The organism is Stenotrophomonas sp. SMYL86 (assembly GCF_036320025.1).
GTDB classification, from domain to species: Bacteria; Pseudomonadota; Gammaproteobacteria; order Xanthomonadales; family Xanthomonadaceae; genus Stenotrophomonas; species Stenotrophomonas maltophilia_A.
The window spans coordinates 119,989-175,011 of record NZ_JAWIRU010000005.1 but is presented as its reverse complement, the minus strand read 5'-3'; the positions used below and the strand labels follow the sequence as shown (position 1 = coordinate 175,011).

Annotated in this window: 55 protein-coding genes (1 of these 55 only partly in view); 31 read left to right on the top strand and 24 right to left on the bottom strand. The window is 67.9% G+C overall.

Translation table 11 applies throughout. The features are described 5' to 3' along the window. The 3 genes from V3B64_RS08280 to V3B64_RS08270 all read left to right on the top strand — a co-directional run. Nucleotides 1-177, top strand: the final stretch of a protein-coding gene (locus tag V3B64_RS08280; RefSeq protein ID WP_329913932.1) for a FecR domain-containing protein. It extends 1,524 nt beyond the left edge of the window; only the last 177 of its 1,701 coding nucleotides appear in the window; its start codon lies beyond the left edge, outside the window; its stop codon occupies nt 175-177. Next, nucleotides 174-1,799, top strand: a complete 1,626-nt coding sequence (locus V3B64_RS08275) for a CHASE2 domain-containing protein (protein ID WP_032128979.1) — start codon at nt 174-176, stop codon at nt 1,797-1,799. The genes V3B64_RS08280 and V3B64_RS08275 overlap by 4 nt, the downstream gene beginning before the upstream one ends. A gap of 75 nt (nt 1,800-1,874) precedes the next feature. After that, nucleotides 1,875-2,327, top strand: a complete 453-nt coding sequence (locus V3B64_RS08270; protein ID WP_032128978.1) for a DUF4442 domain-containing protein — start codon at nt 1,875-1,877, stop codon at nt 2,325-2,327. A 7-nt stretch (nt 2,328-2,334) separates the two neighbouring features. Here the strand turns inward: V3B64_RS08270 and V3B64_RS08265 are convergent, their stop codons facing one another. Next, nucleotides 2,335-3,651, bottom strand: coding sequence for a hypothetical protein (locus V3B64_RS08265; protein WP_329913931.1), 1,317 nt, complete (start codon nt 3,649-3,651; stop codon nt 2,335-2,337). Between the two features lie 76 nt (nt 3,652-3,727). On the opposite strand from V3B64_RS08265, the gene V3B64_RS08260 reads away from it, so the two are divergent. The 9 genes from V3B64_RS08260 to rnfB all read left to right on the top strand — a co-directional run bounded on the left by V3B64_RS08260 (nt 3,728) and on the right by rnfB (nt 12,836). Beyond that, nucleotides 3,728-4,411, top strand: a complete 684-nt coding sequence (locus V3B64_RS08260; protein WP_054172268.1) for a DUF502 domain-containing protein — start codon at nt 3,728-3,730, stop codon at nt 4,409-4,411. Continuing rightward, a complete protein-coding gene (locus V3B64_RS08255) occupies nt 4,408-5,193 on the top strand; it encodes a queuosine precursor transporter (RefSeq protein WP_329913930.1) in 786 nt (261 codons plus the stop codon). Before V3B64_RS08260 ends, V3B64_RS08255 begins: the two co-directional genes overlap by 4 nt. Nucleotides 5,194-5,287: 94 nt before the next feature. Further along, nucleotides 5,288-7,228 carry a DUF885 family protein gene (locus V3B64_RS08250; protein ID WP_071228705.1) on the top strand — a complete coding sequence of 647 codons (1,941 nt, stop codon included), beginning with the start codon at nt 5,288-5,290 and terminating at the stop codon, nt 7,226-7,228. A gap of 16 nt (nt 7,229-7,244) precedes the next feature. Continuing rightward, nucleotides 7,245-8,315, top strand: coding sequence for a serine hydrolase domain-containing protein (locus tag V3B64_RS08245; protein WP_329913929.1), 1,071 nt, complete (start codon nt 7,245-7,247; stop codon nt 8,313-8,315). After that, nucleotides 8,312-8,716, top strand: coding sequence for a VOC family protein (locus tag V3B64_RS08240; protein WP_329913928.1), 405 nt, complete (start codon nt 8,312-8,314; stop codon nt 8,714-8,716). The genes V3B64_RS08245 and V3B64_RS08240 overlap by 4 nt, the downstream gene beginning before the upstream one ends. Nucleotides 8,717-9,097: 381 nt before the next feature. Further along, nucleotides 9,098-9,541, top strand: coding sequence for a DUF2147 domain-containing protein (locus tag V3B64_RS08235; protein ID WP_032130402.1), 444 nt, complete (start codon nt 9,098-9,100; stop codon nt 9,539-9,541). A 101-nt stretch (nt 9,542-9,642) separates the two neighbouring features. Then, a complete protein-coding gene (gene metG, locus V3B64_RS08230) occupies nt 9,643-11,730 on the top strand; it encodes a methionine--tRNA ligase (RefSeq protein WP_329913927.1) in 2,088 nt (695 codons plus the stop codon). 76 nt (nt 11,731-11,806) lie between these two features. Next, nucleotides 11,807-12,397, top strand: a complete 591-nt coding sequence (locus V3B64_RS08225) for an HAD family hydrolase (protein ID WP_049463206.1) — start codon at nt 11,807-11,809, stop codon at nt 12,395-12,397. 25 nt (nt 12,398-12,422) lie between these two features. After that, nucleotides 12,423-12,836 (top strand): Rnf electron transport complex subunit RnfB, encoded by a 414-nt coding sequence (gene rnfB / locus V3B64_RS08220; protein ID WP_080291848.1) that lies wholly within the window; start codon nt 12,423-12,425, stop codon nt 12,834-12,836. A 151-nt stretch (nt 12,837-12,987) separates the two neighbouring features. Here the strand turns inward: rnfB and V3B64_RS08215 are convergent, their stop codons facing one another. Continuing rightward, nucleotides 12,988-13,335 carry a RidA family protein gene (locus V3B64_RS08215; protein WP_005410556.1) on the bottom strand — a complete coding sequence of 116 codons (348 nt, stop codon included), beginning with the start codon at nt 13,333-13,335 and terminating at the stop codon, nt 12,988-12,990. A gap of 192 nt (nt 13,336-13,527) precedes the next feature. On the opposite strand from V3B64_RS08215, the gene mprF reads away from it, so the two are divergent. Next, nucleotides 13,528-16,092, top strand: a complete 2,565-nt coding sequence (gene mprF / locus V3B64_RS08210; protein ID WP_329913926.1) for a bifunctional lysylphosphatidylglycerol flippase/synthetase MprF — start codon at nt 13,528-13,530, stop codon at nt 16,090-16,092. A 352-nt stretch (nt 16,093-16,444) separates the two neighbouring features. Here the strand turns inward: mprF and V3B64_RS08205 are convergent, their stop codons facing one another. From V3B64_RS08205 to V3B64_RS08190, 4 genes are all read right to left on the bottom strand, one after another. Beyond that, nucleotides 16,445-17,791 (bottom strand): AcvB/VirJ family lysyl-phosphatidylglycerol hydrolase, encoded by a 1,347-nt coding sequence (locus V3B64_RS08205; protein ID WP_275943022.1) that lies wholly within the window; start codon nt 17,789-17,791, stop codon nt 16,445-16,447. Between the two features lie 78 nt (nt 17,792-17,869). Further along, nucleotides 17,870-18,487 (bottom strand): DUF998 domain-containing protein, encoded by a 618-nt coding sequence (locus V3B64_RS08200; protein ID WP_032130397.1) that lies wholly within the window; start codon nt 18,485-18,487, stop codon nt 17,870-17,872. Next, nucleotides 18,484-18,657, bottom strand: coding sequence for an oxidoreductase-like domain-containing protein (locus V3B64_RS08195; protein ID WP_049398321.1), 174 nt, complete (start codon nt 18,655-18,657; stop codon nt 18,484-18,486). The genes V3B64_RS08200 and V3B64_RS08195 overlap by 4 nt, the downstream gene beginning before the upstream one ends. Before the next feature lie 50 nt (nt 18,658-18,707). Next, nucleotides 18,708-19,310, bottom strand: coding sequence for a hypothetical protein (locus V3B64_RS08190; protein WP_164081437.1), 603 nt, complete (start codon nt 19,308-19,310; stop codon nt 18,708-18,710). Between the two features lie 228 nt (nt 19,311-19,538). Between V3B64_RS08190 and V3B64_RS08185 the strand changes: the two genes are divergently transcribed. Then, complete coding sequence (locus V3B64_RS08185) at nt 19,539-20,693, top strand: tetratricopeptide repeat protein (RefSeq protein WP_329913925.1); 1,155 nt, start codon at nt 19,539-19,541, stop codon at nt 20,691-20,693. Nucleotides 20,694-20,699: 6 nt separating this feature from the next. Here V3B64_RS08185 and V3B64_RS08180 read toward each other — a convergent pair whose 3' ends face one another. After that, a complete protein-coding gene (locus V3B64_RS08180) occupies nt 20,700-21,035 on the bottom strand; it encodes a zinc ribbon domain-containing protein YjdM (protein ID WP_010482882.1) in 336 nt (111 codons plus the stop codon). 191 nt (nt 21,036-21,226) lie between these two features. On the opposite strand from V3B64_RS08180, the gene V3B64_RS08175 reads away from it, so the two are divergent. The 3 genes from V3B64_RS08175 (at nt 21,227) to V3B64_RS08165 (ending at nt 23,305) form a co-directional block, all read left to right on the top strand. Then, nucleotides 21,227-22,588, top strand: a complete 1,362-nt coding sequence (locus V3B64_RS08175) for an Hsp70 family protein (protein ID WP_032129362.1) — start codon at nt 21,227-21,229, stop codon at nt 22,586-22,588. A 229-nt stretch (nt 22,589-22,817) separates the two neighbouring features. Beyond that, on the top strand, nt 22,818-23,111 hold the full coding sequence (locus V3B64_RS08170; protein WP_053462562.1) for a YkgJ family cysteine cluster protein: 294 nt from the start codon (nt 22,818-22,820) through the stop codon (nt 23,109-23,111). Nucleotides 23,112-23,122: 11 nt separating this feature from the next. After that, entirely contained in the window at nt 23,123-23,305 is a 183-nt protein-coding gene (locus V3B64_RS08165; protein WP_005410566.1) for a hypothetical protein, read from the top strand. 49 nt (nt 23,306-23,354) lie between these two features. On the opposite strand, the gene V3B64_RS08160 is transcribed toward V3B64_RS08165, so the two are convergent. From V3B64_RS08160 to V3B64_RS08150, 3 genes are read right to left on the bottom strand one after another with little or no spacing between them, the layout of a single operon-like run. Continuing rightward, nucleotides 23,355-24,236: a DUF4097 family beta strand repeat-containing protein gene (locus tag V3B64_RS08160; protein ID WP_032129361.1), complete on the bottom strand. Its 882-nt coding sequence runs from the start codon at nt 24,234-24,236 to the stop codon at nt 23,355-23,357. 10 nt (nt 24,237-24,246) lie between these two features. Further along, nucleotides 24,247-24,780 carry a hypothetical protein gene (locus V3B64_RS08155; protein WP_329913924.1) on the bottom strand — a complete coding sequence of 178 codons (534 nt, stop codon included), beginning with the start codon at nt 24,778-24,780 and terminating at the stop codon, nt 24,247-24,249. After that, nucleotides 24,777-25,355 (bottom strand): RNA polymerase sigma factor, encoded by a 579-nt coding sequence (locus V3B64_RS08150; RefSeq protein WP_032129359.1) that lies wholly within the window; start codon nt 25,353-25,355, stop codon nt 24,777-24,779. Before V3B64_RS08150 ends, V3B64_RS08155 begins: the two co-directional genes overlap by 4 nt. Before the next feature lie 126 nt (nt 25,356-25,481). Here V3B64_RS08150 and V3B64_RS08145 point away from each other — a divergent pair, with 126 nt between their 5' ends. Together V3B64_RS08145 and V3B64_RS08140 are read left to right on the top strand one after the other, a co-directional pair. After that, nucleotides 25,482-25,661, top strand: coding sequence for a hypothetical protein (locus tag V3B64_RS08145; RefSeq protein ID WP_049398314.1), 180 nt, complete (start codon nt 25,482-25,484; stop codon nt 25,659-25,661). A gap of 35 nt (nt 25,662-25,696) precedes the next feature. After that, on the top strand, nt 25,697-26,290 hold the full coding sequence (locus V3B64_RS08140) for a mechanosensitive ion channel family protein (protein WP_080291803.1): 594 nt from the start codon (nt 25,697-25,699) through the stop codon (nt 26,288-26,290). A 637-nt stretch (nt 26,291-26,927) separates the two neighbouring features. Here the strand turns inward: V3B64_RS08140 and V3B64_RS08135 are convergent. Both V3B64_RS08135 and V3B64_RS08130 read right to left on the bottom strand, forming a co-directional pair. Beyond that, nucleotides 26,928-27,194: a DksA/TraR family C4-type zinc finger protein gene (locus V3B64_RS08135; protein WP_032129365.1), complete on the bottom strand. Its 267-nt coding sequence runs from the start codon at nt 27,192-27,194 to the stop codon at nt 26,928-26,930. Between the two features lie 160 nt (nt 27,195-27,354). After that, nucleotides 27,355-27,912 (bottom strand): DUF2058 domain-containing protein, encoded by a 558-nt coding sequence (locus V3B64_RS08130; protein WP_182266502.1) that lies wholly within the window; start codon nt 27,910-27,912, stop codon nt 27,355-27,357. Nucleotides 27,913-27,974: 62 nt separating this feature from the next. On the opposite strand from V3B64_RS08130, the gene V3B64_RS08125 reads away from it, so the two are divergent. From V3B64_RS08125 to V3B64_RS08115, 3 genes are all read left to right on the top strand, one after another. Then, the gene (locus V3B64_RS08125) at nt 27,975-28,475 is read left to right on the top strand and encodes a M48 family metallopeptidase (protein ID WP_005414217.1); all 501 of its coding nucleotides are present in this window, start codon (nt 27,975-27,977) and stop codon (nt 28,473-28,475) included. Nucleotides 28,476-28,522: 47 nt separating this feature from the next. Further along, the gene (locus V3B64_RS08120) at nt 28,523-29,221 is read left to right on the top strand and encodes an RNA pseudouridine synthase (protein WP_154353117.1); all 699 of its coding nucleotides are present in this window, start codon (nt 28,523-28,525) and stop codon (nt 29,219-29,221) included. 93 nt (nt 29,222-29,314) lie between these two features. Beyond that, nucleotides 29,315-30,880: a phospholipase D family protein gene (locus V3B64_RS08115; protein WP_329913923.1), complete on the top strand. Its 1,566-nt coding sequence runs from the start codon at nt 29,315-29,317 to the stop codon at nt 30,878-30,880. 3 nt (nt 30,881-30,883) lie between these two features. Here V3B64_RS08115 and V3B64_RS08110 read toward each other — a convergent pair whose 3' ends face one another. Next, nucleotides 30,884-31,960, bottom strand: coding sequence for an HDOD domain-containing protein (locus V3B64_RS08110; RefSeq protein WP_032129353.1), 1,077 nt, complete (start codon nt 31,958-31,960; stop codon nt 30,884-30,886). Nucleotides 31,961-32,238: 278 nt separating this feature from the next. Between V3B64_RS08110 and V3B64_RS08105 the strand changes: the two genes are divergently transcribed. Further along, complete coding sequence (locus tag V3B64_RS08105; RefSeq protein ID WP_010482852.1) at nt 32,239-33,336, top strand: Glu/Leu/Phe/Val dehydrogenase dimerization domain-containing protein; 1,098 nt, start codon at nt 32,239-32,241, stop codon at nt 33,334-33,336. Nucleotides 33,337-33,380: 44 nt separating this feature from the next. Here the strand turns inward: V3B64_RS08105 and V3B64_RS08100 are convergent, their stop codons facing one another. Then, nucleotides 33,381-36,221 carry an autotransporter serine protease gene (locus V3B64_RS08100; RefSeq protein ID WP_329913922.1) on the bottom strand — a complete coding sequence of 947 codons (2,841 nt, stop codon included), beginning with the start codon at nt 36,219-36,221 and terminating at the stop codon, nt 33,381-33,383. Between the two features lie 183 nt (nt 36,222-36,404). Here V3B64_RS08100 and V3B64_RS08095 point away from each other — a divergent pair, with 183 nt between their 5' ends. From V3B64_RS08095 to V3B64_RS08085, 3 genes are all read left to right on the top strand, one after another. After that, complete coding sequence (locus V3B64_RS08095) at nt 36,405-37,580, top strand: thiolase family protein (protein WP_010482849.1); 1,176 nt, start codon at nt 36,405-36,407, stop codon at nt 37,578-37,580. A 124-nt stretch (nt 37,581-37,704) separates the two neighbouring features. Further along, nucleotides 37,705-38,046, top strand: a complete 342-nt coding sequence (locus V3B64_RS08090) for a hypothetical protein (protein ID WP_004153024.1) — start codon at nt 37,705-37,707, stop codon at nt 38,044-38,046. A 157-nt stretch (nt 38,047-38,203) separates the two neighbouring features. Next, nucleotides 38,204-38,614, top strand: coding sequence for a hypothetical protein (locus V3B64_RS08085; protein WP_014647982.1), 411 nt, complete (start codon nt 38,204-38,206; stop codon nt 38,612-38,614). A 308-nt stretch (nt 38,615-38,922) separates the two neighbouring features. Here V3B64_RS08085 and V3B64_RS08080 read toward each other — a convergent pair whose 3' ends face one another. After that, the gene (locus tag V3B64_RS08080) at nt 38,923-40,560 is read right to left on the bottom strand and encodes an acyl-CoA dehydrogenase family protein (protein WP_121504605.1); all 1,638 of its coding nucleotides are present in this window, start codon (nt 40,558-40,560) and stop codon (nt 38,923-38,925) included. 113 nt (nt 40,561-40,673) lie between these two features. Here V3B64_RS08080 and V3B64_RS08075 point away from each other — a divergent pair, with 113 nt between their 5' ends. Genes V3B64_RS08075 through pdeM form a run of 4 tightly spaced genes read left to right on the top strand, consistent with a single transcriptional unit; the run spans nt 40,674 to nt 46,363 of the window. Then, on the top strand, nt 40,674-41,672 hold the full coding sequence (locus tag V3B64_RS08075; protein ID WP_121504606.1) for a ligase-associated DNA damage response exonuclease: 999 nt from the start codon (nt 40,674-40,676) through the stop codon (nt 41,670-41,672). Next, nucleotides 41,669-43,276 carry an ATP-dependent DNA ligase gene (locus V3B64_RS08070; protein ID WP_032129348.1) on the top strand — a complete coding sequence of 536 codons (1,608 nt, stop codon included), beginning with the start codon at nt 41,669-41,671 and terminating at the stop codon, nt 43,274-43,276. Before V3B64_RS08075 ends, V3B64_RS08070 begins: the two co-directional genes overlap by 4 nt. Continuing rightward, on the top strand, nt 43,273-45,732 hold the full coding sequence (locus tag V3B64_RS08065; RefSeq protein ID WP_329913921.1) for a ligase-associated DNA damage response DEXH box helicase: 2,460 nt from the start codon (nt 43,273-43,275) through the stop codon (nt 45,730-45,732). Before V3B64_RS08070 ends, V3B64_RS08065 begins: the two co-directional genes overlap by 4 nt. Next, on the top strand, nt 45,722-46,363 hold the full coding sequence (gene pdeM, locus V3B64_RS08060; protein ID WP_329913920.1) for a ligase-associated DNA damage response endonuclease PdeM: 642 nt from the start codon (nt 45,722-45,724) through the stop codon (nt 46,361-46,363). Before V3B64_RS08065 ends, pdeM begins: the two co-directional genes overlap by 11 nt. Before the next feature lies 1 nt (nt 46,364). Here pdeM and V3B64_RS08055 read toward each other — a convergent pair whose 3' ends face one another. The 9 genes from V3B64_RS08055 to rlmD all read right to left on the bottom strand — a co-directional run bounded on the left by V3B64_RS08055 (nt 46,365) and on the right by rlmD (nt 53,697). Next, nucleotides 46,365-46,634 (bottom strand): hypothetical protein, encoded by a 270-nt coding sequence (locus tag V3B64_RS08055; RefSeq protein ID WP_032129345.1) that lies wholly within the window; start codon nt 46,632-46,634, stop codon nt 46,365-46,367. A 179-nt stretch (nt 46,635-46,813) separates the two neighbouring features. Further along, nucleotides 46,814-48,082, bottom strand: coding sequence for an NAD(P)/FAD-dependent oxidoreductase (locus V3B64_RS08050; protein WP_329913919.1), 1,269 nt, complete (start codon nt 48,080-48,082; stop codon nt 46,814-46,816). A gap of 102 nt (nt 48,083-48,184) precedes the next feature. Continuing rightward, nucleotides 48,185-48,391, bottom strand: coding sequence for a cold-shock protein (locus tag V3B64_RS08045; RefSeq protein WP_005410590.1), 207 nt, complete (start codon nt 48,389-48,391; stop codon nt 48,185-48,187). Between the two features lie 88 nt (nt 48,392-48,479). After that, a complete protein-coding gene (locus V3B64_RS08040) occupies nt 48,480-49,226 on the bottom strand; it encodes an S-methyl-5'-thioinosine phosphorylase (RefSeq protein WP_010482830.1) in 747 nt (248 codons plus the stop codon). An 82-nt stretch (nt 49,227-49,308) separates the two neighbouring features. Next, a complete protein-coding gene (locus V3B64_RS08035) occupies nt 49,309-49,863 on the bottom strand; it encodes a hypoxanthine-guanine phosphoribosyltransferase (protein ID WP_005410592.1) in 555 nt (184 codons plus the stop codon). Continuing rightward, nucleotides 49,863-50,870: a beta-N-acetylhexosaminidase gene (gene nagZ / locus V3B64_RS08030; RefSeq protein WP_329913918.1), complete on the bottom strand. Its 1,008-nt coding sequence runs from the start codon at nt 50,868-50,870 to the stop codon at nt 49,863-49,865. The genes V3B64_RS08035 and nagZ overlap by 1 nt, the downstream gene beginning before the upstream one ends. Nucleotides 50,871-51,033: 163 nt before the next feature. Beyond that, nucleotides 51,034-51,729 carry a DsbA family oxidoreductase gene (locus tag V3B64_RS08025; protein WP_329913917.1) on the bottom strand — a complete coding sequence of 232 codons (696 nt, stop codon included), beginning with the start codon at nt 51,727-51,729 and terminating at the stop codon, nt 51,034-51,036. A 114-nt stretch (nt 51,730-51,843) separates the two neighbouring features. Continuing rightward, entirely contained in the window at nt 51,844-52,329 is a 486-nt protein-coding gene (locus V3B64_RS08020) for a CYTH domain-containing protein (protein ID WP_049421258.1), read from the bottom strand. A gap of 33 nt (nt 52,330-52,362) precedes the next feature. After that, nucleotides 52,363-53,697 (bottom strand): 23S rRNA (uracil(1939)-C(5))-methyltransferase RlmD, encoded by a 1,335-nt coding sequence (gene rlmD / locus V3B64_RS08015; RefSeq protein WP_049421257.1) that lies wholly within the window; start codon nt 53,695-53,697, stop codon nt 52,363-52,365. Between the two features lie 127 nt (nt 53,698-53,824). Here rlmD and V3B64_RS08010 point away from each other — a divergent pair, with 127 nt between their 5' ends. Then, the gene (locus V3B64_RS08010) at nt 53,825-54,553 is read left to right on the top strand and encodes a response regulator (RefSeq protein ID WP_032129364.1); all 729 of its coding nucleotides are present in this window, start codon (nt 53,825-53,827) and stop codon (nt 54,551-54,553) included. The last annotated feature ends 470 nt before the right edge of the window (nt 54,554-55,023 follow it).

The following is a 55,023-nucleotide window of genomic DNA, read 5'->3' as shown; positions in this document are numbered from 1 at the left end:
AGCGAGCCGCAGGTCAGCTTCAAGCGGCCGTGGAGCGGCACCCTGCATGTGCGTGTGCAGTACATCGACGACGATGGTCATGCGGGTGAGTACTCACCGGCCCAGCAGATCAAGCTGCCCTGCCGCCTGTGCTACGGCGCCGGTGGTGGCGCCCTGCTGCTGTTGCTGTTGTTATGAGGCGCTCGCCGCTGCCGTGGCCGAAGCGGATCCTGCTGGCACTGCTGGCCGGGGTGCTGACGGTGATCGCCAGCCAGGGCCAGTGGCTGTGGCGACAGGACGAAGCGGCCTACGACGCCATGGTCGGCAACTGGGACTACCGCCCCGACCCCAGCGTGCTGATCGTGGCCATCGACGAGGGCAGCCTGCAGCGCATCGGCCAATGGCCCTGGCCCCGCTCGATCCATGCCCGCCTGCTCGACCGGCTGACCGATGCCGGTGCCGAGCGCGTCGCACTGGACCTGATGCTGTCCGAACCTGATCGTCGCGACAGCCGCCAGGACGATGAACTGGCCGCCGCGATACGCCGCAACGGCCGGGTGGTGCTGCCGGTACTCGCGGCACCGGCCGCCGGCGACCGCATGGCCGAGGAAATGCTGCCGATTCCGCAGATCGCGGCCAGTGCCGCAGCGATCGGCCACACCGATGTGGAAGTGGATGGCGATGGTGTCGCGCGCGGCGTGTACCTGCGTGCCGGCATCGGCCAGGCCCACTGGCCAGCACTGGGCCTGGCGCTGGCCGACCTGCCGGCGGGCGCGGTGCACGGCCTGCCCGACCCCGACCCGGAGATCGGTTCGCCCTATCAATGGCGGCGCAACGACTACGTGCGGGTGCGTTATGCCGGACCGCCCGAACGCCTGCCGCAGGTGTCCTATGCCGATGTGCTGGATGGTCACGTGGACATGGCGATGCTGCACGGCCGCCGCATCGTGGTGGGCATGACCGCCAGCGGCATCGCACCGCGGCTGCTGACCCCGACCACCCGCGAGTTCTGGATGAGCGGCAGCGAGTACCAGGCCAACATCGCTTCGATGCTGCTGCAGCACAAGCAGATCGACCTGCTGCCCCGCCTCGGGCAGCACGCCATCAGTGGCGTCCTGGTGGCACTGTGCGTGATCCTGCTCGGCCTGCGCCTGCCATGGCTCGCGGCGCTGTGCTCGCTGCCGCTTCCACCGCTGCTGAGCTGGCTGCTGTTGCGCGCCGGTGACCTGTGGTGGGCACCGGCCAGCGCCATGCTGGGCATCCTGCTGGTGCTGCTGGCCTGGGCGACCTGGCGCGTCTCGGCCTGGCACCGCCTGGCCAACCGCGATGCGCTGACCGGTCTCGGCAATCGCCTGCGTTTCGAGCAGTCGCTGCAACAGGAATGCGATGCCGCGCGACGCAGTGGCAAGTCCTTGAGCCTCGCACTGATCGACGTTGACCATTTCAAGCGCCACAACGACCGCCACGGCCATCAGGTCGGCGACCGCGTGCTGCGCGATGTTGCACGCCTGATCGGTGCGCATGCGCGACGCCCTCGCGACATGGCCGCGCGCTACGGTGGCGACGAGTTCGCACTGGTGCTGCCCGATACCCCGGCCGAGGGCGCGCGCCAGGTCATCGAGGACCTGATCGCCTGCGTGCGCGCACTGCCGGCGCCCGGTGACGGCAGCGAAGCAGGCGTCACCCTCACCATCGGCGTGTTCACCCGCGTACCCGACGGCACGCTGCAACCACACCATTTCGTCGAAGGCGCCGACACCGCGTTGTACCAGGCCAAGGCCAACGGCCGCGACGGGTATGTCATCGACGGCGAGGCGTGACCCTCGCCGCCCGGGGTGCAACATACGCATGCGAATGGTTAGACTGGGCGCCTCGCCCTGCGCCCCCGGACCCGCATGAACGCCCGCCTGTTCCGCTTCGGTATCAATCTCTGGCCGCCGTTCCTGTTCACCGGCATCCACGTCACCCGGGTCTCGCCGGACTACCGGCAGATCGACGTCGAACTGCGCATGCGGCCCTGGAACCGCAACTACGTCGGCACGCATTTCGGCGGCAGCCTGTTCGCGATGACCGATCCGTTCTGGATGCTCGGCCTGCTGCATATCCTTGGCCGCGACTACTACGTGTGGGACCGTGCCGGCGCCATCGATTTCCTCAAGCCCGGCAGAGGCACCGTACGTACGTCGTTCCGCATCGATGACGCACTGCTGGACGAACTGCGCGCCGAAGCCGCCGCTGGTGACAAAGTGCTGAGATGGTTCAGCAATGATGTCGTCGATGAAAGCGGTGAGGTGGTCGCCCAGGTGCGCAAGCAGGTCTACCTGCGGTTGAAGCCACACGCACGCTGAGCGCGCATCAGTCGCGTCCCGCAGCAGTCGAAGCCGATTCCTTCTGCAACGGCACCGACAGCCACGGGTTCTCTTCAGCGCTGCGCGCTGGAGAGCGACGCGGCACCTGCAGGTGGCGGCCGTCGGCCGACAGCTGCGGCGCCCGCACCGGCGAGCGGAACTGCACCGGCAGCCGCTGCAGTGCGTCCACCGGATCATCCGTCTGCTGCCGCAGCCAACGCTGCGCCCCCAGCAGCCGCACCATCGCCGCGGCATCCTGTGGCCGTGACGAATAGGCAGGATAGATCGGCGCGGCGATATCGGTCAGCACGCAGCCCATGACGTTCGACAGGCAGCCGAAGTCATGCTGCGGTGGCGCCGGCACTGGCAACGGGCGATCCGCTTCCAGCGCCGATGTGGCTGCCGCGCCACAGGCCCAGCCAAGATTGCCGGCCGCGCGGGCCAGGGTGCTGCTGCGATCCAGCACCAGCACGCCGCCGAACTCCCGCGCCGATGTCTCGATCGCCGCCCGGCTCATCGCGTACTCACCCTGCATGGCACGGCACAGGCTCTGTTCCTCGGCCCGCAGCGGCTGCATGGCCTGTTCGCACTCCGCCGGCAAGGGGTGGTCGGCCGGCAGTTCGACCAGCATGTCGGCCAGCAGCTGGGCATTGGCCTGCACCAGGCTGGCACCGATGATGCTCTCGACCAGATAGCTGCTGCCGGGCAACAGCCGCCGGCCCAGTTGCAAGCCACGGCAGGCACCTCGCAGGGCACCGTCGATATCGCCCTGCACGTACGCCAGCGCGCGTGCACTGGTGGCGTCCATCACCACGCCATAGGTCGGCAACGGAACCAGAACGCCCTCGCCCTTCGGCGGGAACGGCGACATGAAGTAGTCCGCTTCGGCCAGCTGATCCAGCCGCGCATGCAACTGCTGGTGGCCGGCGTGGGCCTCCACGAAGCGTTGCGGGTCCGCGCGGACCTGGGCGAGGCAGCCGCTGGCGGCCGGCCCGCAACTGGCACCGGGCCGCGAGCGCAGCTCGGCATGGTTGGCCACCAGGTGTGTCTGGGCGCCGCTGCTGCCCCGCAGGTCGGCCTCCCAACGGCGCACGTCCTCGGCCAACGCCTGCTCGCGCTGGCCGGCATCCAGATCGTCGAACGGCAGCGTCCACAACAGGGCATAACCGTTGCGCCCGCTCGCCGGCAGCCGCGCTTCCAGCCGTTGCTGCGCCTGCAACCGCGATTCCGGCACCGGCCACATGCGTGAGGCGCACCACACCACGATGGTCAACAGCAGCAGGCCCGCCAGGGTCCAGCCCAGTCCGCGCAGAATCTTCAACACAGCTTCCCTTCCATGGCTCGTTGCCGCAGTCGATCCACCAGCGTAATCGACCGACAGTGACCGCTACAATGCGCACATGTCGCTCGAAGCCCCCGCCCTGGTCCCCCGCCCCTCCCTGCAGCGCCTGTTCCTGACCGGCCTGCTCACCCTGCTGCCGATCTGGCTGACCTGGGTCGTGGTCAAGTTCGTGTTCGTGCTGCTGTCGGGCATTTCCAGCCCCTTGGTGGTACCGCTGTCCGAGCAGATCGCGACAAGCTTCCCGCACTACCTCGGCTGGGTCCGCGCCGAATGGATCCAGGACACCATCGCCCTGCTGGCCACCCTGCTGGTGATCCTGGCGGTGGGCGTGGCCAGCCGCCGCGTGCTCGGTCAGCGCCTGCTGCGCTGGGTGGGCGCGGTCATCAAGCGCATTCCGCTGGCCAGCATCATCTACGACAGCGCCAAGAAGCTGCTGGACATGCTGCAGACCGAGCCGGGCAGCACCCAGCGCGTGGTGCTGATCGACTTCCCGCACCGCGACATGAAATCGGTCGGCCTGGTCACCCGCGTGATCAAGGAACACGGCACCGACCGTGAGCTGGCCGCGGTGTATGTGCCAACCACGCCGAACCCGACCTCGGGCTACCTGGAAATCGTGCCGGTGGAACTGCTGACGCCGACCGACTGGACCGTCGACCAGGCCATGAGCTTCATCATTTCCGGCGGTGCCGTGGCGCCGTCCAGCGTGCCGTTCACCCGTGCCGGCGAACGCACCGAATGACCCCGGCGCCGATCGAGCGCCCGCTGCAGGACCGCGCGGTCCTGCTGTTCATCGTGCTGGCCGCGTTCTTCTGCGGCAATGCGGTGCTGGCCGAGCTGATCGGGGTGAAGATCTTCGCGCTGGAAGACACCCTGGGCATCGCTCCGCTGAACTGGAACCTGTTCGGCCAGACCGGCTCGCTCAGCTTCACCGCCGGCACCCTGTTGTGGCCGGTCGTGTTCATCATGACCGACACCATCAACGAGTTCTTCGGCAAGCGCGGCGTGCGCTTCATCTCGTGGCTGGCGGTGGTGCTGATCGGCTACGGCTTCCTGTTCGCCTTCGCGGCCATTTCGCTGGCGCCGGCCAGCTGGTGGGTCACGTCGATGGATGGCCACGGCGTGCCCGACTACCAGGCGGCATTCGCAGCGGTGTTCGGCCAGGGCATGTGGACCATCGCCGGCTCGCTGGTGGCCTTCCTGCTCGGCCAGCTGATCGACGTGGCGGTGTTCCATCGCATCCGCCAGGCCACCGGAGAACGCCACGTGTGGCTGCGTGCGACCGGGTCCACCGCGATCTCGCAGGTGGTGGACAGCTTCGTGGTGATCTGGATCGCCTTCGTGCTCGGACCGCAGCACTGGCCGACCTCGCTGTTCCTGGCCGTCAGCAGCGTCAACTACATCTACAAGATGGGCTTTGCGATCGCCCTGATTCCGATGCTGTACCTGATGCGGCGTGCCATCACCCGCTATCTGGGTGCCGAGCGAGCCGCATCGTTGCGCGCCGCCGCTGCGGCTGACTGAAGCCCCAGCAGCAAAAAGCTGACTGCGCCTTCACGCTGGCCGTACGCGGCCGGATCGTGCAAGCTCCACGGTCTGTGTTCCACGGAAGCTCCTGATGCCGCATCCCACCCGCGCCCTGGCCGCCGCCATCGCCGCGTTGTTCCTGTTCAGCGCCGTGCCGTCGGCCGAAGCAGCGAAAAAGAAGGCCAGCCGCCCTGCCGCCGCGCAGACCCGCCAGGCCGCCAAGCCCAAGGCCCGGCCTGCCCGCGCTACCGCGCCGGCCCGTGGCAGTTCGGCGCGCCGCGCCACGCCGCGTCCGGTCGCACCGGCCCGCGCCGTACCCAAGCAGGTGCAGCTGGAGCGCCTGTATGACGAATACTGGGATGCCTCGATGCGGTTGAATCCGCTGCAGGCAACCTTCCAGGGCGAGGCCCGCTACAACGACCAGCTGCCCAACATCCTGTCCGCCGCGTGGCGCCAGCAATCGCACGACTTCACCACCGAGTGGCTGGGCAAGGTCGAGAAACTCGGCAGCGACGGCCTGCAGGGCCAGGACCTGCTCAGCTACGAGATCTTCGTGCGCGACGCGCGCGCTTCGCTGGCCGCCGAGCGCTACCCGAGCTGGATGATGCCGATCAGCCAGTACTACAACGTCGGCAGCATCATGGCGATCCTCGGTGCAGGTGCCGGCGCGCAGCCGTTCAACACCGTACAGGACTACGACACCTGGTCGCGCCGTTCGCTCGGCATTCCCGAGCTGTTCGACCAGGCCATCGACAACATGCGCCAGGGCATGAAGGCCGGCGTGGTGCAGCCACGCGACCTGATGGAAAAAGTGCTGCCGCAGCTGGATGCAGTGATCAAGCCGACCGCCGAAGAGAGCATCTTCTGGTCGCCGATCCGCACCATGCCGAACACCATCGCGGCCGAGGACAAGGCCCGCATCAGCGCCGAATACAAGCGCATGATCGAACTGCGCATCATGCCGGCCTATCGTGCCCTGCGCGGTTTCATCGCCACCGAATACCTGCCCGCCTCGCGCACCAGCAGCGGCCTGGGCGCACTGCCCGATGGCCAGGCCTGGTACGCCAACCTGATCGTGCAGACCACGGCCAGCGACCAGACCGCCGCGCAGCTGCACGCGCTGGGCGAACAGCGCGTGCAGGAACTGCAGGCGCAGATCGCCACGGTGATGAAGGACGCCAAGCTGCGCGGCACGCCGGCCAAGCTGCTGCGCAGCATGCGTAACGACCGCCAGTTCCAGTACGGCGACGCCAATGCGTTGATCAACCGCTATCGCCAGGTGCAGCAGCAGGTCAACGCACGCCTGCCGCAGGTGCTCGATACCCTGCCCAAGTCCACGCTGGACGTGCGCGCGGTGGAACCGGAGCGTGCACTGACCGCCGCAGCAGCGGCCTACCAGCCGTCTGCGGCCGGGCAACCGGGCGTGCTGTACGTGAACACCCGCGACCTGCCCAGCCGCAAGCGCTGGAACGTGCCGGTGCAGTACCTGCATGAAGCGATCCCCGGCCACCACGTGCAACTGGGCCTGCAGCAGGAGCTGGCCAAGCTGCCGCGCTTCCGCCGCCTGGGTGGCGATCTCGCCTTCGTCGAAGGCTGGGGCCTGTATGCCGAAACACTGGGTGAGAACCTGGGCATCTACACCGATCCCTACGACCGCATCGGCTACCTGTATTCGCGCCTGCTGCGCGCTGCCCGCGTGGTGGCCGACACCGGCGTGAACGCCCAGGGCTGGAGCAAGCAGCAGGCCGTGGCCTACCTGCAGAAGACCGTGGACATGAGCAGCGATGACGCCAACGCCGAAGTCGAGCGGATCATGGCCCAGCCCGGCCAGGCGCTGTCCAACGTGGCCGGCCTGACCACCATTGTCGCCCTGCGCGACAAGGCCAAGGCACGCCAGGGTGCCGCCTTCGACCTGCGCCGCTTCCACGCCGAACTGCTGAAGGATGGCTCGATGCCGCTGGACGTGCTGGACCGCAAGATGGAGCGCTGGATGGCGCAGCCGGCCAGCGCCACACCCGCGCCTTCACCCTGACCCCTCCGGAGCCGCCATGCGCCCTGCCGTCGTCCTGTTCGCCGCCGTGCTGGGCCTGCTGCCGCTGGCCACCTCCGCCGCACCGGTGCTGACCCCACCGGATGCGGGCATCGACGGCCTGATGCAGGCCTACGACGGCCAGGTGCCCGGCGCCGCTGTGCTGGTGCTGCATGACGGGCAACCGGTGTTCCGCCGCGGCTACGGCCTGGCGGTGCTGGAGGACGGCACCACGGTCACCGCGGCCAGCAACTTCCGGCTGGCCTCGGTCAGCAAGCAGTTCACCGCTGCGGCGGTGCTGCTGCTGGTGGAGGATGGCCGGCTTGGGCTCGACCAGCCGGCCCGGCAGTGGCTGCCCGAGTTGCCGCCGGCTGCAGCGGCCATCACGATCCGCCAGCTGCTCTCGCACACCAGCGGCCTGCTCGACTACGAAGACCTGATGGACCCGGCTGACACACGGCAGGTACACGATGCCGATGTGCTGGCCCTGCTGTCGCGCCAGGACCGGCTGAACTTCGCACCGGGCACGCAGTACCGCTACAGCAACAGCGGCTATGCACTGCTGGCAATGATCGTCGGCCGCGCCTCCGGCCAGGATTTCGCGAGCTTTCTGCAGCAGCGCATCTTCCGCCCGCTGGGCATGGCGCATACCGTGGCCCACCAGGACGGCGAGGACACGGTCGCTGCACGCGCCTATGGCTACAGCTGGATCGATGGCCGTTGGCAACGCACCGACCAGAGCACCACCAGCGCCGTGCTCGGCGATGGCGGCATCTATTCCTCGCTGGACGACCTGGCCCGCTGGGATGCGGCGCTGTATGACGACCACCTGCTGTCGAAAGCCTCGCGCCGCGCGATGTTCAGCCCGGCCACCGCAACACCCGAACCGGACGTGCCGCACTACGGCTTCGGCTGGCGCCTGAATGGCCCGGTGCAATGGCACAGCGGCGAGAGCATCGGCTTCCGCAACGTAATCGTGCGCCACCCGGAGAAGCACCTGACCGTGATCGTGCTGACCAACCGCAACGACCCCGAACCCTATCCGCTGGCGCTGAAGATCGCCCAGCGCTGGCTGGACACCCTGCAATGAGCCGCGATGCCGACGCCCTGCTGGGCATCCACCACGCCGCACTGATCTGCAGCGACTACGCACGCTCGAAGGACTTCTACGTGCGCATCCTCGGCCTGCGCGTGCTGGCCGAGAACCACCGTGCCGCGCGCGATTCCTGGAAGCTGGACCTGGCCCTGCCCGACGGTGGCCAGCTGGAACTGTTCTCCTTCCCCTCGCCGCCGCCCCGTCCCAGCCGCCCGGAAGCCCAGGGCCTGCGCCACCTCGCGTTCCGCGTCGTCCGGCTGGAACCCTTCATCCAGCGCCTGGCCGCGCATGGCGTGGTGTGCGAACCGATCCGCGTGGACGAATACACCGGCCGCCGCTTCACCTTCTTCGCCGACCCCGACGACCTGCCGCTGGAGCTGTACGAGATCGCGTGAGCGATTTTCAATCGCGGAGGCCCATCCACGCATGGCGTGGATCTACGTGTCGACCAAGGTCGACACCCACCAAGAGCAGGCCGTGGCATTCCAACAGATCGCGGAGACCTGTCGAAGGGGGGGGGGGGGGGGGGGGGGGGGGGGGGGGCGGCCCCCGCCCCCCCCCCCCCCCCCCCCGCCGCCCGCCCCCCCCCCCCCCCCCCCCCCCCCCCCCCCCACCCCGCCATCCCACGGATAGCCCGCTGTTGCTGTTGCAGTTGCTGTTGCCCCCGCAGGTGCAGGGCGCAGCCCTGCAAAGCCCCCCCTTCCCCATACCCCGCCGAATGGGTATACAGTCGACCCATACCGGCAGCGTGCCGGAATGAACCCTGGGAGGGGACCATGCGCAACACCTTCAAGACCCTGCTGCTGGCACTGCCGCTGTGCCTGGCCGCCCTGTCGGCACAGGCCGCCGACGGCGCCGCCGGCCGCTGGAAGACCATCGACGACAAAACCGGCAAGGTGAAGTCGATCGTCGAGATCAGCCAGGCCGCCAACGGCACGCTGACCGGCAAGGTGGTCGACATCCTGCACTCGGACAAGGGCCCGAACCCGGTCTGCGACGGCTGTGAAGGCGCCAACAAGAACAAGCCGGTGAAGGGCATGACCATTCTCTGGAACCTGAAGGCCGACGGCGCCAACAAGTGGTCCGGCGGCACCATCCTCGACCCGGCCAACGGCAAGACCTACAAGTCGAAGATGGAACTGCAGCCCGGCGGCACCAAGCTGGACGTGTCCGGCTGCATTGCCTTCATCTGCCGCGCGCAGACCTGGCAGCGCGAGTAAGCCCCCAGGCCCCGCTTCATCCCCGTGACCCGGCTTCGGCCGGGTCACGTCGTTGCGGGCATGCGATACTCTGCGGTTCCCCTCGGCTTCACCCCGCGACCATGACCCGTACCGCGCTCGTCACCACCGCCCTGCCCTACGCCAACGGCCCGCTGCATCTGGGCCACCTGGTCGGCTACATCCAGGCCGACATCTGGGTGCGTGCGCGGCGAATGAGTGGCGGCAAGGCCTGGTTCGTCTGCGCCGACGACACCCACGGCACGCCGATCATGCTGGCCGCGGAAAAGGCCGGGGTCACCCCGGAAACCTTCATCGCCAACATCCAGGCCAGTCACGAACGTGACTTCGCCGCCTTCGGCGTGGCCTTCGATCACTACGACTCGACCAATTCGGCGGCCAACAAGGCGCTGACCGAGCAGTTCTACCTGAAGCTGGAAGCGGCCGGCCACATCAGCCGCCGCTCGGTGGCGCAGTTCTACGACCCGGCCAAGGGCATGTTCCTGCCCGACCGCTACGTCAAGGGCATCTGCCCGAACTGCGGCAGCCCCGACCAGTACGGCGACAACTGCGAAGTCTGCGGCGCCACCTATGCGCCGACCGACCTGAAGGAGCCGCGTTCGGTCATCTCCGGTGCCACGCCGGAAATGCGCGATTCGGAGCACTTCTTCTTCGAGGTGGGCCACTTCGATGCATTCCTGCGCGAATGGCTGGCCGGCGATGTCGCCCTGCCGGGCGTGAAGGCCAAGCTGGGTGAGTGGCTCAATGCCGAAGGTGGCCTGCGCGCGTGGGACATCTCGCGCGACGCACCGTACTTCGGTTTCCAGATTCCCGGCCAGCCGGGCAAGTACTTCTACGTCTGGCTGGATGCTCCGATCGGCTACCTGTCCAGCTTCCAGACCCTGTGCGGCAGGATCGGCGAGGACTTCGAAGCGCACCTGCGCGCCGGTACCAGCACCGAGCTGCACCACTTCATCGGCAAGGACATCGTCAACTTCCACGGCCTGTTCTGGCCGGCGGTGCTGCATGGCACCGGCCACCGCGCGCCAACCCGCCTGCACGTCAACGGCTACCTGACCGTAGACGGCGCCAAGATGAGCAAATCGCGCGGCACCTTCGTGATGGCGCGTACCTTCCTCGACGCCGGCCTGGAGCCGGAAGCGCTGCGCTACTACTACGCCGCCAAGTCCGGCGGTGGCGTCGACGATCTCGACCTGAACCTGGGTGACTTCATCGCCCGCGTCAACGCCGACCTGGTCGGCAAGTTCGTCAACCTGGCCAGCCGCTGCGCCGGCTTCATCAGCAAGCGTTTCGACGGCCAGCTGGCCGCACAGCTGCCCGATGCGGCGCAGTACCAGCGCTTCGTCGACGGCCTGGCGCCGATCCGTGAAGCCTACGAGCGCAACGATCCGGCCGCGGCGATCCGCCTGACCATGACCCTGGCCGACGAAGCCAACCGCTACATCGACGACGTCAAACCGTGGGTGATCGCCAAGCAGGATGGCGCCGACGCGCAGCTGCAGGCCGTGTGCAGCCAGGGCCTGAACCTGTTCCGCGTGCTGGTCACCGCCTTGAAGCCGGTGCTGCCGGCCACCGCTGCGCAGGCCGAGGCCTTCCTGGCCGCGCCGGTGACCGACTGGACCGAACTGGCGCAGCCGCTGCTGGGCCATCGCATCACCGAGTACACCCCGCTGTTCACCCGTATCGACCCGAAGAAGATTGACGCCATGATCGACGCCTCCAAGGACACCCTGCAGCCGGCCGCCGCTGCCGCCCCCGCCGCCAGGACCGACGCCGCCAAGCCGGCCGCACCGGCACCGGCACCGGCCAAGGACGAAGCCAAGGGTGCCGATGCTCCGGCCTACATCGGCATCGACGATTTCGCCAAGCTCGACCTGCGCATCGGCAAGGTGCTGGTCTGCGAGTTCGTGGAAGGCTCGGACAAGCTGCTGCGCTTCGAACTGGATGCCGGCGAGCTGGGCAAGCGCCAGATCTTCTCCGGCATCCGCGCCAGCTACGGCGAGCCGGAGAAGCTGGTCGGCCGCAGTGTGGTGTTCATCGCCAACCTGGCCCCGCGCAAGATGCGCTTCGGCCTGAGCGAAGGCATGATCCTGTCGGCCGGTTTCGACGGCGGCGCGCTGGCGCTGCTGGACGCCGACAGCGGCGCGCAGCCGGGCATGCCGGTCCGCTGATGCCCGCAGCGGGCGTGGTTGCGGCCACGCCCGCCGGCAGCACCGGCCTCGGGGCAACGCGATGGGAGGCAACGGAATGGAACTGGCGCTGTTCGACTTCGACCACACCGTGACCACCTGCGATACCTATGGCCGTTTCCTGCGCCGCGTGGCCACCGCCGAACAGCTGGCGCAGGCGTGGTGGAAGGTCGGCCCGTGGCTGGCCGCATACAAGCTGAAACTGATCTCGGCCGAGCGCATCCGCGCGCGCGTCACCCGTTTGACCTTCAGCGACCGCCACAGCGATGACATCGCCACGCTGGCAGCCGGCTTCTCGCGTGAGTTCCTGCCCGACGTGGTGCGCCCGGAAATGCTGGAGCAGATCCGCTGGCACAAGGAACAGCAGCACACCGTGGTGATCGTGTCCGGCTCGCTGGACCTGTATCTTCGGCCGTGGTGCGAACAGCTGGGCCTGCAGTTGATCTGCAACCGGCTGGAGAGCCAGGACGGCCGTCTCACAGGTCGCTATGCCGGTGGCGACTGCGGCCCACGCAAGGTCGAGCACATCCGCCGCCAGTTCGATCTGTCACGCTACGTGCGCATCCATGCCTACGGTGACAGTTCCGAGGACAAGCCGATGCTGGCGCTGGCCCACGAGCGCTGGTTCCGTGGCAAACCCTTGAAGTAACCCCAACGCGCAGCCTTCGCCACGCATGAGCCTGATTCCTCCCCTGACCGAACGCCTCGACCGCCTGCTGCCGCAGACCCAATGCGGGCAATGCGGCTACGACGGCTGCCGCCCGTACGCGCAGGCCATGGCGCGCGGCGAGGCAGGCGTGGACCGCTGCCCGCCGGGCGGCGACGCTGGCGCGCGCGCACTGGCGCAGGTACTGGACGTACCCGCCATTCCGTTTGATCGTTCGCGCGGCGAGCACAAGGCGCCGCAGGTGGCATTGATCGTGGAAGCCGACTGCATCGGCTGCACCAAGTGCATCCAGGCCTGCCCGGTGGATGCCATCGTCGGTGGCGCCAAGTACATGCACACGGTCATTGCCGATCTGTGCACCGGTTGCGAGCTGTGCATTCCACCGTGCCCGGTGGACTGCATCGAGCTGGTGCCAACGTAGCCACCAGACCAACCGGCAGTGGAGCGGCGGGGTAGAGTCGACTGTTTGTCGACTGCTCTTCGTTCCGACGGCGCAAAACCCCGCGCTGCGCGCGATAGTCGACTAACCGTCGACTCTACCCTCCGCTGGTGGGACCTGACCTTGCCTGCCGTTACGGTACCGCCGCCGTCACTACGATCTCGACCTTCCAGTCAGCGTGGGCCAGCTTGGCCTCGACCGTGGCACGCGCCGGGGTCGCACCCTCGACCACCCACTCATCCCACGCCTTGTTCATGCCGTCGAAGTCAGCCATGTCGGCCAGGAACACCTCGGCGCGCAGCACGTGCTGGCGGTCACTGGCGACCAACGCCAGCAGCTTGTCGATTTCTGCCAGCACCTGCCGGGTCTGGCCGGTGATGTCCTGGCTGGTGTCTTCCGGAATCTGGCCGGAGAGATAGGCGACCTTGTTGTATACGGTCATTTCGGACATGCGCGGTCCGACGTCGTAACGCTCCATCATGGGCGTGGCTCCTGCGGTTGATCAGGCCTGCATTGTCCTCCAAACCGGTCGACGGTGGGTGCACGGGCATCCTCCGCGACACGTCACTACCGGACTCCGACGGTCCCACTGGTCAAATGACGATGACAGGCGCACGATGCGCCACGCCCGCGTTGACACCGCCCTCGCCCCTCCTGCCGCACCCTTGCGCCGATGACCGCCCCCGTCGATTCCACCACTGCCTCTTCCACGCCAACCTGGAAGCGGGTTGCCACCATCGTCATCCCCCTGCTGATCCTCGCCCTGGCCCTGCACGGCCTGGCCAACGAGTTCGACGAGCACGGCTATCGCGCCATCCGCCAGGCGTTCCGGCAGCTCAGCGGCACGCAGATCGCGCTCACCGTGGTACTCGGCCTGGCCAGTTACGCCTGCCTGATCGGTTTCGATGCCATCGGCCTGCGTCGCAGCGGCATCCGCGTGCACCCCGCGCGCATCGGCATCACCGCCTTCCTTGCGCACACGCTGGGCCAGACCGTGGGTTTTGCCGCGTTGACCGGCGGCGCGGTGCGCCTGCGTGGCTACCGCAGCGCCGGCCTGGACCTGGCGCAGATCGGCCAGGTGGTGCTGATGAGCACGCTCGGCTTCGTGTTCGGTGCATGGCTGCTGATCAGTGTGGCGCTGTGCATGGAACCGGCTGCCGCAGCCTTGGCACTGCCGCTGGATCCCAATGCGGTACGTATCGTCGGCATCGTCGCGTTGCTCGCCTACCTCGCCACGGTGCTGCTGGTCGGCCGCGATGGACGGCAGTTCAGCGTATTCGGTCATGCGTTGTGGCTGCCCGACCGCCGCACCATGATCGGTGTCACCGTGCTCAGCGTGATCGAACTGGTGCTGGCCAGTGCCGCGTTCTACGTGCTGCTGCCGGACTCCACGCCCACCGGTCTGCCAGGCTTCGTCGGGCTCTACCTGGTGGCAGTGCTGGCCGGCCTGGTCTCCACCGTGCCCGCGGGCCTGGGTGTGTTCGAGTGGAGCCTGCTGAAGCTGTTGCCGCAGGTGGCACCGGCAGCGGTGCTGGCGGCGGCGCTGATCTACCGCGTCACCTACTACGTACTGCCGCTGGTGCTGGCCACGCTCCTCGCGCTCGCGCCGGCACTGCGTCAGCCGCTGCAGGCTAGTGCCGGCGCAACCCGCGCCGGCTGGAACGCGCTGCGCCCGTGGCTGCCGCAGATCATCGCGCTGGCGGTGTTCAGCATCGGCGCCGCGCTGGTCATCGACGGCACGCTGCCGACGCCGCGCCGTCACCTGGTCAACGCCTCGCTGCCGATCCTGGAAACCTCGCACCTGATCGGCAGCCTCAGCGGGGTCGCGCTGCTGCTGATCGGCCAGGGCCTGGCCCGGCGCAGCCATGCGGCGTGGATGCTGGCGATGGTGGTGTGCGTGGTCACCCCGCTGCCGTTGTGGCTGCGTGGTGGCCAATGGCTGATCGCAGTTTCCGCAGTGCTGGTGGCGATGGCACTGTGGGCCGCACGCCGCGAGTTCTACCGCCAGGGTGCCCTGCTGGACGAAGCCTGGTCGTGGCCGTGGCTGCGCAATCTCGGCCTGGTGCTGGTTGCGGTCACCTGGCTGCTGTTCTTCACCTACAGTCATGTCGAATACCAGAACGAGCTGTGGTGGCAGTTCGCGGTGTCGGGCAATGCACCGCGCGCACTGCGTGCGTTGCTGGTGGTCGCCATCGCGCTGGTGATGTTCGGCCTGGCGCGGCTGCTGCACAGCACGCGCAGCCCGCTGCCAGCCGCCGACGAGGCCACGCTGCAATCACTGGCGCCGGTACTGGTCGGTGCCACCGATACCCAGGCCTGCCTGGTACTGACCGCCGACAAGGCGGTGCTGCGCGATGACGCGAAACAGGGCTTCGTGATGATGCAGCGCTACGGCGGTTCGCTGATCGCGATGGGCGATCCAGTCGGCCCGCCTGACGTGGCGCGCGCGTTGATCTGGCGCTTCCGCGAGGAAGCCGACCGGCTGGGCCTGCGCCCGGTGTTCTACCAGGTGGGCGAGACCTACTGGCAGACCTACCTCGACCTGGGCCTGGGCCTGGTCAAGCTGGGCGAGGAAGCGATGGTGCCGCTGCATGACTTCGGCCTGGAAGGCCGCGAACGCGCCGATCTGCGCCAGGCCTGGAACCGGGGCAAGCGCGGTGGCCTGTCATTCCGCGTGGCACCGGTGGAGGAAATTCCCAACCTGCTGCCGCGCCTGCACGCAATTTCCAACGCATGGCTGGAAGACAAGGCCGGCGATGAGAAGGGCTTCTCGCTGGGCAGCTACGACCCGGACTACCTGGTGCGCTTCCCGGTGGCGCTGGTCGAAGCCGAGGGCCAGATCGTGGCGTTCGCCAACCTGTGGCAGGCACCGGCTGGCGCCGAGCTGTCGGTTGACCTGATGCGCCACGTCAACGAAGCACCGAAGGGCACGATGGACTTCCTCTTCATCGAACTGTTCCTGTGGGGCCGCGCGCAGGGCTATGCGCGTTTCTCGCTGGGCATGGCACCGTTGTCCGGGCTGGCACAGCATCGGCTGGCCGGTCGCTGGAACCGACTGGCCGGTCTGCTGGCGCGGCACGGCGAACGCTTCTACGGGTTCAGTGGCCTGCGCCGCTTCAAATCGAAGTTCGATCCGCAGTGGCGGCCGCGCTATCTCGCCGCGCCCGGCGGCATGCATCTGCCGGCCGCGCTGCTGGATGCCACGCGCCTGATCTCGCTGGATCCGCGGCGGAATTGAAGCCGCGATCCGCCGGGCATGACCCGGCGCTACCTGCCACCCGGTAGGTGTCGACCTTGGTGGACACGCTCATTCCACGGCACCTTCAGCCCCGGCGCCGACCAAGGTCGGCGTCTACCAACAGCCGTCGGGCGTGGCTCGACGCTACATGCGCCTGGTAGGTGTCGACCTTGGTCGACACGCTCATCCCGCGGCGCCTTCAGCCCCAGCGCCGACCAAGATCGGCGTCTACCAACAGCCGTCGAGCGTGGCTCGACGCTACATGCGCCTGGTAGGTGTCGACCTTGGTCGACACGCCCATCCCGCAGCGCCTTCAGCCCCGGCGCCGACCAAGGTCGGCGTCTACCAAACGCTACACCCCGCCCTTCAGGATCACTTCGGCGAGGCGGTCGTAATCGCCACCGAAATGGTGATCGCCCGGCAGCTTCACCTTCCTCACGCCGTCATTGGCCGGCAGATCCGGGCACAGCGCGTCCTCATCCTTGTCGCCGTACACGCACAGCGTTTTTTCCGCCGGCAGCCTGGCCACTTCCGGTGCGATCGGCAGGCCGTCGCCGCCACCGCCCAGCCAGTTGCTGACATGGAATTCGAAGTCGGCCTTCCTGCCCACCGACAGCAGCACGATGCGCTCCAGCGCCTCACGGGTGCCGACGTCGAGCTGGTTGATGGTGGCCGGCAGCACGTCGGCGCCCTGCGAGAAACCGATCAACATCACCTTGTCGCGGTGCCATTGCTGGCGGTAGTGGTCGATGATCTTCTGCAGGTCGCCCGCAAAGCCCTTCGGTGTGCGCTCGCTCCAGAAGTAGCGCAGCGAATCGATGCCGACGACCGCCACGCCATGCTCGTTGAGTGACGACGCCACGTTCTTGTCCAGGCCAGCCCAGCCACCGTCACCGGAGACGAACACCGCCAGCGTATCGCCGCTGCCGGTCGCCGGCATTTCCACCACGGGCAGGCCCTTCAGTGCAGCAGGCGGCGGTGCCAGGCTGACGCCGGCCTGCGCGCCGATCACCCGTGCCGCAGCCACCAGGCCCGGTGACGCATCACCGCGCGCGGTGCGCTTGAACTCGCGTGCCATCGCGACCTGCTGCACGAACGCGCTGGCCTGGCCGACCTTGCAGCCGCGGTCACCGGCCGCGCTCAACCACGGAAAATTCAGTTCGGCCGGCTGCAGCCTGTCGTGCTTCACACCATCGCCGCAGACCATGCGCTGGTGGTTGTGGTCCGGGCAGAAGCCGGTGGTCAGTACACCGGCGAACACCTGGGTATCGGCCTGCGCTGCCAGCGAATAGGCCATCTCGGCACCTTCGCCATCACCGCCGACCAGCGGCAGGTGGTAGCCGGGCAGATGCAGCGAGGCCTGCAGCCAACGTGAGAAATTCTCGACGTCACCGGAACCGAACGAACAGGTCGGGTCCCCCTCGCGCTTGAGCACACCGCGCAGGTGCGCAATGTCCACTGCCGCGACCAGCGCGCCATCGGCACGCAGGGCCTCGATCGGCAGGCGGCTGGTGTCACCACCGGCCGTGGGTTCGTGGAACCAGATCACCACCCGTTGCGGCGTGCCGGATGGCATGTGCACCGGAATCTGCTCGAACCGCCCATGGCTGAACTGCTGCGGGGTCACGGCCGCCGTTGCCGGCAGCGCGGCCAGCGCCAGTACCACACCCATTGCCCTGCCCAGCCCTGCACGCTTCATATCGCATCCCCGATGGAATGCGCACACGATACGCCGCCGCCGCGTGCACGGCACGTACCGGCGCAGGCCGTTGGGGATTCAGTGGGCTGCGGCCCGACGGCTGCGACGGTACAGCGCCATCGCCAGATACAGCAGCCAGCCAACGATCACCGCGATCACCACTTTCTGTCCCAGCCCACGCGGTGGACCACCACGCCACAGCACATGCAGCCACAGCAGCACAAAGGCCAGCCATGCCCAGCCCCAGAGCAGGCCCGCAGCGGACTGCCAACCCGGTTCGCGGCGCAGATACCAGGCCTGCAGCAGCATGCCGACGCTGGCACACAGGAACGCCGTGTTGGCTGCCAGCCCATGGATGAACGGTGCCAGCAGCGGTGTTGCTTCAGGCAGCCAGCTGTCGCCGATGGCGACCGTCGCCAGGCCCAGCGCGGAAACCGTGAACAGCAATGGTGCGGCCGCACTGCGCCGCGGGCCGATGCTGCCGCGATACAGCGCAATGCCAAGCGCCGCAATGGCCAGCGCCAGCAGGCAGTAGGCAGCGCGCAATGCCAGCCCCCACGGCCCGTGCAGGTACAGGCTCAAGGTCGCCCGCACCCAGTCCAGATCACTGCGCGCAACCTGGGTCCACAGCGCGGTGGCCACGAACAGCACCAGTGCCACCAGCGCCAGCACCGCCGCCGGGCGTGCACGGCTCATGGTGCGGCCTCTGGATGCCGCGTCTTCCACTCGGCCAGCGCCTTGCGGTAGCGCTGCAGCTCATCGGAATACAGGTCCAGCACGCACAGCGGGCAACCACTGCCGCAGCATTCGTTGGGGCCGGGTTCTTCCGGTGGCAGCGGGCGGGGATCGGGATCAGGGACGGACACGGTCGGAAACGGCAATCATTGGAAACAGGTCACCAGTGTACCGGGCCGGCTCAAACGCCCAGCTGACGTCGCAGGTTGTCACGGGCGGCCGCGTCCAGGCGCTGGTGGAAGAACCCGCTGAGGAAGATCCGCGGAGCGCGCAGCAGGCCCTGCAGGAAGCGGCGACGGCCGGCACGGTACAGGAAGCCCGGCACCACCCCTTTGTATTCTTCGGCCACGCCACGGTCATAGGCAGCGAACACCGGTTCCGGCGCGGCCAGGATCGCCATGTCGCAGTCCAGGAACAGCGCCGCCTCGGCATCCACATCCTCCGGACCAAGCGCGCCGTGGCGGGCGGTCAGCAGGATCAATTGCTCCACGCGAGCGGCGTCGACAGTGGCAAGCTCTGGCGCCTGTGTGATCGCCTGCAAAGCCAGCTGCGCCGAACGCGCCTCGTTGTCCTTGCGCCCCGCCTGGTAGATCGCATCGTGATAGAGCACGGCCAGATAGATCTCGGCCGGCTGCTTCCAGCCGGGGCCGTCGGCGACCTCCTGGCAATGCTGCAGCACCGCGCGCACATGGCCGAAGTGGTGGTAGGCCCGTGGCGGCGTTGCATAGCTGTCCTGCAGCGCCTGCCACTGCGCCGGGGCAAGCGTCAGCGGTGAGAAGTCCATGACCGGATCATCCCGCCTGCGCCGGCGCCGGGCAAGCTGGCGGTTTTTTCACCACGCACTCACAACGCTTGCCGGGCGGGGCCCGGAGCCAGTTGTCCACAGCTTTGTCGAGCGCTGGTCCACACCGGTTGTGGATGAACGCGGCGCCGACCAACGGTCGCTGCAGCCGGACATCCATGGGCATACACTCGCCACAGGCGGGAGCGCCCGCCGCTGCCGGGAACCGTCATGTACCGTTCTGCCGCCCATTGCCTCACTCTTTCGCTGCTGGCCTTCTGTGCTCCTGCCTTCGGCGCAGGCCAGACACCGCCCGCCGATGTGGTGACGACCCCGACCATCACCGTGTCGGCCGCACGTGTGCCGACCCCGGAAGAAGTGTTCGCCATTCCCGCGGACCTGCGCGCGATGCTCCAGAAGCAGGTGATCCAGCGCAGCTACTCCCGCGACCAGCGGCTGCAGGCGCTCGTGGAGATGATCTTCGACCAGCACGGGCTGGACCTGCAGTACGACGCCAATGCGACCTACACCGTCAGCGATATCTGGCAGCACCGCCGCGCCAACTGCCTGGCCTTCACCCTGCTGTTCGTGACGCTTGCGCGGGAGGCTGGCATCCAGGCCCGCGTGCAGGAAGTCGGGCAGGTGGTGTCCTGGTACCAGGACCAGGACGCGGGCGTGGTCTACAGCGTCGGCCACGTCAACGCCGGTGTCGACGTCGGTGGGCGTTTCGGTACCGTCGATCTGGATCGCAATGTGCTCTATGACCGCCGCGGCCCGGTTCCCGTCAGCCGTGCGCGGGCGTTGGCGCACTTCTACAACAACCGGGGTGCGGAGCGCCTCGCCGACGGTGATTTCGTCGGCGCGCGTGCATTCTTCGACGCGTCCCTGGCTCAGGACAGCGGGTTCGCTCCGGTGTGGAACAACCTCGGCGTGCTCGACCACCGCGAAGGCAACAACGAGGCGGCGCGGCAGGCGCTGGACCGATCGCTGCAGCTGGAAGGCCGCCAGGATGCCGCACTGACCAATGCCTCCGCGCTGTTCCGCAGCCTGGGCTTGACCGCGCAGGCGCAGTCACTTGAGCGCCGGTTGAAGTCGGTGCAGCGCGAAGACCCGTTCGCGCAGTACATGTTCGGCGCCAAGGCCGAACGTGCCGGCCAGCTGGACCAGGCGATCCGCTATTACCGGCAGGCCGTTCGCCTGTATGACACCGCGCATCAGTTCCACTTCGGGCTGGCACGCGTCTATTTCCTGGCTGGCCAGCTCAAGCGCGCCGATCGCGAACTGCTGCGTGCGCAGGAACTGGGGGGCGCGCCGGAGCAGGCGCGCTACCAGGCCAAGCTGGACAGCCTGGCCCGCTGGCGCGCGCAGCAGCAGGCCAAGCGCTGAAGGCGATCAGGCCTTCTTGAGGAAGCAGGTCTTCAGGACCAGGCCCTTGATCTTGTCCGAGTTGCCTTCGATGTGCTCGGCGTCATCCTCGACCAGGCGGATGTTGCGGATCACGGTGCCCTGCTTGAGCGGGATCGAGGAGCCTTTGACCTTCAGGTCCTTGATCACGGTGACGGTGTCGCCGGCCTGCAGGGTGTTGCCGTTGCTGTCACGCACGACCAGGGTGGAACCGGCGCTTTCCTCGGCGGTCCATTCGAAACCGCAGTCGGCGCAGATCCACAGCGCACCATCGGCGTAGGTGTTTTCCAGGGTGCACTGCGGGCAGGCGGGGGCAGAAGACATCAGCAAGTACCTCAAAGTGAATCAACAGCCGCCATTGTAACCGCCTGGCTCCCTGCCCTTTTCCGGCCAGCGCCCGGCGGCTCGCATGACCCGATCCGGAACCCCCACCCAGAACAGAAGGCCGCAGGAACTTGCAGTCGGCGACGAACTGCAGCAGAGTGCGCGGCCCCTGATCGCCCCCGGAACTCCCCATGCGCCTCGGCATCGACTTCGGTACCAGCAACTCCGCCGCCGCCATCGTGCATGAGGGGAAACTGCTGCCGATCCGCTTCGGCGACGCCGAGCAGTTCCGCACCAGCGTGTACTTCCCTGGCGTGGTGCCCGACCCGGACGACTTCCAGCTCGACGCCGGCCAGGAACACGAGCTGCAGCAGATGATCGACAGCGCCGCGCGCGCGGCCCGCGCCGCCGGCCAGGAACGCACGCCGCAGGCGCTGCGCCGCGAAGCCCTGCGCGCACTGCGCCGGGAATGGATGGAAGCCCGCGCCGGCAAGGAGCGCAGCGCCAGCGACCTGCTGCAGAACGCGGTCTACGGCGACGACGCGCTGGAAGCCTATTTCGAGGAACACGAAGGCAACCTGGTGCAGAGCCCGAAGTCGATGCTGGGCTACAACCTGCACCCGCGCGCGAAGCAGACCATCACCGGCATCGCCGCGCACATCCTCGAGCACATCCGCCTGACCGCCAGCGCCCAGCTTGGCCAGCCGCTGCGTGCCGCCCTGCTCGGCCGCCCGGTGCAGTTCCGCAGCTCGATCGGCGCGGCCGGCAACGATCAGGCACTGGACATCCTGCGCGAAGCCGCCACCCAGGCCGGTTTCGACCAGATCGATTTCCTCGAGGAACCGGCCGCGGCGGCCATGCATTACCACGCCGAAAGCCGCGAGCGGCACCAGGCGGTGATCGTTGACATCGGCGGCGGTACCACCGATATCGCCCACGCCGAGGTTGGTGGCGATGCTGCGCCGCGCATCCACCGCGCCTGGGGTATCGCCCGTGGCGGTACCGACATCGATCTGGCGCTGAGCCTGTCCAGCTACATGCCGCTGTTCGGCCGCGGCATCACCCGCGTGCCCGCCCACCACTACGTGGAAGCCGCCACCGTGCAGGACATGACGCGCCAGCGCGACTTCCGCCAGCACAAATACGACCATGTCGACGAACCGTGGGGCGCGCGCCTGCAGGCCCTGCAGGACACCGGCAACACCGCCCGCCTGTACCGCGATGTCGAACGCGCCAAGATTGCCCTCAGCGCCGCCAGCGAACACCGCAGCACGCTGGACTACATCGCCCGCGACCTGCATGCCGACAGCAGCGCCGACGGCCTGGCCGCCGCCGCCCATGGCTACCTGGAGCAGATCCGCGAGCTGCTGGCCCAGGTCCGCAGCGACATCGGCGGCGACCCGGACGCGGTGTTCCTGACCGGTGGCATGTCCCGTGCCGGCTACCTGCGCCAGGCCGTGGCCGAGGCCTTCCCGGGGGCCCGCATGGTCCACGGCGAGCCCTCGCTGGGCGTGGTCCAGGGCCTTGCGCTGGCGGCAGCCAGCCAGGATTAACAAAACGTTACGCGGTCTAAGTTACTCTTGGTCGGCTAGAACCACGCTGCACCTTCCGCCGGCCACGCCGGTGTGTGTCCACAGTGCAGCCTGGCCCGCCCCGCGGGCCTAGCGGCCATGCCTTCCTGGCTCGTTCATGGTCCGCGCAGCACCTGAGCCGCCATCGAGACCCGCTTTGGGCACCCGCCAGGCCCCTGTGGCCTTACAACCTGACGCAGCACCTGCACCCATCGACTGCCGCCGTTGTGACGCGGTCTGTTGCCGGCTGCCCGTGCTGCTGCAGCCCGGCGACCACGTGCCCGGCCAGTTCCTGTCACGCGACACCCACGGCCGTGCCGTGATGGCGCGCAACGAGGAAGGCTGGTGCGCGGCGATCGATCCCTATCACCTGCGCTGCACGATCTATTCGCAGCGCCCGGCGATCTGCCGCCAGTTTTCGATGGGCGGCGATGACTGCCGCCGCGAGCGGCAGGACTACCTGCGCCAGGCCGATGCCTGGGCGCTTTCCTCCCCTTCCACCTGACAGGAGCAACCATGCCCCGCAAGGCAAAGACCCCCGCGAAGGCCAGCAACAGCATCCGCAGCGAACGCAAGGGCGCGGCCGCCAGCACTGTGGTCAGCAGCGATTCGATCGCTTCGGACCTGGCAGCGTTCCGCAAGGCCGGTGGCAAGATCGAAGTCCTCGGCACCACCTGGGCGCTGAAGAAAGCCAGCTGACCCAGTATCGACCGCGGCGGCGCTGCCGCCGCGGCCTGCCGGATCGCGTTCAGCGGTCCAGGCGTACCCGCACACTGCCCGAATGCGACTGGATGCGGATGTCACCATCACCGCCGCCCAGACGCGTATCGAGGTGGCTGCCCGGCCCATAGCGCGGCCGCTCCACCTGCCCGGCATCGCTGTTGATCGATCCGCTGAAGCTGTTCACCGACAGCTGTGCCGACACCGTGCGCGGCAGGCTCAGCGTGACCGAGGCACTGACCGATTCGACGTTGATGCGGCCGCCAGGAGCCAACCCGGCCGCTGCCAGATCGATGCTGCCCGAGACGGTCTCCACCGCCAGCCGCTGCACGCGCCCGGCATCCACCTCGACCCGACCGGACACCGTCTGCGCACCGATATCACCAGACACGCCGCCGCCGGCCTCGATCCGGCCACTGACCGTGTTCACGTCCAGCTTCGGCGTCTGCAGGCGTGCGCTGACGCTGCCACTGACCGTGTTGAGCTTGCTGTCGCCACTGCGGCCAGCCGCGCTCAGGCTGCCGCTGACCGTGTCGGCCTGCAGCCGTCGCACATCGATGCCACTGATGTCCTGGCTGGCGCTGACCGTGCTCAGCAGCAGCTCCACCGAGCGCGGCACGTTCAGTACCAGCGTCGCGCCACCATTGCTGCTGCGGCGCGGGTATTCGATCTCCCAGCGCACACGGTTGGCACTTTTCTCCTGACGCAGCTGCAGGCCGTCGCTGAGCGTGCCGGTGAGCTGCACGTCATTGCGGTCCCAGCCACGCACGGTCACCTTGCCGGCCACATTGCTCAGCTCGATGCGACCGCCCGCGGCCAGGGTGTGGCGCTCGTCGATGCGGGTGTCGGCCAGCGCCACGGCAGGGGCCAGCAGCAGCGCGACACAGCAGGAAATCAGGGTTCGGGTCATGGGGGTCTCCTCAGGTCGTCAAGCCGGACTCGGCGGCATAGGCCGCCTGCCGGGTCAGTTCCAGCCGCAGCGCGTAGGTGCGCTTGAGCTGGCCAAGCAGGTGCGGCGCACGCGGGTCCTGCGCCAAGGCGGCACGGATCTGCGCTGCGCTTTCATCCAGTTCGTGCAGCGCCGGCTGCCATTCCGGCGCCCGTCCATCGGGCAGCGAAGCGACGGCCTGCTGGTACTGCTCGGTCATCGCCGCCGCCTGCAGCTGCAGGGTAGACGGCACCGGCGCGTCCGGCTGCGCATGCCGCCACGGTGCCACCGCGTACAGCGCAAGACTGGCTGCCAGTGCAGCCCCCACCGGCAGCCACCAGCGGCGCCGCGAGCGGATCGGCAGGGCCACCACGTTGTCGCCCGGCGCAGGTGCCGCCTGCGGTTCACGCGGCGGCAGCTGCGCCGACAGGCGTGCCCAGCCATCGGTGGGTACGCCGCGTTCGGTCGGCAGCGCGCGCAGCCAGGCCAGCAGATCGTGGTCGGAATCGTGGTCGTGTGTACTCATGTCATGTCTCCCAGCCGTGCGCGCAACAGGCCGCGCGCACGATGCAACTGTGCCTTGGAACTGCCGACGGCCATCTGCAGCTGTTCGGCGATTTCCTGGTGTTTCCAGCCTTCGATGTCGTGCAGTACCAGTACCGCACGTGCCCGTGGCGGCAGTGTCGACAGTGCCCGTTCGAGGTCGCGTTCGGTGCCGGCGCAACGATCGTGCACTGCCAGCTCCTGCAACCCTCCGTCCACTTCGTCGAGGCTGTCATGATCCTGCCCGCCCGCACGTCCGCGCAGCTCCATCAGTGCCGCGTTGACGCCCAGCCGGTGCAGCCAGGTCGACAGGCTGCTCTCGAAACGGAAGCCCGGCAGCGCCTTCCACGCCTGCAGGAACGCTTCCTGCAGCGCGTCCTCGGCGCGTGCCTGCTGGCCGCCACACAACCGCCACAGCACAGCGAATACACGGGGCGCGTGGCGCCGGTACAGCAGTTCATAGGCAGCGGTGTCACCGGCGGCCGCCGCCCGCACCAGGGCGGGTTCATCGACGGCGTCGTTGGCGGCAGGCGGCGCGGGCATGGTGGTGTCGAGCATATCGCTTGGATGCGGCGACCCGGGAAAAGGTTTAGAGCCGATCGATGATCGATGGCATGCAACCTTTTGGGTGGCTGCTGCATCCATGAAAGGTCCTTCGCGAAATTGCCGTCCAGGAGTCCTGCCATGTCCAGCCCATCCTGCGCCGCCCTGCTGGTGATCACCGCCTGTGTCCTGCTGCAGGCGCTGGGCCTGTCACTGCAGCTGCGTCCCGACAATGGCCGCGCCTGCCTGCAGCAGCACCGCCAGGAGCTGGTGTGCGTGGCCTGGAACCCGGCGGTCGAATCCCCCGCACGCGCCGGGTAACATCAGGGGCCGTTCCCGCCGCCTGTTTTCGCCCCATGATGTTGTCGCTGAAGGATCACCTGCCCGCCTGGACCCACCCGTGGTTGAACTACGCTGGCGTCGCCCTGCAGATCGTACTGGTGCTGCTGGTCGCATGGCTCCTGCGCGTGCTCGCCCGTCGACTGATCCGCCGCTTTGCCGAGCACTACACGCTGCCGCCGGAAATGGTGATGGGCGCGCGCCGGATCACCAGTTTCGTGGTCTATTTCAGTGCCCTGCTGTACATCCTCAGCCTGCTCGGCGCGAAGCCGTCGGTGCTGTGGACCGCGTTCACCGGCTTTGCAGCCGTGGGCGCGGTGGCCTTCTTCGCGGCGTGGAGCGTGCTGTCCAACATCTTCTGCACGCTGCTGATCTTCACCACCCGCCCGTTCCGCCTGCACGACTACATCGAGGTGCTGGAAAACGGCGAGAAGCCTGGCCTGAAGGGCCGGGTGATCGACGTGAACCTGATCTACACCACGCTGCAGGAAACCGGCGACGGCCACGAGGGCACGGTGCTGCAGCTGCCGAACAACCTGTTCTTCCAGCGCACGGTGCGCCGCTGGCGCGACCCGGCGCAGGCCCCCGGCGGCATCCAGGGCGACGGCTGAGGGTGGTTTTCGGCAGGGCTGCGCCCTGCACCCGCTATGAGCTGGAGCAACAGCACCAGCAACAGCAAAGGCGAAAACAAAAGCCGGCATTCCGTGGGTTGGCGGGATGGATCCGGTGGCGGGAGACGCCGTAAACCCGTCCATGGGGGCTTGGCCGCGGCATCCATGCCGCGGACACTCCCGCCACCGGACCCACCCCGCCTTCGACAGATTTCCGCGAGCTGTTGGAACGACGCATTGCCCTGGTGGGTGTCGACCTGGGTCGACACGGTAGATCCACGCCATGCGTGGATGACTCATTCGATATCTGACAGATGTGTCGACCAAAGTCGACGCCTACCAACAGCCGCGGAAATCTGTCAGAGGCGGGACGGTGTGGGTAGGCAGGACCGTTGGCGCCATGGATGGCGCCATCGAGCCCCCATGGGTGAGGGCGCTTTGCTTGCGAAGCACTGCTTCGCAAGCGCCCGAACGCCCAGCCGCCAGCGGCTGGGCCGGACCCCGGAGGGGGGTTTACGGCGTGTCCTGCCTACCCACACCGTCCCTCCTACCTACGGAATGCCCGCTTTTGACGTTGAAGTTGCCTTGGCTTGAAGGCTTCGGCAGGTGCAGGGCTGCAAGCCCTGCCGAACAACCTTTACCTCAACTGGCTGTCCTTGCTGCCACGCCGGTTGTAGCCGGCATGCGCCTGCGCTTCGTCGTCATGCGCCTGCTGGCACGCCACGCACAGCCGTACCCCGGGCACGGCCTGGCGCCGCGCCAACGGGATCGGCGCGTCGCATTCCTCACAATGTTCCAGACCAGGACCCTCGCGCAGCTGGCGCCGCGCGCGGGCGATCGCATCGTCGACGGTGGCGTCGATCTGGTCCTGGACCGCGCCGTCTCCCGCCCAACCGGTGGCCATGGCCATCCTCCGCAGGTGTGTCGCCTGATATGGGGACGATACGCCGCGCAGTAAACGGTAGCGCCGAGCCATGACCGGCGGGCCTTCAGCAAGCTGAGCAGAAGGCAGACGGGCCGGAGCAGGCCATTTGCGGCTTAATCCCCTCCGTCCCCTTTTTGGCTTACCAGACCAGGTCGTCCGGCACCTGGAACTGCGCGTAGTAGGCGTCGTCCTCGGCATTGCCGGTGGAGATCTCGGCGGTCGAGCCCGGCTGGCCGTGGTCGACGATGATCGCCTCCGGGGCGCGTTCACGCACTTTTTCGGCAGCGGCACGCGGCAGCAGGGCGTAACCGTCGCCGAGGGCAACGATGACCAGCACACCCACCGACAGCGCCTTGCGTAGCTTGGGGTCGATCAGCAGGGTGCGGATCGCCGCGCCATCGCTGAAACGGTACTCGTCGTCGCCCTTGTGGGGCACGGCATGGGCCGTGATGATCTGCCGGGCCTGGGCCTTCTGTTCAGCCTGCCTGGCCTGGGCATTGCGCTCGGCGGCCAGTGCGCGGTCGCGCTCGACCTTCTCGGCGCGGGCCCGTTCAGCCTCGCGCTGGACATCGGCCGAGGTCGATTCGGCCTTGCCCTGCCGGGCCTTGGCCTGCGCGCTCGCGGCAGCGCTGGCCTGCGACTTCTTGGCCAGGCCGGCCTTGAGCAATTGTTCCTGCAGCGCGTTGGGCTTTGCCATGGTCGATGCGTACCGCGTGTAATCTTGGATGCCCCATTCTACCGACGCCCCGCCGCCCCTGCATGGCAGTCCTGAAGTACCTCACCGGCTATCCCGAACCCCTGGTCGCCCAGGTCAGTGAACTACTGGCGCAGGGCAAGCTCGGCCCCTGGCTGCAGCAGCGCTATCCCGATCCGCACGAGGTGCGCAGCGACCGCCAGCTGTACGACTACACGCAGGAGCTGAAGGACCGCTACCTGCGCAAGTCGGTGCCGCTCAACAAGGTCTGCTACGACAACACGCTGGAAGTGATCAAGCATGCGCTGGGCACCCATACCGCCATCTCCCGCGTGCACGGCGGTCGCCTCAAGGCCAGCCGCGAGATCCGCATCGCCACCGTGTTCCGCCAGGCACCAGCGGCGTTCCTGCGCATGATCGTGGTGCATGAACTGGCCCACCTGAAGGAAGCCGATCACAACAAGGCCTTCTACCAGCTGTGCCAGCACATGGAGCCGGAGTACCTGCAGCTGGAGTTCGATACCCGCCTGTACCTGACCGAGCTGGCCAACCGCGGCCAGCGCTGACCGGCCGCAGCGGCTACACTGCGCGCCCCCTGCCTGACCTTTCCGCCATGGAACCGATCCGTCTCGACAAACGCCTGTCCGCCCTGCTCGGCATCCCGCGCGGCGAAGCGCGGCGCTACATCGAAGGCGGCTGGGTCACGGTCAATGGCGACGTGGTGGAACAGCCGCAGCGCCCGGTCGATGACAGCGCGGTGATCGTCGTGGCCGAGCAGGCCAGCGATGAAAAGGCCGAGCGGGTCAGCATGCTGCTGCACAAGCCGGCAGGCGTTGCCGCTGAAACCCTGTGTGCGCTGGTCAGCAGTGACAGCCGCAGCGAACTTGATGCCAGCGACATCCGTCCGCTTCAGCGTCACTTCCACGGCCTGCAGCTGGCCGCCTCGCTTCCGGCCAGCGACAGCGGCCTGGTGGTGGTCAGCCAGGACCCGGCCACGCTGGCCCATCTGCAGCGCAATCTGGGCCGCACCGAACAGGAATACCTGATCGAAGTGGCCGAAGGCGGTCCCGAGCGCGGCCCGTGGCTGATGGCGCGGCTGCAGCAGGAATCGGGCGGCGCCAAGGTCAGCTGGCAGAGCGAGCAGCGCCTGCGCTTCGCCGGCAAGGGCCTGACGGCCAAGGGCCTGCGCGTGGCGGTCACCGCTGCCGGCCTGCAGGTCGCGGCCGTGCGTCGGCTGCGGATTGGCCGCGTGGCACTGGGACCGCTGCCTGCGGGGCAGTGGCGTTACCTGGGCAGCGACGAGCGCTTCTGACCGCGAAGTCCCTGCCATCCACGCATGGCGTGGATCTACTGCAGCGGGTCTATTGGCTTTCATCCACGCACGGCGTGGATCTACCATCGGGGCATGAGCCTGCCCAAGCCCCTGTGGCGACGCCTGCTGCGCGTCGCTGCGATCATTCTCGCCGCGCTGTTGCTGCTGGTCCTGTCCGGGCTGCTGCTGGCCGACCACCTCACCCCGCAGGCACAGGGCGCACCTTCGCATGTGCTGCCACTGCAGCCGGCGCAGACCCGCATCGACCAGCAGATCGTGCCGCTGCAGGACGCACGCCCCGGGCAGTCCGGCGTGGCGTTCCTCAGTGATGGCATGGATGCCTTCGCCGCGCGCGCGATGATCACCGCGCACGCAGGCCGCAGCCTGGACCTGCAGTACTACATCTGGCACGACGACCTGATCGGCCATCTGATGGCCAAGGCGCTGTACGACGCCGCCGAGCGCGGCGTGCGCGTGCGCATCCTGCTTGACGACATGAACGCCAAGGACAAGGACGCGTTGATGATGGCACTCGATGCGCATCCGAACATCGAGATCCGCCTGTACAACCCGTTCCGCAACCGCAGCGGCATCGCGCGCACGCTGGAGCTGGTGCAACGCGCTTTCAGCGTCAACCACCGCATGCACAACAAGAGCTGGATCGCCGACGGCCGCATCGCGATCGTCGGTGGCCGCAACATCGGCGAGGAATACTTCAGCGCGCGCGACGATGTGAACTTCCAGGACCTGGACCTGGTGGTGGCCGGCCCCGCCGTGCAGCAGGCCAACCAGATCTTCGACGACTACTGGAACAGCAGCACGGCGATCCCGATTTCCGCACTGGCCTCGTATACCGATGCACAGTTGCAGCAGCTGGTACGGCAGTCGGACCTGGATGCCATGCATGCCAAGGCACAGCCCTACCTGCAACGCGTGGCCGAGTCGCGCGCGCTGCAGCGGCCCAGCCCGGAACCGCTGCACTGGAGCGCGAACGTGCGCATCGCTTCCGATCCGCCGATGAAGCACCGCGATGACGATCGCCGCGGCTGGCTGGTCAGCCGTCTCAGCGACGAGTTGCGCAGCACGCGGCGCAGTGCGCTGTTGATCTCGCCCTACTTCGTGCCCGGCAACGATGGGGTCGAGGCGCTGTCGGCGCTGGCCGCACGCGGCGCGCAGGTGGGCGTGGTGACCAACTCACTGGCCGCCAACGATGTGGCAGCGGTACACGGCGGCTACATGGGCTACCGGGTGCCGCTGCTGAGGGCCGGCGTGCAGCTGTACGAACTGAAGGCACACGGCCAGCTGGATGCCAGCCTGTTCGGCAGCAGCGGCGCCAGCCTGCACACCAAGGCATTCGTGGTCGATGACCGCCGCGGTTTCGTCGGTTCGTTCAACCTCGACCCGCGTTCGGCCTACCTCAATACCGAAATGGGCGTGCTGTTCGATGACCCGGCGCTCGGTGCACAGCTGCGCGACGAGTACCTGCGCCTGGCCGGCCCGGAGCACAGCTGGTGGCTGGCGCTGGGGCGCGATGATGACCTGCGCTGGCTGGAGCGGCAGCCACCGCCGCACTGGGTGGAGGCCGAACCCGGTGCCAGCCTGGGCAAGCGCTGGACCGCGCGGGTGATCAGCTGGCTGCCGGTGGAATCGCAGCTGTAGCGCTCAGGGCGCAGGACCCGCCTCTTCCTGTCCGGCGTCATCCCGTGTTTCCACGCTGCGCCCATGCAGGCGCCGCCAGATCCAGCGCAGCGCATGCGGCGGCGCCGAAGGCAACTGTTCAAGCAGGGCCAGCATGCGGCTCTGGCTGGCATGTCCGTGCCGGCAAAGCAGGCTGGCCGCTGCGGCCGCGCTGGCCAGGCGCAGGCTGTCGGCCAGCGGGCCATCCGCCTCGGGCGCCAGCGCCTGGTGCACCGGCTCTGGCAGCTCCCAGGCCGCAGCCACGCGTTGCGCCAACGGCAGTGACCACTGCTGGAGCAGCTGCAGCGCCAGCGCCGGCTCCACCGTTTCATCGCGTGCCTGCGCTTCCTGCAGCAGCTGGCGCATCACCAGCGCGGCCCCCAGCCCCTGTACCAGGCCCAGCCACTGGGCGGCGAAGGCATCGCCGAAAGTGACCGTGCGCGCGTGGTCAGCGGCTGCGCGCGAGGCCAGCAGTGCGTGCTCCCAGATGATCGTGCTGAACTGCGGAAACACCTCGCACTGCACCTGCATCACCGGCTGCACCAGAACTGCGCTGATGATCTGTCGCACGCCTTCGGTACCGACCAGCGTCACCGCCCGCTGCAGGCTTTCCACCGGGCGCTCGTGCACCTTGTAGGCCGGGCTGTTGGCGATGCGCAGCAGGTTGCCGGTCAGCACCGGGTCCTGGCCGATGATCGCCGCCATCACCCGCGCCGACGCAGCATCGTCGTTGACCGTCTGGATCAGCTGCGGCAGCAGTTGCGGGCGGCGCGGCAGCTGACGGGCCGCCCAGTCCCGGTCCTGCAGCGCGCGCGCCACCGCCTCGCCCAACCCCGCGGCCTGCACCGCCGTGGATTCACCGGCCAGGCGCGGGTACAGGGCCAGTGCATGCAGGCCACGCTGCAGATGTGCAGCGATCTCGGCCGAGGGCAGAGCCTCGCCCTGCAGGCTGGCCGCAGCCGCCGCCACCGCCTGCCGCGACGCCGCCGCCAACCGGGACGGTGCCGTCCCGGTCGAGCGCGCCAGCCAGCCACGCAGTGATCGCCACCAGGCCGGCGTCATCGCCGCCCGCCCTGTCGTTGTGGTGCCCTTGCCGTCACTGACCGCCCTGCCTCTTCACGCGAATCCGGCCACCCGCCGTCGTCGCAGCATCGGCCGAACTTTCATCTTCTTTAACCGGAAGGCCACCGATGTCGACGGCACCGGCCGGGGGAATGGACTAGAATGGCGCCGCGCGACCCGTCCCCCTGCACCGACGACGTCGCTTTTTTTGTTTTGGGACCCTACCGTTCACTGGCCGTTCGCTGCAGTTCGCCGCTGATCGCGCCATCGGAGACGCCATGCTATTCGAAACCCTCGCCACCACCGGCCACGAACAGGTGGTGTTCTGCCACAACCACGACGCCGGCCTGAAGGCGATCATCGCCATCCACAACACCACCCTCGGCCCGGCCCTGGGTGGCGTGCGCATGCGCCCCTACGCCAGCACCGACGAGGCGCTGGCCGATGCGCTGCGGCTGAGCCGGACGATGACCTACAAGAATGCACTGGCCGGCCTCAACGTGGGTGGCGGCAAGGCGGTGATCATCGGCGACCCCAAAGTGGACAAGACCGAGGTGCTGTTCCGTGCCTTCGGCCGCTATGTCGATTCGCTGGGCGGGCGCTACATCACCGCCGAGGACGTCGGAACCGACGTCAACGACATGGAGAACATCTACCTGGAAAGCCAGTTCGTGACCGGCGTGCACCAGGTCCATGGTGGCTCCGGCGATCCCGCCCCGTTCACCGCCTACGGTGCGCTGCAGGCACTGATGGCGTCGATGCGTTTCAAGTTCGGCCATGAGGAAGTGGGCAAGACCAGCATCGCCGTGCAGGGCCTGGGCCACATCGGCATGGAACTGGTGAAACTGCTGCGCGACCGCGGTGCCAAGCTGTACGTCACCGACCTGGACAGCGCGCTGGTTGATCGCGCGGTCAGCGATTTCGGCGCCGAAGCGGTCAAACCGGATGAGATCCACGAGGTGAACGCCGACGTGTTCGCACCGTGCGCGCTGGAAGGTGCGATCAACGCCGACACGCTGCCGCGGATCAAGGCGAAGATCATCTGCGGCACCGCCAACAACCAGCTGTCGAGCCTGGAAATCGGCGACGAGCTGCATGCGCGCGGCATCCTGTATGCGCCGGACTATGCAGTCAACGCCGGTGGCGTGATGAACGTGTCGCTGGAGATCGACGGTTACAACCGCGAACGCGCAATGCGCCTGATCCGCAGCATCTACCACAACCTCACCCGCATCTTCGAACTGTCTCAGCGCGAGAACATCGCGCCGCAGCGTGCCGCCGACCGCATCGCCGAAAGCCGCATCCTGTCGATCGGCAAGCTGAAGATGCCGCTGGGCCGCAGCACCCCGCGCCTGGGCAACCTGCGCGGCGGTTGAACCTGCCGATGTCGCGCCGGGCATGACCCGGCGCGAGCCGTCCTTCAGAAGCCGGTGCTGTAGCGCAAGGCGGCCTGCCGCGCACCTTCGCCACCAACGCGCTGGTCGAAGCCCAGGCTCAGGCGCCCATTGCGGCCCCACCACGATTCCAGCGCCACGCCGATCAGCGCACTGCCGCGCGGCGCGTTCCAGCCCGCCAACGGCGCCCAGGCATCCACGCCGACGAAGCTGGCCTGCCAGTCCGCATCCGCACCATCAAGCCGTTGCTGCCATTCGGCATGCCCACGCAGCGTCCAACGCCCCCAGCCGCGCTCGCCGCGGATACCGGCCAGCATCTGGCTGCGCTGCACGCGGTTGGCATCGCCCCGCAGGCCGAAACCAAAGCCGCCGAGTTCATTGAAGGCGTCGGTCTCCACACGCGTGGTGCTGGCGCCGACGTAGGGCGTCATCGATGCGCCCGCACGCCCCAGCCGGTACCCGCCCTCCACGCTGGCACTGCTGAAACGGCCGCCGTACCGCGCGGAGACGCCATAGGCACCCGCACCGAGCAGCAGCTGACGATCCAGCGCGCGGGTGAACTGACCGCTGCCCACCTGGGCCAACGCATAGCCACGCCCCAGATTCCAGCCGGCGTACAGCTGCGCCTGCGCCTGGCGATCACGCCCACGATCGCCGCCGAAACTGCTGCCACCAGTGCTGCGGGTCTCACCAAACGCCACGCCCATCAGGCCGTTGCTGCCCAGTGGCAGATCCTGGCCGGCCATCCAGCCCCGGCTGTCGGCAGCGTTGCCGGCAAAGCTGCCCTGCCCCGCCTCACCCAGCGCGCTCTGCCAGCTCCCGCGCAGGCGCGGTGCGGCCTGTACACGATCAAAGCGCTCGGCGATCGCACGCCGCGACATGTCGATACTGTCGAAGGTCGCTGCTTCGGCTCGCGCATGCGCTTGACCGGACAGGCTCTGCAGGCTGGCGGCCAGGCCCTGCGGGCCACCGCCGGTCCACTGCAGGGCACCGGCCGCTGCACCAAAGGCCGATCCCTGCAGGCCTGTGTTTTTGTCCAGCGCTGCGAATGCACCTTCCAGGCGCTGTGCTGCCGCCTGGGCGGACGCCCCCAGCCCGCTGGCCGCTGCGGTGACGCTGACCTGGGTCAGGTTCAACCACGCGTTGTTGCTGTCATAGCCATAACTGCTCTGCAGCAATGACAGCCCCTGCAGGCCACTGGAGGTAGCCGGCGTACTGAAGGTGCCGCTGAGTCCGCCTGCCGCATGGATCAGGTCCTGCCGGCTGCCGTTCTGTGGCACGTAGCCGGAAACGAAGCCATGCACGCGCACACCACCGTCGATCGCGGCATTGCCGGTGACCTGCAACGCATTGGCGCCCAGTGCGATCATCAACTGTGCGCCGGCCTGCTGGGTGTAGTTGCCCTCGATGGTGCCGGTGGTGTTGCCGGTGGTGAGGAATACGCTGCTGCCGTTGACCACATTGCCGATCACGCGGGGCGTGCCGCCATTGAACTGCAGGCCGGTCGAATCCGGATCGGACTGGCCGAGGATGGTCACGTTGGAACGGATCACGCCACCGTTCTGCAGCGACAGGATGCCGCGTTCGATGCGGGTTGCACCGGTGTAGCTGTTGTTGCCGGCCAGCACCAGGGTGCCCCCGCCCTGCTTGACCAGCCCGCCGCTGCCGACGATATCGTTGCGCCACGCCGAGCCGGTCGAGGCCAGATCCACGTTGGCGACCACATCACCCCAGTCGAAACGACCCGGACCGTTGATCGCACGACCGATGTCGAGCAGGCCGTAGCCGAACACCGGATCCACGCCCGGCGCACCGATGTCCTTGGCGGTACCCAGCAGGGTCTGCCGCACCAGATCGTTGCTGAAGTACGGGAAGCGCTCCCAGACCAACGCCGCCGCACCGGAAATCAAGGGCGCCGCGAATGACGTGCCGTAGTTCCAGTAGTAGCTGCCACCGTTGGCATCGGGGTAGACCGCGCTGCCGGGCGCCGCCAGGCAGTAGCGGGCCGCCTGGCCACAGGCATTGGCATAGCTGGCCAGCGTACCGGGCGCATACGGATCCACGGCGGTGGCCACCAGCCAGCCGCGCTCCAGGTCGGCAGCCGGCAGCGTGCCGGCCACGCCCTGCTGGCTGGGCAGTGCGGCCAGGCTGCTCGGCTCGCTGCGGCCATCATTGCCCGCGGCGAACACCACCAGCCCGCCATGGTTGATCACGAAGGGGCGATATTCGGCGGCCACCTGCGCGGTGGTCGGTAGATCGGTCCAGTACAGGCCGCCCCACGAATTGTTCATCACCTTCACGTTGTAGCTGATCAGGTCCTGGTGGACCTGGGCCACGCCCAGCGGGCCGCTGAAGGAATTGCCCTTGCCGCTGCCGTCATCGACGGGCGGCTTGTCGGCAATGATCCGTGCCGACACGATCTGCGCCTTTGGCGCGATGCCACCCGGCCAGGAACCCGTTGCCGCGCCGGCGGCGAGGCTGGCCACGGCGGTGCCGTGGCCGACCACATCATCGACACCCAGATTGTTCCTGGCCGGATCGATGTAGTTGAGGTTGGCCAGCACCCGGCCATTCAACGCCACCGCATTGCGCTGCACGCCGGAGTCGACGATGCCGATGCGCACGTTCTGGCCGGTCAGGCCGGCAGCCTGTGCGGCGCGCGCATTGGTGACTGACAGATGCGCGTCGAAGGCCGGCTCCTGCGGTTTGACCGGGGGCGGCGTCGTCGGTGGCGGGGTAGTCGGTGGCGGTGGCGGCGGCGGGGTATCGATGCGCACGTTGCCGCCCCCGCCACCTCCACCACAGGCCGTCAGCGCTACCGCCAGCGCGGTTCCCAGGACAGACCTCACCATCATCGTGCGTTCCATCGATTCCTTCCCATGAACGTTGTCCTGCCTTCATCCCGGCAGGCGTGCGGCCGCGCCCAGCGGCGGCCCTCCCCGACCCTCTATACTTGGGTCGACCCCCACGCAGTCTGCCGGGAAACCGGGGCACATCCAACGGCCCCCGGTCTCCTTTCCGAACATTGCTTACGCATCAACGAGATTGCCATGTCCAACATCGTCATCGCCGCCGCCAAGCGCACCGCCATCGGCTCCTTCCTCGGCCAGTTCAACGGCGTGCCGACCCCGACCCTCGGCGCCGCCGCCATCGCAGCCGCCCTGGAACAGTCGGGCATCCCGGCCAGCGACGTTTCCGAAGTCCTCATGGGCTGCGTGCTGCCGGCCAACCTCGGCCAGGCGCCCGCCCGCCAGGCGGCGATCGCTGCCGGCATCCCGCTGTCGACCGGTGCCACCACGCTGAACAAGGTGTGCGGCTCGGGCATGAAGACCATCATGCTCGGTCATGACCTGATCAAGGCCGGTTCGGCCAGCATCGTTGTCGCCGGCGGCATGGAATCGATGTCCAACGCGCCGCACATGCTGCCGAACTCGCGCACCGGCAACCGCTTCGGCAACTTCCAGGCGGTCGATCACATGGCCCACGATGGCCTGGTCAACGCTTATGACGGCAAGGCGATGGGTGAATTCGCCGAATGCGCCGTGGACAAATACCAGTTCAGCCGCGAAGAGCAGGACGCCTACGCCATCGAATCGGTCAAGCGCGCGCAGGCGGCGCAGGCCAACGGTGCGTTCGCCGATGAAATCGTCGCGGTGAAGGTCGCCACCCGCAAGGGCGAGGTCGAGGTCACCACCGACGAGCAGCCGGGCCGCTCGGACATCGCCAAGATCCCGACCCTGCGCCCGGCCTTCAAGAAGGACGGCAGCGTCACCGCCGCCAGTTCCTCCAGCATCTCCGACGGCGCTGCTGCAGTGGTCCTGCTGACCGAGGAAGATGCAGCCGCTCGCGGCATCACCCCGCTGGCCCGCATCGTCGGCCACGCGACCCATTCGCAGGAACCGGAGTGGTTCACCACCGCCCCGATCGGCGCGCTGCACAAACTGCTGGACAAGACCGGCTGGTCGCTGGACCAGGTCGATCTGTTCGAGATCAATGAAGCCTTCGCCGTGGTGGCGATGGCGCCGATGCGCGAACTGGGCATTCCGCACGACAAGCTCAACGTGAATGGTGGCGCCTGCGCGCTGGGCCATCCGATCGGTGCCTCCGGTGCACGCCTGGTGGTGACCTTGGTCAACGCCCTGCGCACGCGCGGTGGCAAGCGCGGCATTGCCACCCTGTGCATCGGCGGCGGCGAAGCAACGGCTATCGCCATCGAATTGATTTAAATGGGTTTAACGATGATTTCGCAAAAATGAATGCGGGATCGCTTGACACCCAATCTTGGCTTGTCATCATGTTGTCGGCGCGCAGCATGCGCGTTGCCTAATTCTAACGACGAGGATTCACACAATGAGCATCAACAAGCTGCTGGTCGCGATGTCCCTGGCTCTGGCCCTGGCCGCCTGCTCGAAGCAGGAAGCTGCCCAGGACGCCGCTGCTTCGGCCAACGAAGCCGCCACCGAAGCCCAGGCTGCTGCCGACCAGGCCGCCGCTGCTGGCGCCCAGACCGCCGACGCTGCCCAGCAGGCCGCTGACACCGCCGCCACCGCTGCTGACGCTTCGGTTGACGCTGCTGCCCAGGCTGGCGCTGCTGCCACCGACGCCGCTGCCGGCGCCGCTGCTGACGCTGCCAAGGCTGCTGAAGGCACCGCTGAGAAGGCCAAGGACGCTGCTGAAGAAGCCAAGAAGTAATAACTTCTTTCTTCACGCTGTTCTGGAAAAGCCGCTGGTTCGCCAGCGGCTTTTCCTTTTTTCGAATGCGCACGACTGAGCCGCTGCATCGCGACCCCGTCTTCACAACGGCATGAATAGGCTGGCGTCCCCATCCATTGCAGTACCGGAGACCGCCATGAAGATTCGTCCGATCACCACCACCCTGCTGGCCGCCTCCCTGCTGCTGGCCCTGGCCGCCTGCAAGGGCCCGGAAGCCGAACAGGCCAAGCAGGACGCACAGCAGGCTGCCGACAGCGCAGGCGCTGCCGCCCGTGACGCCGTGGACAAGGCCGCCGAAGCCACCCGCGACGCCGCCGACAAGACCGCTGCCGCGTCCGAGCAGGCCGCCGCCGATACCCAGCAGGCGCTGGACAAGGCTGCAGACGCCACCGCCAACGCCGCCGACAAGGCCAAGGACGCCGCAACCGATGCCGCCGCACATGCCAGCGACGCCACTGCGAACGCCGCACAGAAGGTCGCCGACAAGGCCCGCGATGTCGCCAATGACGCCAAGGCCAACGCCGCCAAGGAAGAAGCCAAGCACTAACGGTTCGTTCGCCGGGCATGGCCCGGCGCTACCGACCAGCCGAGCATCGGCTCGGCTGCACAGGAAAAGCCGCGGCACTGCCGCGGCTTTTCTGCTTTTCGCTCTCTGCTCTTTCTGTTGATTCCGTGGTGGACGCGTACGGAAAGTGTCCACGGACGCGCGGGTAGGTTGCGCAGGGGCGTAAGCGCCATGGATGGCGCGCCCGAGCTTACATGGACGTACTTGCAGCGCCCCCTGCGCGATCTACCCGCGCGGCCCACCCATCAGTATCAGCGCCCACCACGAGGGGCTCCGCCGTTGGCCGCCTCCTACGGCAGCGCGCGCGCCAGCATCGCCGTCAGCTCCACCCCCGCCGGCAGCGTCCCGAACGCCAGCCCGTGCTCCCCTTCCAGCCGGCTACGCACGAATGCCTCCGCCATCGGGCTGCGCGCACGCAGCAGCAGCGCCGCCTGCAGCAGCAGCGCAGTGCGCTCGCAGAACAGCCGCGCCTGCGCTTCCTCCGGTGGCGGTGCCGCTGCCCAACGCTGCAATGCCGCTGCATAGCGCCCATCACGGTCAGCCACCGATGCCAGCTCACCGCGCAGCGCCGCCATCGCCTCCGGTTCACGCGCCAGCGCACGCAGCACATCCAGGCACTGGATGTTGCCGCTGCCCTCCCAGATCGAATTCAACGGTGCCTGCCGGTACAGGCGCGGCAGCATCGACTCCTCCACGTAGCCCGCACCGCCCAGGCATTCCTGCGCTTCATTGACGAAGGCCGGCGCGCGCTTGCACAGCCAGTACTTGCCCAGCGCCGTCCCCAACCGCGCCATCGCGGCTTCATTGGCATCCACACCAGCGCGATCCACCGCGCGTGCGATCCGCATCGCCAACACCGTGGCCGCTTCCGACTCCAGCGCCAGATCAGCCAGCACGTTGGTCATCAGCGGGTGCTCGACCAGCAGCTTGCCGAAGGTACGTCGATGACGTGCGTGGTGCAGCGCCTGCGCCAGGGCCATGCGCATCTCCGCCGCTGCACCCAGCATGCAGTCCAGGCGGGTCATCATCACCATGCCGATGATGGTGGCCACGCCGCGCCCCTCTTCGCCCACGCGCCATACCTGTGCGCCGCAGAACTCGACCTCACTGGAAGCGTTGGCCCAATCGCCGAGCTTGTCCTTCAGCCGCATCAACCGGAACGCATTGCGGTCACCATCGGCCAGCCGGCGCGGCATCAGCAGGCAGGTCAGGCCTCCCGGCGCCTGCGCCAGCACCAGGAAGCCATCGCACATCGGTGCGGAAAAGAACCACTTGTGGCCGACCAGACGGTAACGCTCGCCATCGATCGGTTCGGCGCGCGTACTGTTGGCACGGACATCCGAGCCGCCCTGCTTCTCGGTCATGCCCATGCCCAGGGTGATGCCGGCCTTGTCCGCCACCGGCACGTCGCGCGGGTCATAGACCGGCGCAGCGGCCTTGCGCGCCCACTCGGCCAGATGCGGCTGCGAATGCAGTACCGCCACTGCCGCATGGGTCATGGTCAACGGGCAGCTGGTGCCCGCCTCGGCCTGGTGATGCAGGTAGCTCAACACCGCTCGTGCCACGTGCGCGCCGGGCTGCGGCTCATGCCAGGACAATCCAGCGACGCCGTGCGATTTTGCCGTGTCCATCAACTGGTGATAGGCCGGATGGAACTCCACGGTGTCGATGCGATGGCCCTGTGCATCATGCGTGCGCAGCCGCGGACGATCACGGTTGGCATCGAAGCCCAGCCGGTACAGTTCATCACCGGCGAGTGCACCATAGACACCCAGTCGCGGCGCGAAGCTGGCGGCGCCTTCGCGCTGTACGGCCTCCATCAGCGCCACGTCGTCAGTCCACAACTGTCGCCCTGCGAACGGCGGCGGCTGGTTCAACACCACATGGGTTTCATACGGTGCGTTGCTGCTGAAGCTGGGTCCACTCATCCGGTCCATCCTGGCGGCAAGAGGTCTGCGGCCCGATTGTGCCGCATCGCCTGCCAAGCCCGTGTTCAGGCCGGTTCTCACCCTCTGCACGAGACGCAGGCCACAGTGACCGCATGGCAGGCAACGACGATCTGGTGGTGCTGCGCCCGGAGGGGCTGTACTGCGCCGCCGGCGATTTCCATATCGACCCGTGGCGACCGGTAGCGCGCGCGGTCATCACCCATGGCCACGGCGACCATGCCCGCCCGGGCATGAGGGAGTACCACTGCAGCGAAGGCAGCCTGCCGATCCTGCGCTGGCGCCTGGGTGACGTGCCGGTGCAGGCGCATGCCGAGGGTGTGCCGTTCCGCCTCGGGCAGGTGCAGGTATCGCTGCATCCGGCCGGCCACGTACTCGGTTCGTCACAGGTACGCATCGACGACGGGCAGCAGGTATGGGTAGCCTCCGGCGACTACAAGCGACAGCCTGATCCGACCTGCACACCGTTCGAAGTGGTGCCCTGCGATACCTTCATCACTGAAGCTACGTTCGCACTGCCGATCTACCGCTGGCCGGACACGCCGGCGGTGGCTGCAGAGATCCTGGCGTGGCGCCGCGAATGCGAACAACGTGGCGAAGCCGCGATCCTGCTGTGCTACGCATTGGGCAAGGCACAGCGGGTGCTGGCCGAGCTGCTGCCGCTGGACGATCGACCAGCCTGGCTGCACGGCGCCATCGCCAATGGCGTGGCGGTGTACCGGCAGGCCGGGGTGCCGATGCTGGAGACGCTCACCGTGGCCGAGCAGGGCCGCCAGCCTGATGCCGCCGGCCAGCTGATCCTCGCGCCGCCGTCGGCTGCGGGCACGCCCTGGATGCGCCGCTTCGGCCGCCACCAGCTGGGCTTCGCATCCGGCTGGATGCAGCTGCGCGGCAATCGGCGGCGCCGCAATGTCGATCGCGGTTTCGTCATTTCCGATCACGCCGATTGGCCAGCACTGCTGCAGACCATCGAACAGACAGGCGCGCAGCGGGTGATCGCTACCCATGGCAATACCGATGCGTTGATTCCGTTCCTGCGCGAACGCGGCGTGGCTGCCGAAGCCTTCCGCACCGATTTCGGGAGCGAGGAATGAAGGCCTTCGCTGCGCTCTACCAGCGCCTGGACCGCAGCACGGCTACGCTGGACAAGCGTGCAGCCCTGGTCGACTACTTCCGCCAGGCGCGCGCGCACGATGCGGCATGGGCGATGTACCTGCTCAGCGGTGGCAAGGTGGGCGGCGCACGCCGGAAGATCGCCGCCAGCGGCGAACTGCGCGGCTGGATTGCCGAAGAATCCGGCTTGCCCCCCTGGTTGGTGGAAGACAGCTATGCGCAGGTGGGTGACCTGGCCGAAACGCTGACCCTGCTGCTGGATGATCCATCGCAGCCAGCCGCCGACCGCCCGTTGGCTGATTGGATCGAACAGCATCTGCTGGCCGTGGCCAACCAACCCGAGGCAGTACGCCGCGCTGCGGTCGTCGCCGGGTGGCGGCAGCTGTGCAGCAGCGAACGCCTGGTGTTCAACAAGCTGCTGACCGGCGCCCTGCGCGTTGGCGTTTCGCAGCGACTGGTACAGCAGGCACTGGCGGAATGGTCCGGCCTGGACATCGCACGCATCGCCCAGCGCATGCTCGGCGAGTGGGTCCCCTCGCCCGGGCTGCTGGCTCAACTGCTGTCACCGGACGAGCTGCCGTCCGACCGCCAGCAGCCCTACCCCTTCTTCCTCGCCTCCCCTCTGGAAGGCGATCCTGCCGAACGCCTCGGCGCGATCGACGACTGGCTGCTGGAATGGAAATGGGATGGCATACGCCTGCAGCTGCTGCGCCGGCGTGGCGAAGTCGCGCTGTGGTCCCGTGGCGAGGAACGACTGGATGGCCGCTTCCCCGAGATCGAGCACGCCGCGATGGCGTTGCCGGAGGGCTGCGTGCTGGACGGAGAGCTGCTGGCCTGGGACGAGACCGCCAACCTGCCGCGCGCATTCACCGCCCTGCAGACCCGCATCCAGCGTCGCAAGCCAGGAGCAGCGACTCTGCGCAACACGCCGGTACGCGTGCTCGCCTATGACCTGCTGGAGCACGATGGCGCGGATCTGCGTGAGCTGCCGTTGCAGGAACGGCGTACGCGGCTTGCCGCGGTCATCGGCGCATTGGACGATGTGCGGATCCAGCTGTCGCCCGACGTTGCCGCCGTCGACTGGGCGCAGGCGGCGGCGATGCGCGATGTGGCACGCGAACGTGGCGTGGAAGGGCTGATGCTGAAACGACGCGGCTCGCCCTACCTGGCTGGGCGACGCCGCGGTGACTGGTGGAAATGGAAGGTCGATCCGCTCACCATCGATGCGGTGCTCCTGTACGCACAGGCTGGCCATGGGCGGCGCAGCACGCTGTACACCGACTACACCTTCGGCGTCTGGGACGGCGACACGCTGGTGCCGGTGGCCAAGGCGTATTCGGGCTTGGACGACAAGGAGATCCTCGCGCTTGACCGCTGGATCCGCGCCAACACCCGCGAGCGTTTCGGGCCGGTGCGCAGCGTACGCGCCGAACAGGTGTTCGAGCTGGGTTTCGAAGCGGTCAACCGCAGCAGCCGGCACAAATCGGGGATCGCCGTGCGCTTTCCGCGCATCCTGCGCTGGCGCCACGACAAGCCTGCCAGCGAGGCCGATCAGCTGGCCAGCCTGCAGGCGCTGGCGCGATGACCCGCAGCCAGGCACTGCGCCGGCTGGAAGACTGGTTCGCGGCACGCGGCTGGCGCTCACTGCCCTTCCAGCGCGCGATGTGGCGCCACTACCTGGCCGGCGAATCCGGGTTGCTGCATACGCCCACGGGCAGCGGCAAGACGCTGGCGATGTTCGGCGGGCCGTTGCTGCAGGCGCTGATCGATCCACCGCCCTCGCCACGCCGCGCCAGTGCGGTGCGCCCATTGCAGGTGCTGTGGGTAACGCCCTTGCGCGCGTTGGCCAGTGATACCGCACGCGCGCTCCAGGCCGTCGTCGACGGCTTGGGACTGGGATGGCGTGTCGGGCTGCGCAGCGGTGACGCCAGCAACCGCGAGCGGCGCCAGGCCCGCGAAGGCCGCATCGACGTACTGGTCACCACGCCCGAATCACTGGCGCTGCTGCTGAGCTATCCGGATACGTTGCCGCGCATGCGCCAGCTGCGCTGCGTGGTGGTGGACGAATGGCATGAGCTGCTGGGCAACAAGCGCGGTGTGCTGCTGCAGTTGAACCTGGCGGTGTTGCGCGAAGCTGCGCCTGCAGTGCAGCTGTGGGGGCTTTCGGCCACGCTGGGCAACCTGGATGAGGCGCGCGACGTGCTGCTGCCCGGACAGCCCGACGCGCCGATCGTGCAGGGCGTGCGCCCGCGCGCGATCAGCGTGCGCAGCCTGCTGCCGGAACCCGGCGAACGTTTTCCGTGGGCCGGGCATCTGGGCCTGGCGCAGCTGCCGCGGGTGCTGGACGCGTTGATGCGGGCACGCAGCAGCCTGTTGTTCACCAACACCCGTGCGCAGGCAGAACTGTGGCATCAGGCGCTGGCCGCGGTCTGGCCGGAAGCCCCGGACACGCTTGCGCTGCACCACGGCTCGCTGGATCCAGCGCTGCGCCAGCAGGTCGAGGATGGCCTGCGCGCGGGCGCGCTGCGCTGCGTGGTTGCCACCTCCAGCCTCGACCTCGGCGTGGACTTCCCCGAGGTTGAGCAGGTACTGCAGCTGGGCAGCCCGAAGGGCGTGGCCCGCCTGCGCCAACGCGCGGGACGTGCGCGTCACCGCCCGGGTGCCAGCGGTTCCATCCTGTGCGTGCCCAGCCATGCACTGGAGCTGGCCGAATACGCCGCGGTGCGCCGTGCATTGGCCCAAGGCGTGGTCGAAGCGCGCAGGCCGCCGACGCTGTCGCTGGATGTGCTGGCCCAGCATGCGATCAGCCGCGCGCTGGCCGGTGGCTTCGACAGCGATGCGCTGCTGGCGCAGGTACGGCGTACCCATGCCTTCGCATCTCTCGGCGACGACGCATGGCAGGCCGTGCTGACGTTCATCGTGCAGGGTGGCCAGGCCCTGGCCCAGTACCCCGATTTCCACAAGGTCGTGCGTGATGCCGACGGCTACTACCGGATGCACGATCGCCGCCAGGTACTGCGCCATCGGCTGTCGATCGGCACCATCAGCAGCGATGGCAGCGTGCGCGTGCAGTTCCTGCGCGGTGGTGGCCTGGGTGCCGTGGAGGAACAGTTCGCCAGCCGCCTGCGTCGCGGCGACCGTTTCCAGTTCGCCGGGCGCCTGCTGGAACTGGTGCAGCTGCGCGACATGACCGCCTTCGTGCGGCTGGCACGAGGGCGCGGTGATGGTGTGGTGCCGCGCTGGCAGGGAGGCCAGTTGCCACTGTCGATGCCGCTCGGCCGCGAGCTGGAGTGGGTACTGTCCGGCGCCGACGACAGTGCCGAATCACGCTGGTTGTCCTCCTTGCTGGCACTGCAGCGGCAGTTGTCGGCGCTTCCCGGTCCAGAGCATCTGCTGGTGGAAGAGGTGCGGCGCCGCGACGGCCAGTTCCTGTTCGTCTACCCTTTTGCCGGCCGTCACGTGCACGAGGCGCTGGCCGCCTTGCTGGCACTGCGCTGTACCCGCCGGCAGCGCAACAGCATCGGCTACGCGGTGAACGATCATGGCCTGGTGCTGGCACCGGCGCAGGCGATCGAACTGGATGCGGCGCAATGGCGAGCATTGTTCACCCCCGATCAGCTGCTGGACGATCTGCGTGCCGCGGTGAACCTGGGCGAGCTGGCGCGCCGCCAGTTCCGTGGCATCGCACGCGTAGCGGGCCTGCTGGTCCCCAGCCTGCCCGGCGGTATGCCGCGATCGCTGCGCCAGCTGCAGGCCTCGGCAGGTCTGCTCTACGACGTACTGCGCGAGCATGACCCCGGCCACCTGCTATTGGCATTGGCCGAACGCGAAGTGCTGCACGACAGCCTGGATCTGCCGGGACTACAGCAGGTCGTGGCAAGGATCGGCATGCAGATCCTCTCCGTGCAGCACCCGACATCACTCACGCCACTGGGCTTCCCGTTATGGGCTGAACGCCAGCGCGGGCAGTTCAGCAACGAGGACTGGCGCACCCGCGTGCAACGCGCGGCCCAGCAGCTGGAGCGCCGCCATGGCCGATGAACTGCCGCTGCTGCGCGCCGGCGAATCGCTGATTCTGCTTGGCGCGCGTGCGCTGTACTGGCCCGCGCGGCAGGCGCTGTTGATCGCCGACCTGCACCTGGGCAAGGCCGATGTATTCCGCCGCGCCGGCATCGCATTGCCCAGCGGCGGCACCGGCGAAGACCTGCAACGCCTGCAGGGGCTGCTGGACAGGCATGCCTGTCGCGAGCTGTGGATCCTGGGTGACATCCTGCATGGACCGGCGCATCGCGCTGCGTGGTACCAGCAATGGCTGGCATGGCGCGAACGCAATGCTTCGCTGGACGTGCACGTCCTGCGTGGCAATCACGACCGCCAGCTGCCGCATGCTCAGTTGCAGGTACAGATCCACGATGAAGTACGGCTGCAGCCGTTCCTGCTTCGCCATGAGCCGATGCCCGATGCAGAGCTGCATGTGATCGCTGGGCATCTGCATCCGCAGGTCGCCTTGCCGCCATTGCGACGGCGCTTCCCCGCGTTCTGGCTGCGTGAGCGGATGACGGTGCTGCCGGCCTTCTCCGCATTCACTGGCGGCATCGTGCCCGTGCCCGCCCGCGGCGAGCAAAGGGTCGCCTGTGTGGAAAACGGCCTGGTGCAACTGCCGGTGGCTTGAATCAGGCCGGACGAATGCCCAGCTGCGGCATCAACTGGAAATCAGGCGTGTCACCCTCACGTCGTCGCGGCAATGCCTGGATCGCCGCCAGCATTTCCTGCGCGCAGGTGCGGATGCGCGCGTGGTGCTCCGCTGATGCATGACTGATCAGGCTGCCGACATGGAACTCGAACACGTCCTCCAGTACGTCGGGCTGGTCCTCGTGCAGCATCTGCAGCAATCCGCGCAGCTTGCAGATTTCCGATTCCAGCTCCTCGACCGCGAACAACATGGCGTCCTCCTCTTCAACATCAGCGGCACATCCGGGCCGCAACAGGCCGCAACGGCAGCGCCGCCCGGGCCACGCGCGATGTTGATCACGGAAAGGAAAACGGGCGACGCGCAATCGCGTGCAACCTACTTCTCGCATATCGGCGGTGAGGCAACCGTTAATTCAGGTGACGACGCGCTTCACGCATTGGCCGTGATCGCGTTGATACGAGGCATCTCCGCTGCGGTGGCCAGTGCGTCGACGAACGCCGGATCCAGTGCAAGTGCACCGAACCAGCCGTGCTGGGTGCCACTGAGCACGCGCAGCATGTGGCCACGGCCCCCGGGCAGGCGCCCCATCGGGCCCAGCAGCACGTCACGCGCCTTCGCCCAGGCGTCGCGGTCGGACTGGAACAGCGGCGTCAGCCAACGACTCCAGCGCTGGTACACCGCAATGTGTGCCCTGCGTTGCGCCTGGTAGGCCTGCAGCGCGACCGTACTGCCGCCGTAGGTGCGCACCGCATCGCGCAGCGCCAGCGCATCGAGCAGCGCCATGTTCACGCCCTGCCCCAGCTGCGGGCTCATCGCATGCGCGGCATCACCGGCCAGCACCATGCGGCCGTGGTGCCAGCGCGTCATCACCGCATCACGGTAGACCGCGCGCGCCAACTGGCCGGCATCACGCAGATGGGCGAAGCGCGCACTGGCCTGCGGCCACAGCGCATGCAGTTCATCCAGCCAGGGCGTCATGCCATCGGCCTGCCAGCGTTCGAAGTCGGCGCGTGGCAGGCTCCAGAAGAAACTCAGGCGCGGCGTGTCATCACCCGGGCGCGTGCCGACCGGCAGCAGTCCGATCATCTTGCGCGCGGCCACGTAACGCTGCCGCAACTCCTGCACGTGCGGCCAGTCCTCGGCCGGCAGCAGGCACCACAGCGCCCCCCACGGATACACGCGGTCCAGCCCGGCACCGCCGGCGATCGTGCCGCGCAGCGTCGACGCGGCGCCATCGGCGACCACTACCAGGTCGAACGGGCCATGCGTGCGCCCGTCGCTGTCGCGCAGACGGCCGTGTTCGGCATCCACCTCGGTAATGGTGGTACCGGCATGCAGCTGGCCCTCGCCTGCGCGCGCCTCGTCCAACAGCGAGAACAAGGCCCCGCGCTGCATGCCCAGGCCATGCAGGCGCGCATCCAGTCCCTCGTAGCGCATGTCCATCACCGCGCGCTCGCACGGCGTGTCGCCATACAGGCGGTGCACCGGCGCGGCATGTGCGCGCACGGAATCAAGCAGGCCCATCTGCCACAGTACCTGCAGGCCGCTGGGCTGCAGCAGGAAACCGGCACCCACCGGCCCCGGCGTGGGCACGCGTTCGAAGATCTCCACCTCGTGGCCGTCACGGGTGAGCAGGATGGACACTGCCTGTCCAGCGGTGCCGTAGCCGATCACGGCGATGCGCAGTCGTTCCGTCATGGCCGCATTGTGCCCGAGGCGGGTGGATCGCGAGCGGGTCGCGGGCAATCCGCGCAAAAAAAACCCCGCCGAAGCGGGGTTTTCAACGCACTGTCGAGTGGATCACTCGGCCGGCGTGATGTTCGAAGCCTGGGCACCCTTCGGGCCCTGGGTCACGTCATAGGTGACACGCTGGCCTTCCTGCAGGCTGCGGAAGCCCTTGGAGTTGATGGCGGAGAAGTGCGCGAACACGTCGGCGCTGCCATCCTCCGGCGAGATGAAGCCAAATCCCTTGGCGTCGTTGAACCACTTGACGGTACCGTTCGGCATGGTGATGCGAGACCTTATGCAATGAATGGGTGGTGTACGCTGAACCCGCGCACAAGCTGAGTATGCAAAGCTTGCTCGGGGAAGACAATCACCCCCGTGCCAATTCGCCCACCAGTTCCGGAAGTCCGTTGCCGGCCGCCTGCACGTTGGCCAGCACTTCGGCCATCGTGATCTCCTCGCCATCACCACAGCCGGCAGCCCAGTTGGCGATGATCGCCAGGCAGGCGTAATCCAGCCCCAGCTCGCGTGCCAGGGCGGCTTCCGGCATGCCGGTCATGCCCACCAGATCGCAGCCGTCGCGGCGCATACGGGCGATTTCAGCGATGGTTTCCAGGCGCGGGCCCTGTGTTGCGCCGTAGCAGCCACCGTCATGGACCGTGACGCCGGTCACTTTGGCCGCAGCCAGGATCTTGCTGCGCAGCATTGGTGTGTACGGGTGGCCGAAATCAACGTGGACCACGTCGGTGCCTTCTTCCTCACAGATCGTGCTGATGCGGCCCCAGGTGTAGTCGATGATCTGGTCCGGGCAGGCCAGCACGCGCGGACCAAAGTGTTCGGTGATGCCCCCCACCGTGTTCAACGCCAGCACGCGCTGCGCGCCCAGCTGCTGCAGCGCGGCCAGGTTGGCGCGGTAGTTGATCTTGTGCGGCGGCAGCGAATGGCCTTCGCCATGCCGCGCCAGGAACGCCACGCGATGGCCGAGCAGCGTACCAACGCGCACCGGGCCCGACGGACGTCCGAAGCGGGTGTCGACCTCGTGGGTCTGCACGTCGTCAAGCTTGGCCAGGTTATAGACACCGGTACCGCCGATCACGGCCAGGGCGATCTGTTGCATTCGAAGCACTCCATGAAAAGACGAACGCCGGCACCCGAGGATGCCGGCGGCAGAAGAAGACGCGCCGCGGGCGGCTGCGCCGTTATTCCTTCATCGCGTAGATGGCCGGCACGCAGCGCAGGGTTTCGTTGACGTCCATGCCGAAGCCGAACACGTAACGGTCCGGCAGTTCGATGCCGGCGTAGTCGGCAGTCACGTCCGGCAGCGCGCGGTCGTGCTTCTTCACCGTCATCGCGGCGATGCGCACGTCGGTCGCGCCTTGTTCCAGGCACCAGGTGCGCACGCCCTGCAGGGTGTAGCCCTCGTCGAGGATATCGTCGACCAGCAGCACGCGGCGGCCGAACAGCGAGGTGGCCGGCTTGTGCTTCCAGACCAGGTCGCCGCCGGTGGTTTCACCGCGGTAACGGGTGGCGTGCAGGTAATCGAACTGCACGTCCTGGCCGCGCGCGCCCAGTTCCAGCGCCAGCTGGCCGGCAAACGGCAGCGCACCGTGCATGATGGACAGGAACAGCGGCACCTCGCCCTTGTAATCGCGCGCGATGGCGTCGGCGATACCAGCGATGGCCTTGTCGATGGTGGGGCGGTCGACCAGCAGGTCAGCCTGGGCCAGGGCCTGGGAAATGGTGAGGTTGGGCATCAGACGGTTCTTCCAAGGGTTTCAAGCAGACGGGATTGGGTGTCGCCATGGCGGGCATCGGCCAGCAGGCCGTCCCAGCCGAGCGCGCCGCGGCCCAGCAGGCCCAGCAGCGCAGCAGTATTGAGGGAGCGTCCCTGCACGGCGTGCAGGGCTTCATCGACCAGTTCCGGGTGGCAGACCAGCACCACGTCGCAGCCGGCATCCAGATGCGCGTGCACGCGCGCCTGCACGCCGCCCGCACTGTGCGAGGCGGCCATGCCGATGTCATCGGAGAACACCACGCCGCGGAAGCCGAGCTCGCCGCGCAGGATGTCCTGGATCCAGCGCGGCGAATAGCCGGCCGGTTCCGGTGCCACCTGCGGATAGATCACGTGCGCCATCATCACCGCGTCGGCACCGGCGGCGATGCCGGCCTGGAACGGGACCAGGTCCTGGGCGCGCAGCTCGTCCAGCGCGCGCGGGTCGATCGCGGTATCCACGTGGGTGTCTTCCAGCACGGTGCCATGGCCGGGGAAATGCTTGAGCGTGGCGGCCATGCCGACCGCATGCATGCCGCGCACGTAGGCGGCGGTGAACGCGGCCACCACCTGCGGGTCTTCACTGAAGGCGCGGTTGCCGATGGCGCGGTTGCCACGGCCCAGATCGACCACCGGCGCGAAGCTCAGGTCCAGGCCGCTGGCGCGCACTTCGCTGGCCATCAGCCAGGCGTGCTGCTCGGCCAGGGCCAGCGCCTGCTGCGGGGCGGTGGCGTACATCGCCCCGATGTCCTGCAGTGGCGGCAACTCGCTGTAGCCCTCGCGGAAGCGCTGCACGCGGCCGCCTTCCTGGTCCACGCAGATCAGCTGCGGGCGCGGCGCGGCAGCGCGGATCGCCGCGCTCAGATCGGTCACCTGCTGGCGCGAAGCGAAGTTGCGCTTGAACAGCACCACCCCGGCCACGGCATCGTGCTGCAGCCAGTCACGTTCCTGGGCGGTCAGTTCGGTGCCGGCGACGCCGATCAGCAGCATGGTCGATCTCCACAACGCGCGCCCGCATGGCGCAGTGCCGCATTGTCGCAGAACCGGCCGACAGGCGCAGTGGTCAGAAAAAGGGGACGGAGGGGATTAAGCCGCAATCGGCCCCTACGGGCTGGATACGTCTTAATTCCCTCCGTCCCCTTTTCGGATCCGGTCAGACCTTGCAGCCGTCCGGGCCGCAGGCCTCGTCGCCGTCAGCCGGGGCCGCAGGCGCGCCCTGCTCGGCGGCGATCTGGCGCAGGGCGTTGGCGAAGGCCTCGGGGGGCTGCGCCCCGGAAATGGCCCACTTCCCATCGATGACGAAGGTCGGCACCGAAGAAACGCCCAATGCATGAGCCTGCGCCAGCTTGGCTTCGACATCGGCCAGGCCGCGGTCGGAGGCCAGCATCTGCGTGATTTCACCCGCGTCGAGGCCGCCTGCCGCGCCCGCCTTGATCAGCACCGAGGGGTCCGCCAGGTTCTGACCGTGCTCGAAGTGGGCGCGGAACAGTGCTTCGCCCACCGCATCCTGCACGCCGTGCTCGCCCGCCAGCCACAATACCCGGTGCGCCGGCAGCGTGGTCACCCGCACCTGGCCCTGGCTGAAGTCCATCGGCAGGCCCTCGGCCCGCGCGGTGGTCTGGGTCTGGCCGAGGATCTGTTCGGTACGCTCAACGCCGCCGAACTTGCGCACATAGGCCTCGCGCAGCGGCACCGGGGTGGCGTCCGCGTCCGGGTCGAGCTGGAACGGCTGCCAGTGGATATCGAATTCAGGCGCGTTGGCGCCCAGCAACTGCACGCCCTGCTGGAAACGATGCTTGCCGATCCAGCACCAGGGGCAGACCACGTCGGAGTAGATGTCGATTCTCATCCTTTCCACATGGGGGCCGACACCCTCGATAAAAGGGGACGGAGGGGATTAAGTCGTTTCCCGCACAGATGGGGTAAAGACGACTTAATCCCCTCCGTCCCCTTTTGGGCGGCTTCACCACTCTGAATACGGGTGGCTGGCCAGGGCAACGTTGTAGTAGCGGGCATCATCGGTGACTTCGGCACCCACCCAGTCCGGCAGGTCGATGGCCTGGTCAGCGCTGTCCAGCTCAACCTCAGCCACTACCAGGCCGGCGTTGTCGCCGAGGAACTCGTCCACCTCCCAGGTCAGGCCGGCGTGTTCGACCAGATGGCGGCGCTTGTCGATCAGGCCGCCCACGCACAGCGCCAGCAGTGCGCGAGCATCGTCCACCGGGATCGGATAGTCGAACTCCTGGCGGGTGTGGCCGATGGTGCGCGACTTCAGGTTCAGCGCGGCGTGGTCGCCCTCGATGCGCACGCGCACCGAGGCGTTCTGGGTGCCGCGGTCGAGCGCGCCCATGTCGTTGATGTAGCCCTGCGCCATCGGGATTACCCGGTGCGCGGCGGCGCGCCAGCCATCACTGCTGACGAGGAATTTGCGTTCGATTTCGATGCCCATCGCGCCATTATGCGCGATGGGCATGACAGCCGATCAGCGCTTCTCGAATACCGCGATGCTTTCCACGTGTGCGGTGTGCGGGAACATGTCCATGGCACCGGCACTGACCAGGGTGAAGCCCTGTTCGTTGACCAGATAGCCGGCATCGCGTGCCAGCGAACCCGGGTGGCAGCTGACGTAGACGATGCGCTTGAACTGCTTCAGCGGCAGCTGCTGCAGCACTTCGATCGCGCCCGAGCGCGGCGGATCCAAGAGCAGCTTGTCGAAGCCCTGGCGCATCCACGGCGTGCTGCGCTGGTCCTGGGTGAGGTCGGCGCTGAAGAACTGGGCGTTGGTCAGGCCGTTGCGCTCGGCATTCTCACGGGCCCGCGCGACGAGGCCAGCATCACCTTCCACACCGACCACTTCGCGCACGCGGCGCGCCAGCGGCAGGGTGAAGTTGCCCAGGCCGCAGAACAGGTCCAGCACACGCTCGTCCTCACCCGGCTCCAGCAGGTCCAGGGCGTGGGCGATCATCTTCTCGTTGAGCTTGGCATTGACCTGGATGAAGTCCAGCGGGCGGAACGCCAGCTCCACGTCCCACGGCGCCAGCCGGAACGACAGCGGCACGCCCTGCCCGTCCAGCGGCTGCACGGTATCCACGCCACCGGACTGCAGGTAGATCACGAAGCCATGCTGCTGGCCGAAGGCGGCCCAGGCCACGCGGTCGGCATCGCTGAGCGGCTGCAGGTGACGCACGGTCAGGACCACGGCCTGGTCGCCGGCAATGAATTCGATCTGCGGGATATCGCGCTTGCCATCGAGCGATTCGATGAAGCTGGAAAGCGCCTCGACCTTGGTGCCGATTTCCGGGATCACGGTCAGGCACTGGCTGAGGTCGGCGACGAATCGCGGATCCTGTTCACGGAAGCCGACCAGGGTCTTGTCCTTCTTTTCGACCCGGCGCACCGAGAAGCGGCCCTTGCGCCGGTAGCCCCAGCTCTCGCCGACCAGCGGCGCCAGCACGGTGCCCGGCTTCACGTGGCCGATGCGCTCCAGGTTGTCCATCAGCACGCGCTGCTTGGCGACAATCTGCTGGTCTTCGTCCAGGTGCTGCAGCACGCAGCCGGCGCAGGTGCCGAAGTGCGGGCACTTCGGGGTGACGCGCTGCGGCGAGGCCTGCAGCACTTCCACCGTACGCGCTTCGTCGAAATGGCGGCTGCGGGCGGTCTGTTCGGCCATGACCACCTCACCCGGCAGGGCGCCGCTGACGAAGGTGACCTTGCCGCCCTCGCCTTCACGGCGGGCGACACCGCGACCATCATGGCTGAGGTCGAGGATCTCGGTCTGGAACGGGGTACGGTCGATGCGGGAGCGGGATCGGGCCACGTGGCAACAGGCTGCGGGCAAAAATGGGGGCGTATTGTCGCAGATCCTGACCGGCAGGGTCCGGACCCGCTTGCGCCCGCCGCCGCTGTGCTTGATGATTGCAACAGCTGACATGGAGGCAGCCCTGATGCAGATGACCCCGCGGGCCAGCCGGCCCCGCTTCCTGCTTGTCGAGGACGACATCATCAGCCGCGGTTTTTTCAAGGCGGCGTTGGAAACGTTACCGGCGGACGTGGACACCGCAGACTCATTGGCCAGTGCCCTGGCCAGCGCCGAGCCCGGCGCGCATGACCTGTGGCTGATCGACGTCAACCTGCCTGACGGCAATGGCGCGCAGCTGCTGCGCGAACTGCGCCGTTCACATCCCGACACCCCGGCGTTGGCGCATACCGCCGACGGCGATACCTCGATCCATGCGCGCCTGCGCGAGGCCGGTTTCAGCGACACGCTGGTCAAGCCGCTGGGCCGCGACCAGCTGCTGAAGGCGGTGCGCCGCGCCCTGGTCAACAGCCCGGCCGGGATCGTCATGGCCCAGGCGCCGGCCGCGGTCGAGCTGCAGGTACAGGACTGGGACGAGACTGCGGCACTGGCCGCGCTCAATGGCCAGCGCAACCACCTGATCGCGCTGCGCGAGCTGTTCCTGGCCGAGCTGCCGGGCGTACGCGATGCGGTCGAGCAGGCGGTGGACCAGCATGACGAGCGCCAGCTGCGCAGCCAGTTGCATCGGCTGCAGGCGAGCTGTGGCTTCGTGGGCGCGGCGCGGTTGGGCCGGGCGGTGCGCCAGTTGCATCATGCGCCGGAGTCCGGGCAGGCCCAGGCGGGGTTCCGCGACGCGGTGGCTGCCCTGCTGCATTAAGGGTTGTTCGGCAGGGCTGCGCCCTGCACCTGCCGAAGCCTTCAAGCCAGGGCAACGTCAAAGGCCAAAGCAGCATTCCGTGGGATGGCGGGGCACTGTGGGTTTGCGGGGACGGCGCAAGTACGTCCATGTAGCCTTGGTCGCCGCATCCATGCGGCTCACACCCCGCAAACCCACAGTGCCCCGCCTTCGATAGTTGGCCGGTGGCCAGTAGATCCACGCCATGCGTGGATGAATCTCAATCGGAATCAAATATTTCGAATTGAAATCGAAACGCATCCACGCATGGCGTGGCTCTACTGTGTCGACCAAGGTCGACACCCACCAGAGCAGAGTGCCGTTCCGACAGCTCGCGAGAAACTGTCGAAGGCGGGGTGGGTCCGGTTGAGGGGGCGTGAGCCGCATGGATGCGGCGACCGAGCTTACAGGGACGTACTTGCAGCGCCCCCCTCAACCGGACCCACCCCGCC

Bases quoted from the DNA above. Each gene is read 5' to 3' on its own strand.
- V3B64_RS08275 (WP_032128979.1), top strand. From the start codon at position 174: ATGAGGCGCTCGCCGCTGCCGTGGCCGAAGCGGATCCTGCTGGCACTG.
- V3B64_RS08270 (WP_032128978.1), top strand. From the start codon at position 1,875: ATGAACGCCCGCCTGTTCCGCTTCGGTATCAATCTCTGGCCGCCGTTC.
- V3B64_RS08260 (WP_054172268.1), top strand. From the start codon at position 3,728: ATGTCGCTCGAAGCCCCCGCCCTGGTCCCCCGCCCCTCCCTGCAGCGC.
- V3B64_RS08255 (WP_329913930.1), top strand. From the start codon at position 4,408: ATGACCCCGGCGCCGATCGAGCGCCCGCTGCAGGACCGCGCGGTCCTG.
- V3B64_RS08250 (WP_071228705.1), top strand. From the start codon at position 5,288: ATGCCGCATCCCACCCGCGCCCTGGCCGCCGCCATCGCCGCGTTGTTC.
- V3B64_RS08245 (WP_329913929.1), top strand. From the start codon at position 7,245: ATGCGCCCTGCCGTCGTCCTGTTCGCCGCCGTGCTGGGCCTGCTGCCG.
- V3B64_RS08240 (WP_329913928.1), top strand. From the start codon at position 8,312: ATGAGCCGCGATGCCGACGCCCTGCTGGGCATCCACCACGCCGCACTG.
- V3B64_RS08235 (WP_032130402.1), top strand. From the start codon at position 9,098: ATGCGCAACACCTTCAAGACCCTGCTGCTGGCACTGCCGCTGTGCCTG.
- metG (WP_329913927.1), top strand. From the start codon at position 9,643: ATGACCCGTACCGCGCTCGTCACCACCGCCCTGCCCTACGCCAACGGC.
- V3B64_RS08225 (WP_049463206.1), top strand. From the start codon at position 11,807: ATGGAACTGGCGCTGTTCGACTTCGACCACACCGTGACCACCTGCGAT.
- rnfB (WP_080291848.1), top strand. From the start codon at position 12,423: ATGAGCCTGATTCCTCCCCTGACCGAACGCCTCGACCGCCTGCTGCCG.
- V3B64_RS08215 (WP_005410556.1), bottom strand. From the start codon at position 13,335: ATGATGGAGCGTTACGACGTCGGACCGCGCATGTCCGAAATGACCGTA.
- mprF (WP_329913926.1), top strand. From the start codon at position 13,528: ATGACCGCCCCCGTCGATTCCACCACTGCCTCTTCCACGCCAACCTGG.
- V3B64_RS08205 (WP_275943022.1), bottom strand. From the start codon at position 17,791: ATGAAGCGTGCAGGGCTGGGCAGGGCAATGGGTGTGGTACTGGCGCTG.
- V3B64_RS08200 (WP_032130397.1), bottom strand. From the start codon at position 18,487: ATGAGCCGTGCACGCCCGGCGGCGGTGCTGGCGCTGGTGGCACTGGTG.
- V3B64_RS08190 (WP_164081437.1), bottom strand. From the start codon at position 19,310: ATGGACTTCTCACCGCTGACGCTTGCCCCGGCGCAGTGGCAGGCGCTG.
- V3B64_RS08185 (WP_329913925.1), top strand. From the start codon at position 19,539: ATGTACCGTTCTGCCGCCCATTGCCTCACTCTTTCGCTGCTGGCCTTC.
- V3B64_RS08180 (WP_010482882.1), bottom strand. From the start codon at position 21,035: ATGTCTTCTGCCCCCGCCTGCCCGCAGTGCACCCTGGAAAACACCTAC.
- V3B64_RS08175 (WP_032129362.1), top strand. From the start codon at position 21,227: ATGCGCCTCGGCATCGACTTCGGTACCAGCAACTCCGCCGCCGCCATC.
- V3B64_RS08165 (WP_005410566.1), top strand. From the start codon at position 23,123: ATGCCCCGCAAGGCAAAGACCCCCGCGAAGGCCAGCAACAGCATCCGC.
- V3B64_RS08160 (WP_032129361.1), bottom strand. From the start codon at position 24,236: ATGACCCGAACCCTGATTTCCTGCTGTGTCGCGCTGCTGCTGGCCCCT.
- V3B64_RS08155 (WP_329913924.1), bottom strand. From the start codon at position 24,780: ATGAGTACACACGACCACGATTCCGACCACGATCTGCTGGCCTGGCTG.
- V3B64_RS08150 (WP_032129359.1), bottom strand. From the start codon at position 25,355: ATGCTCGACACCACCATGCCCGCGCCGCCTGCCGCCAACGACGCCGTC.
- V3B64_RS08145 (WP_049398314.1), top strand. From the start codon at position 25,482: ATGTCCAGCCCATCCTGCGCCGCCCTGCTGGTGATCACCGCCTGTGTC.
- V3B64_RS08140 (WP_080291803.1), top strand. From the start codon at position 25,697: ATGATGTTGTCGCTGAAGGATCACCTGCCCGCCTGGACCCACCCGTGG.
- V3B64_RS08135 (WP_032129365.1), bottom strand. From the start codon at position 27,194: ATGGCCACCGGTTGGGCGGGAGACGGCGCGGTCCAGGACCAGATCGAC.
- V3B64_RS08130 (WP_182266502.1), bottom strand. From the start codon at position 27,912: ATGGCAAAGCCCAACGCGCTGCAGGAACAATTGCTCAAGGCCGGCCTG.
- V3B64_RS08125 (WP_005414217.1), top strand. From the start codon at position 27,975: ATGGCAGTCCTGAAGTACCTCACCGGCTATCCCGAACCCCTGGTCGCC.
- V3B64_RS08120 (WP_154353117.1), top strand. From the start codon at position 28,523: ATGGAACCGATCCGTCTCGACAAACGCCTGTCCGCCCTGCTCGGCATC.
- V3B64_RS08115 (WP_329913923.1), top strand. From the start codon at position 29,315: ATGAGCCTGCCCAAGCCCCTGTGGCGACGCCTGCTGCGCGTCGCTGCG.
- V3B64_RS08110 (WP_032129353.1), bottom strand. From the start codon at position 31,960: ATGACGCCGGCCTGGTGGCGATCACTGCGTGGCTGGCTGGCGCGCTCG.
- V3B64_RS08105 (WP_010482852.1), top strand. From the start codon at position 32,239: ATGCTATTCGAAACCCTCGCCACCACCGGCCACGAACAGGTGGTGTTC.
- V3B64_RS08100 (WP_329913922.1), bottom strand. From the start codon at position 36,221: ATGGAACGCACGATGATGGTGAGGTCTGTCCTGGGAACCGCGCTGGCG.
- V3B64_RS08095 (WP_010482849.1), top strand. From the start codon at position 36,405: ATGTCCAACATCGTCATCGCCGCCGCCAAGCGCACCGCCATCGGCTCC.
- V3B64_RS08090 (WP_004153024.1), top strand. From the start codon at position 37,705: ATGAGCATCAACAAGCTGCTGGTCGCGATGTCCCTGGCTCTGGCCCTG.
- V3B64_RS08085 (WP_014647982.1), top strand. From the start codon at position 38,204: ATGAAGATTCGTCCGATCACCACCACCCTGCTGGCCGCCTCCCTGCTG.
- V3B64_RS08080 (WP_121504605.1), bottom strand. From the start codon at position 40,560: ATGAGTGGACCCAGCTTCAGCAGCAACGCACCGTATGAAACCCATGTG.
- V3B64_RS08075 (WP_121504606.1), top strand. From the start codon at position 40,674: ATGGCAGGCAACGACGATCTGGTGGTGCTGCGCCCGGAGGGGCTGTAC.
- V3B64_RS08070 (WP_032129348.1), top strand. From the start codon at position 41,669: ATGAAGGCCTTCGCTGCGCTCTACCAGCGCCTGGACCGCAGCACGGCT.
- V3B64_RS08065 (WP_329913921.1), top strand. From the start codon at position 43,273: ATGACCCGCAGCCAGGCACTGCGCCGGCTGGAAGACTGGTTCGCGGCA.
- pdeM (WP_329913920.1), top strand. From the start codon at position 45,722: ATGGCCGATGAACTGCCGCTGCTGCGCGCCGGCGAATCGCTGATTCTG.
- V3B64_RS08055 (WP_032129345.1), bottom strand. From the start codon at position 46,634: ATGTTGTTCGCGGTCGAGGAGCTGGAATCGGAAATCTGCAAGCTGCGC.
- V3B64_RS08050 (WP_329913919.1), bottom strand. From the start codon at position 48,082: ATGACGGAACGACTGCGCATCGCCGTGATCGGCTACGGCACCGCTGGA.
- V3B64_RS08045 (WP_005410590.1), bottom strand. From the start codon at position 48,391: ATGCCGAACGGTACCGTCAAGTGGTTCAACGACGCCAAGGGATTTGGC.
- V3B64_RS08040 (WP_010482830.1), bottom strand. From the start codon at position 49,226: ATGCAACAGATCGCCCTGGCCGTGATCGGCGGTACCGGTGTCTATAAC.
- V3B64_RS08035 (WP_005410592.1), bottom strand. From the start codon at position 49,863: ATGCCCAACCTCACCATTTCCCAGGCCCTGGCCCAGGCTGACCTGCTG.
- nagZ (WP_329913918.1), bottom strand. From the start codon at position 50,870: ATGCTGCTGATCGGCGTCGCCGGCACCGAACTGACCGCCCAGGAACGT.
- V3B64_RS08025 (WP_329913917.1), bottom strand. From the start codon at position 51,729: ATGAGAATCGACATCTACTCCGACGTGGTCTGCCCCTGGTGCTGGATC.
- V3B64_RS08020 (WP_049421258.1), bottom strand. From the start codon at position 52,329: ATGGGCATCGAAATCGAACGCAAATTCCTCGTCAGCAGTGATGGCTGG.
- V3B64_RS08010 (WP_032129364.1), top strand. From the start codon at position 53,825: ATGCAGATGACCCCGCGGGCCAGCCGGCCCCGCTTCCTGCTTGTCGAG.